Source organism: Cognatilysobacter segetis (assembly GCF_004359965.1).
Taxonomy (GTDB): domain Bacteria; phylum Pseudomonadota; class Gammaproteobacteria; order Xanthomonadales; family Xanthomonadaceae; genus Cognatilysobacter; species Cognatilysobacter segetis.
The window spans coordinates 55,723-107,450 of the sequence record NZ_SMRQ01000001.1 but is presented as its reverse complement, the minus strand read 5'-3'; the positions used below and the strand labels follow the sequence as shown (position 1 = coordinate 107,450).

Here is a 51,728-nt window from a genome sequence, read left to right as displayed (position 1 = left end):
GGGCGGACGCGTCGCGCTGCAGGGCAACCTGGACCCGGTGACGCTGTATGCGTCGCCCGAGGCGATCCGTCGGGAAGTCGGCCGTGCGCTCAATGCGTACCGCGACGGCAACGGCGGCTCGCGCGAGGGCCACGTGTTCAACCTCGGCCACGGCATGTCGCCGGACATGTCACCCGAGCACGTCGCCGTGCTGGTCGACGCGGTGCATTCGCTCAGCGCACGCTGAGCGCTGCCGCCTCGGGTCGCATCACGCGACCGGAGTGCTGCGGAGCTTCAGGCGTCGAGCGGCTGAGTGCGCCGTTCGAGCACCTCGCGCAGCATCGCGCCGGTGACCGGCTTGCGCAGGAACGCGTCGAATCCGGCCTCGCGCGAACGCGGCTCGGCGTCCACGTCGGCGCGCGCGGTCACCGCGACCAGCGGCGCCTCGAAACCGGACGCGCGCAACTGCCGCGCGAGCGCGAACCCGTCCATGCCCGGCAGGTCGAGGTCGAGCAGCGCCGCATCGAAGCGCTGCAGGTGGATCTCCGCCATCGCCGCGAGCCCGTGCGCGACGTGCCGGACCCGGTGTCCGCCCGCCTCCAGCAGGCCCTTCACCACCGCGGCCACGGTCGGATCGTCCTCGACGAGCAGCAGCGACAGCGGGCGCATCTCCGTCCGTGCCTGCGAGGCCGGCTCGGATGACGGCACCGCCTCGCGCAAGGGCAGGTCGACGTGGAAGGCGGCGCCCTCGCCCGGCGTGCTCTGCACGCCGATGCGGCCGCCCATCGCCTGCGCGAGTTCGGTGCTGATCGCCAGCCCGAGGCCACTGCCGCCGTACCGCGCGGCGGTGCGCGCGCCATCGGCCTGCTGGAACCGGCGGAACAGCTTCGCGCACTGCGCCGCCGACAGACCGGGCCCGGTATCGGCCACGACGAAACGCACGACGTCCGCCGAGCGCATAACCCGCAGCGTCACGCCGCCGCGCTCGGTGAACTTCACCGCGTTGCCCAGCAGGTTGAGCAGGATCTGGCGGATCCGGCTGCAATCGCCGTGCACGCCGCGCGGGACGTCGGCGGCGAGCTGGAGTTCGAAGTCGAGGCCGCGGTGCCGCGCGAGCGGCCCGACCAGCGCGCCGATCTCGTGCAGCATCCGGTGCAGGTCGAACGGTTCCTCGACCAGCTCGAGATGGCCCGAATCGATGCGCGCCAGGTCGAGGGCATCGTTGAGCAGCCGCAACAGGTGGTCGCCGGCAGTGCGGATCGCGTCGACATAGCCGCGTTGCGTGGCGTCCAGCGGCGTCTCGAGCAGGAGCTCGGTCATGCCGAGCACGCCCGTCATCGGCGTGCGGACTTCGTGCCCGAACGTCGCGAGGAAGCGCGTCTTCGCACTCGACGACGCCTCGGCGTGGCGGCGTTCGTCCCGCATCCGCTGCAGTGCATGGCGGCGACGCAGGCGGTCGCGGTACTGCAGCGCGAGCACGACCGCCGCCAGCACCGCCAGCAGGCCGCCGGCGCCGCGCGCCCACCACGTCTGCCACCACGGCGCGCGCACGCGGAACGCGACCTCGCGCGGCGGCGACCACACCTGGTCGGCAGTGCGGGCCATGACCTGCAGGCGGTAATCGCCCGGCGGCAGCTGGGTGAACACGCGCTCGCCGTCCGCGCCGGTCTCGACCCAGTCGCGATCGAAACCGGACAGGCGGAAGCGGTAGGCGGTGCTGCCCGCATCGCTGAAGGACATCAGGCGCGCACGCACGCGCAGGTCGCGGTCGTCGTGCTCGATCGTCGGGAACGCGGCCTCGTCGAGCGCGATGCGCGCACCGTCGCGGCTGACGTCCATCGATTCCAGCAGCAGGCGGGGCACGCGGCCCTCGGGCCGCACGACCGCCGGATCGAAGATGACCAGCCCTTCCGGCGTGCCGGCGAGCAGGCGCCCGTCGCCTGGACGCGGCACCGGCGGGCCCGCGAATTCCTGGCTGGGCAGTCCGTCGCGCACGCCGTACACGCGACTGCGGCGGGTCCGTGGATCCACGCGCACGAGGCCGCGGACGCTGGTCGCCCAGACGACGCCGCGCGCGTCGACGGCGAGCCCGCTGGGCGCGAGGCGCGGAAACCCGGTCGCGGCGTCGAGCCGATCCAGGCGCACGAGCTGCGCCCCGTCGATGCGGTAGCGCTCGACCGCGCCGTGGCGCGCGAGCCAGGCCTGGCCCGCCGCGTCGAAGGCGATGCCGTGCACGGCGCCGGCGCCGACGCCTTCGATTCGACGCGCGCGCGACGTCACGGGGTCGACGCGGAACAGGCCGGCCGACCCGGCGATCCAGACCTCGCCTGAAGGCGTCGTCGCCAGGCCCGCCACCGTCGCACCGGCCGGCAGCCCGTGGCGATCGCCGGGCACGAGGTCGTCCACCACGCGACCGTCCGCACTGCGGACCTGCACCCCGCCTTCCCCGCCGATCAGGAGACGACCCGATGCGTCCTCGGCCAGGAACGCGGGCTCGCCGCGCAGCGCGCCGTCGTGCGTGCCGGCGGGCCAGCGATCGATCCGGCCGGTGGACGGGTCGATCCGCGCGAGGCCGTCGAAGTAGCCGACCCAGACCCGTCCGTCGCGCGCCTCGCGCACCGCGGTGAGGATCACGCCCTGCGCGACGTCGGCAAACACGTGCTGCACCGCGCCGGTTTCACTGTCCACGCGATCGAGCACGCCGCCACTGCCGACCAGCCAGGTCGAGCCGTCGCGCGAGGGTGCGATCCCGCGCACCTGCGCGTTCGCGAGCGTGGCGGGATCGCCCAGACGGCGCGACAGCACGGAGAACTGGCGCCAGCGCGGCGGCAGGTACCAGAGGCCGTTGGTATTGCTGGCGAACCACAGCCCGCCTTCGTGGTCCTCGCGCGCGTCGACCCAGCCCGGCCGCACCAGCCCCTGCGACGCCGCGCTGTAGAGCGGCACGACGTCGATGCCCGACTCGACCTCGACGCCGAGGCCCTGCGGGATGTCGAACCAGTGCGTGCCCGCGCGATCGCGCAGCAGCATCTGCAGCGGCGCGCCCCCGCGCGAGGCGAACGCGGGCATCGACACGCGGCCGTCGGCGCGTCGCAGCGCGGCCCCGCGTGGCGTGCCGAGCCAGAGCCGGCCGTCCGCTTCGGTCGAGAGGCCGTCCACCGCCGCGGTCGGGAGACCAGCCATGTCGTCGCGGACGAAGCCGCGGCCGTCCCAGTGCGCGATGCCCTGCGCGGTGGCGATCCACAGCCGTCCGGCGCGATCGACCAGCAGCTCGCGCACGTCCGCGGCGGGCAGGCTCCGTGCGTCGCCCGGCACCGGCATGAACCGCTCGACGCGGCCGCCGTGCAGGCGGTGCAGCCCCGCATCGGCGGTGCCGAACCAGAGGCTGCCGTCGCGCGTGCCCGCGATCGACCACACCTCGACGCCGCCGACGCCCGGCGTGCGCCGGTCGAACCAGCGGAAGTCGCGGCGCTTCGCATCGAGCACGGCGAGCCCCGCGCTGCGGGTGCCGATCCAGACGCGGTCGTCGGCATCGACGAACACCGACCAGACGTAGTTGTCGCGCAGTCCCTGCTCGATGCGCCAGACGCGGAAGCCGACGCCGTCGAAGCGCGCGAGTCCGTCGCTGGTGGCGATCCAGAGGTAGCCGGCGCGGTCCTGCGCGAGCCCGTTGATACGGTTCGAGGGCAGCCCGTCGGCGACGGTGAACTGCCGCGGCCGCGGTGTCTCGGGCAGGCCGGCCCATGCCGCGCACGGCAGCAACGCCAGGCAGAGTCCCGCCATCCAGCCGACGATCGCGTCGCGCATCCTGCACCCCCGTCCATTCCCCGGGGCAAGGCTCACCCATCGCGGGGCGGTCGGCAACCGCGGCGGAACGGCGCGTTGCGTCCGCGCGGCGGCCCGTCACCCCGCCGTGCCTACAATCGGGCCGACCCCCGGAGCCGCGATGAGACACCTGCTTGCGCTCGCCCTGCTGATGCCGGCCCTGGCGGCCGCGGACGATTTCGCGATCGATCCGGTGCACACGCGCGTGATGGTCGCGGTCGACCATGCGGGCTTCTCGCGCGCGCTCGGCACGCTGTCGGGCAGCCACGGCCGCCTCGTGTTCGGCGACGGCTGGGCCGATGCGAGCGTCGACGTCACCCTTCCGCTCGACCGGCTCGATTTCGGCGACGCCGGCTGGAACCGCGCCGTGCAGGGGCTGCTCGATGTCGACCGCTCGCCGCAGGCCCGATTCATCTCCGAGACGGTGACGCCGCGCGACGCCACGCATGCCCAAGTCTGCGGGCGGTTCACGCTCCACGGCACGACGCGCCCGCTGTGCATGGACGCGACGTTCAACGCGCTGCGTCGCCATCCGATGCCGCCCTTCCGACGCACCGCCGGCTTTTCCGCGATCGCGCGCCTCGATCGCTTCGACTACGGCATCGACGCGTGGCCGTCGGTGATCGGTCGCGACGTCGAGATCCGGATCGAACTGGAAGCCAGCCGCGGCATCGGCGCGCCCGCACCCGACCTTCCCGACGAGGATTCCGCACGATGAGTCGCACGCCTTCCCCGCTGCCCGAGCGCTGGGGCGCGGTCAGCCAGCTGTTCCACTGGGTGAGCGCCGGCCTCGTGGTCGCGCTCGGCACCATCGGGCTGTACATGACCGAGCTGACCAGCCCGGTGGCGAAGATCCGCTGGTATGCGTTGCACAAGTCGCTCGGCCTGACGCTGCTCGCGCTGGTGCTGCTGCGGCTGCTGTGGCGCTGGACGCATGCGGTACCCGGCGCGATTCCCGGCATGTCGCGTCGTCTGCAGTTCGCGGCTGACGGCGTGCACGGCCTGCTGTACGCCATGATGATCGCCATGCCGCTCAGCGGCTGGCTGATCAATTCGACCGCGGGCTATCCGCTGCAGTGGTTCCGCCTGTTCAACCTGCCGGCGATCGCCGCGAAGAACGAGCACCTCAACGGCATCGCCAAGGAACTGCACGAATTCGGCTTCTGGACGCTCGTCGTGCTGGTCGTCGCGCACGTCGGCGCCGCGCTCTACCACCATCTTTTCCTGCAGGACGGCACGCTGCAGCGCATGCTGCCCGCACGCAGGCGCCCACCGGGGACCTCGCCATGAAACGACTGCTGCCATTGCTGCTCGCCCTCGCCATCGCGCCCGCCGGCGCGGCCGATTACGTGCAGGCGCCGGGCTCCACGCTCACGTTCGCGACGAAATACCAGGGCGAGGTCTTCACCGGCCGCTTCGCATCGTTCGCGACGCGGTTGAGCTTCGATCCCGCGTCGCTCGCCACTTCGAAGCTCGACGTCGCCATCCCGCTCGCCGGGGCCGCCACGGGCGACAAGGAACGCGACGACACGCTGCGCGGCAGCGACTTCTTCGACGCGGCGAAATTCCCGCAGGCGCATTACGTCGCCACCCGCTTCCGGGCGCTGGGCGGCAACCGCTATGCGGCGGACGGGCGGCTGACGCTGCGCGGCGTGTCGCGGCCGGTCACGCTGACGATCACGTGGACGCCCGGCGCGCGGCCGGTGCTCGCGGGGCAGGCGACGGTGAAGCGGCTCGACTTCGGGGTCGGCACCGGCGACTGGGCCGACACGGGCCTCATTCCAAACGAGGTCGCGGTCAGCACGCGCGTGCTGCTGTCGCCCGCGAAGTAGGCGCGGCCTTCGCGCTACCGATCCACCAGGCCGCGGACCGCGTCCGTGCCGAACGGCCAGTCGAGTTCGACACCGGAGGTCGCGTCGCGCAGCACCGGCACCCGCAGGCCGTAGGCGGCCTCGAGCGCGTCGTCCTCGTCGATGAACACGCTGTCGAACTCGGGCAGCCGCGCCTGCGCCAGCACGTCGAGCGCGAGGTCGCAGAGGTGGCAGTCGTCGCGCTGGAACAAGATGAACCGGCTCATGGGGATGCGCTGCAGTACGGAAAAGCGGTGGGCGGTACGGACGTAGAATAGCCGGCATCCCTTCTTTCCCTTTCGCTGGAGCCGCGGTGGCCGTCAGCACCTTCGACCTGTTCAAGATCGGCATCGGGCCGAGCTCCTCGCATACCGTCGGGCCGATGCGCGCGGCCGCGCGCTTCGTGGAGCGCTGGCTCGCCGAGAACGGCGACCTCGAGCGCACCGCCCGCGTGCGCGCCGAAGTGTTCGGCTCGCTCGCGCTCACCGGCCGCGGCCATGGCACCGACAAGGCCGTGCTGATGGGACTCGAAGGCCATTGGCCGAACGAGATCGACCCCGACATCATCCCGCCGGCGCTGGAGCGCATCCGCGCGACCAAGCGCATCCGGCTGCAGGGCAGGCACGAGATCGGCTTCGACGAGAAGCACGACCTCATCATGAACAAGCGCCAGAAGCTTCCGTTCCACACCAACGGCATGCGCTTCACCGCGTTCGATGCGAACGGCGAGGTGATCGCGACGCGCGACTACTACTCGGTGGGCGGCGGCTTCGTCGTCAACCAGGACGAGGCGGCGGAAGACCGCATCGTCGCCGACGAGACCGAGCTGCCGTATCCGTTCTCCACCGGCGACGAGTTGCTCGCGCAGTGCGAGCGCACCGGCATGTCGATCGCGCAACTGATGTTCGCGAACGAGCAGGTCTGGCGCTCGCCGGCGGAGATCGAGAGCGGTCTCGACGAAATCTGGAACGCGATGCAGAGCTGCGTCGCGCGCGGCATCCGCGAAGGCGGCACGCTGCCGGGCGGCCTGCACGTGGTGCGTCGCGCGCCGGCGCTGCATGCCGAGCTGTCGGGCAAGCCCGAGGCGGCGATGCGCGATCCGCTCACCACGCTCGACTGGGTCAACCTCTACGCGCTGGCGGTGAACGAGGAGAACGCGGCCGGCGGTCGCGTCGTCACGGCGCCCACCAACGGCGCGGCCGGCATCATCCCGTCGGTGCTGCACTACTACGATCGCTTCATTCCGAACGCGAACATCGGCGGCGTGCGCACGTTCCTGCTGACGGCAGCCGCGGTGGGCATCCTCTACAAGGAAAACGCCTCGATCAGCGGCGCCGAGGTCGGCTGCCAGGGCGAGGTCGGCGTGGCCTGCTCGATGGCCGCCGCGGGCCTGACCGCCGCGATCGGCGGAACGCCGGGCCAGGTGGAGAACGCGGCCGAGATCGGCATGGAGCACAACCTCGGCCTGACCTGCGACCCGATCGGCGGGCTGGTGCAGATCCCGTGCATCGAGCGCAACGCGATGGGCTCGGTGAAGGCGATCAACGCCAGCCGCATGGCGATGCGCGGCGACGGGCAGCACAAGGTCTCGCTCGACAAGGTGATCCGCACGATGCGCGACACCGGCCGCGACATGCAGGACAAGTACAAGGAAACCAGCCGAGGCGGGCTGGCGGTCAACGTCATCGAATGCTGAAACCGCGACGGCGGTCCATTCAGGCCGCCGCCGCCCTGCCCGTTAACGTTCTCGTGGCCACCGCCATGGAGACCCGCCGGACCCATGCGCATCCTCCCCGCGCTGCTGATGCTGCTGGCCCTCGCCGTGGCACCCCGCGCGCGCGCGCTCGAGCCGGACAAGGCCTTCCGCCACTACGTCAGCGATAGCTGGTCGATCCAGCAGGGGCTGCCGCAGATCAGCGTGCTGAGCCTCGCGCAGGACCGCACGGGCTACCTCTGGGTGGGCACGCAGTCGGGGCTCGCGCGCTTCGACGGCGTCAGCTTCCGCACCTTCACCCCCGAGAACACGCCGGGCCTACCGGGCACGTGGATCCGCAGCCTGCTGACCGCGCGCGACGGCCGCCTGTGGATCGGCACGTACAAGGGCCTGGCCGTGTTCGACGGCCACACGTTCACCGCCATTCCCACGCCCGCCGGCTCGCCTGCGCTGGACGTGCTGGCGCTCGCCGAGGACGGGCCGGGCCGCATCCAGGTGGGCACGTCCGCCGGCGTGTTCCGCGTCGAGCGCGACCGCCTGACCCCGGTGGCGGGCTCGCCCGCGCCGGCGCAGTCGGTGCTCGTGCGGCCGGACGGCCTCTGGGTGGGCAGCCGCGGCGCGGTGTTCCGCCGCCTGCAGACCGGGCGCTGGGAGCGGCTCGCCCTGCCCGCCACCGACACCGACGCACAGGTGAACCGCCTGCTGGATGCGCAGGGCACGCTCTGGGCCGCGACGTCGATGGGCGTGTTCCGCCTCGCGAGCGAGGGCTGGATGCCGTACGTCGAGCAGCCCGAGCTGGCCCACGCGCCGATCGACCTGCTCTGCGAGGACCGCGACGGGAACCTCTGGATCGGCGGCGACCTCGGGCTCGCGCGCATCCGCGGCGGCCACGTCGCCGAATACATCGCCGCGAACGCGCCGGGGGGCCGACCCGGCATGCGCACGGCACTCGAGGACCGCGAAGGGAATCTGTGGCTCGGCAGCCAGTGGCAGGGCCTGACGCGCGTCTGGAGCTCGTGGACGCGGCGCTACAGCACGGCGGAGGGGCTGACCGACCGCATCGTGTGGTCGCTCGCCAGGGATCCGGACGCGATGCGCTTCTGGGTCGGCGGCAACGACGGCCTGAGCCTGCTCGAGAACGGCCGTTACCGGCACGTGGTGGACGCGCGCGACCTGCCGCACCCGCATGCCTACAACCTGCTCGCCGAGCGCGGCCGCGTGTGGATCGGCACGCGTGGCGGGCTGCGCGTGCTGGAGGCGGGCGATCGCGCGCCAAGGTCGGTTCCGGCGCTCGCCGCGATCGGCGCCGCGCAGATCAACGCGATCGTGCGCGCAGGCGACGGCGCGCTCTGGATCGGCACCACCGAGGGCCTGTTCCGCCATGCCGGCGACCGGCTCACCCGTTTCGGCGCGGCCGACGGCATCGCCGATCCCCGCGTGCGGTTCGTGCTCGACACGCCCGACGGCGTGATCGCGGGCACGCAGGCCGGCCTGTTCCAGCAGCGCGGCGAACGCTTCGCGCGCGACACGACGCCCGGCCTGCCTGCCGCCGCCGACGTCACCGCGATCCACCGGCTCCGCGACGGCACGCTGGCGATCGGTACGTTGAACGAGACCACGTATATCCGCGCGCGCGGTCGCTGGCACGCGCTGGGCACGGCCCAGGGCATGCCGGCGAACGCCCCGTTCTTCCTGGCCGAGCACGACGGCTACCTCTGGATCGCCGGGCTGCGCGGCATCGCGCGCGTGCCGGTGGTCGACATCGAGGGGCTGGTGTCCGGCCGCCTTGCGCGCGTGCGCGGCGAGATGCTGCTCAACGAGCGCGGCGATCGGCTGGCGGGCCAGCAGGGTTACTGCTGCAACGGCGCGGGCACCGCGAAGGGCGCGCTGGTGGGCGACACGCTGTGGCTGCCCACGCGCGACGGCGTCGTCAGCATGGACACCACGGCGATCCGCAAGAACACGGTGGCGCCGGGCGTGGCCGTCGAGCGCATGCAGGCGGGCCGCGACTGGAAGGAAGCGTGGACGTTGCAGGGCCGTCCGCTGCCGGTCGGCGTGCGCGATGCGACGTTCGAGTTCACCGCGACGTCGTTCCAGGACCCCAAGAGCGTGCAGCTGCGCTACCGGCTGCGCGGCTACGACCCGGACTGGGTCGATGCCGACGCCGGCGCGCGGCGTGCGCGCTACACCAACCTGCCGCCCGGCCACTACGTGTTCGAGGTGCGCGCGAGCAACAACGCCGGCGTGTGGTCGCCGCGGCCCGCGACGCTCGCGTTTGACGTGCCGCCGGTGTTCATCGAGACGCGTGCGTTCATCGCGCTGTGCGTCGCGGGCCTCGCGCTGCTCGTGTACGGCGGATACCGGCTGCAGCGGCATCGCTACCGCCGCCGCCAGCGCGCGCTCGAGGCGCTGGTCGAACAGCGCACCGAGGCGCTCGCGCTCGCCAACCGCCAACTCGAGGACGCCAGCCACACTGACCCGCTGACCGGCCTGCGCAACCGTCGCTACATCGGCGCGCAGCTGCCCGCGGACCTCTCGTTCTACGACCGCCAGGTCGATGCCGGTCCGGCCGACGACAAGGCGATGCTGTTCGCACTCGTCGACATCGACCACTTCAAGCAGGTCAACGACCGCTACGGCCCTCGCGCGGGCGACCTCGTGCTGCAGCAGTTCGCGCAGGTGCTGTCGGGGCTCGTGCGCACCGGCGACTACGTGGCGCGCTGGGGCGGCGAGGAATTCCTGCTGGTGTTCCGGCCCATGCCCGAGCGCAACGTCGCCACGATCGGCGAACGCATCCAGCAGGCCGTCGCGTCGCATCCGTTCGAGCTCGGCAACGGCATGGTGCTGCCGCTGACCTGCTCCGTCGGGCTTTCGCAGTATCCGATCGTGCGCGGCGAGGACGGCGCGCGCTTCGGCTGGGAAGCGATGATCGAACTCGCCGACCAGGCGCTTTATTACGTCAAGACGAACGGGCGCAACGGCTGGGCCTCGTTCCGCACCACGCCGCTCACGGATGCGGCCGAGCTCGTCGAGCATATGCACGACGGGCTGCCGGGGATGCTCGCGCGCGACGCGCTGCGGATCATCGGCCGCATCGAGGGCCGACCGGTCGGCGAGTGACGCGCGTCAGCCCGCGCGTCGGTCGTCGCGCGTGATGGCGAGCACGTCGTCCAGCAGCGCGGCCGCGGTGACGTCGGCGCCCGCGCCCGGACCCTGTATCACCAGCGGCTGCGCGTCATACCGCCCGCACCGCAGCGCGACGCGATTGTCCGTGCCCTGCCCCGCCGCGAGCGGATCGTCCGGTGCGAGCGACTCGAGGCCCACGCGCGCCCGCACGCGGCCGTCGACGACTGCCAGCCGCGCGACATGGCACAGGCGTTTCCCGCGCCGGTACGCATCTGCGAAGCGCGCGCGCAACGGCGCATCGAGCACCTCGAGCGCGGCGTCGAGCGCCGGCAGCGGCACGTCCGCCAGCTCGCGCGGCACGAGCGACTCCACCTCGACCTCCTCGACCTCCAGTGCGAAGCCGGCGGCACGCGCGAGGATGAGCAGCTTGCGTCGCACGTCCTCGCCGGAGAGATCCTCGCGGGGGTCCGGTTCGGTGTAGCCGGCAGCGCGCGCGCGCCGCACGAAGCCGGAGAACGGTCGGCGTCCGTCGTACTGTGCGAACAGCCAGGCCATCGAGCCCGACAGCACGCCCGCGATGCCGGAAATCGCATCGCCGCCGTCGCGCAATGCGCGCAGGCTGCGCAGCAGCGGCAGGCCGGCGCCCACCGTCGCACTGTCGCCGTAGTGCGTGCGGGCCGAGCGGCGCGCGGCCTCGATCCGTCGCCAGCGCGACAGCGCGGCGCCCTGCCCGAGCTTGCTCGCGGTGACCACGTGCACCCCGCGCGCGAGCCAGTCGGCATGCCGCGCCGCGACCGCATCGCTGCCGGTGGCATCGACCACGAAGGCCGGGTAGGCCCCGTCGAATGCGACGGCGGGATCGGCGTGCGGTAGCGACGTCACGCGCGCCAGCCGTTGGCGTGCGTCCGCCGGCGCGATGTCGTCGCTGAGCGCGCGTCGCGAGTCGGCGACGTGGACCAGCCGCAGGGCCGGCGATGCCTCGTCGCGTCGCGCGATACGTTCGAGGAATGCAGCGCCGACGTTGCCCACGCCGAGCAGCGCGACCTCCGCGACGACCGCGCGGCGCTCCGCCGCCGCTTCGATACGCACCGGCGCGGCCATCAGGCGACCGCCGCTTCGCGTCGACACGCGCGCCGCGCGCGATGCAACGCCGCGTCGACGTCCTCCAGCAGGTCGTCCACGTGCTCGATGCCGACCGACAGGCGCAGCAGGCCATCGCCGATGCCCGCCGCACGCCGCGCCTCCGGCGACATGGCCGCATGCGTCATGGTGGCCGGGTGCGCGACGAGGCTTTCCACGCCGCCCAGCGATTCGGCCAGCGTGAAGCAGCGCAGGCCGTCGAGGAAGGCGCGTACCGCGTCCACGCCGCCGTCGAGCTCCACGCTCAGCATCGCGCCGAACCCCGCCTGCTGCCGCGCGGCGAGCGCGTGGCCCGCGTGCGTCGCCAGCCCCGGGTAATGCACGGCGCGCACGGCGGCATCGCCCACCAGCCGCTCGACGAGCGCCTGCGTGTTCTCCTGGTGGATGCGCAGGCGCGCGTCGAGCGTGCGCAGCCCGCGCAGGGTCAGGAAACTGTCGAACGGCGCGCCGGTCAGGCCGAGCGCGTTCGCCCACCAGGCCAGGCGCTCTTGCACGGCGGCGTCGCGCGCGACGGCCGCCCCGCCGACGACGTCGCTGTGGCCGTTGATGTATTTCGTCGTCGAGTGCACGACCACGTCGGCGCCGAACGCGATCGGCTGCTGCAGCGCCGGCGAGAGGAACGTGTTGTCGACCACCGCGAGCGCGCCGACGGCATGCGCGGCTGCGATCGTGGCGTCGAGATCCGTGATGCGCAGCAGCGGGTTCGACGGCGTCTCGATCCACACCACCGACGCGCCGGCGGCGAGCGCCGCGTTGCGCGAGTCGGGCCGCGTCAGGTCCGCGGTCACGAGTTCGAAAAGGCCCTTTGCCGCCAGCGCGTTGAACAGCCGCCAGCTGCCGCCGTACGCGTCATGCGGCACGACCACGCGCCCGCCCTGCGGCACCAGCGCATGCAGCACGAGCGTGATCGCCGACATCCCCGTCGACGTGACCACGCCGCCGGTCCCGCCCTCCAGCTCCGCCAGGGCGTCGCCGAGCAGGTCACGCGTCGGGTTGCCGCTGCGCGTGTAGTCGTAGGCGCGCTTGCGATCGAAGCCGTCGAACGAGAAGTTCGACGACAGCACCAGCGGCGGCGTCACGGCACCGAACGCGGGGTCGCGATCGATGCCCGCGCGCACCGCGACGGTCGCGCGTCGACAGGCCGTGCTCATGCGCCGGTCTCCAGCGATTCGACCAGTACGTCGGCGATCGCCGCGGTCTCCTTGAGGAAGGCGTCGTGCCCGTAGCGCGAGCGCAGCACGCGCAGCCGCGTCTCGCCGCGCAGGCCCTGCGCGAGCGCGTAGGCATCGGCCACCGGCACCAGGCGGTCTTCCTGCACCGCCACAAGCGTCACCGGCACCGCGATCGAGCCGGGCACCACGCGCTGCAGGTCGATGGATTCGGACAGCCGCAGGAAGCCGGTGGGGTGCGTACGCGCCGCATACGTCTGCGCGGCATGGTCGAGGTAGTCCTCGGCCGGCACGTGCACGCGGCCGTCCACCACCTGCGGCGCGCCGAAGCGCTCGTCGAACTCGTCGGGCGTGCGGTAGCTGAGCAACGCGAGCTGCCGTGCCAGCACCAGCCCGTCGATGCCGTCGCACTGCAGCGCGCCGAGCTGCACCGCGCGCCGCTGCAGGGCACGCCACGCACTGGAATACGGATGGGCCCGATGCACGCCGCTGATGGCGACCAGGCGACCGATGCGCGACCCGTGCCGCGACGCGAACTGCAGGCCGACCATCGCGCCATAGGAGCTGCCGACGAACGCATGCAGGCGGCGCAGGCCGAGGTGGTCGAGCAGCGCGGCGATCGCGTCGGCCTGGTCGGCCGGGTCGATCGGCGCATCGAGGCTGCCGTCGGCACCGATCCAGTCGAACGACACGATGCAATGGCGGCGCGGGTCGATGGCCCGGTCGACACCGACCTGCGCGTCCCACCAGCCCGCGGAATCGTCGAGCGCATGCGCCGCGACGTGGCGGTGCGCGGAAATGCCGCCGGTGACGAGCACGGCCGGCAGCGTTTCGTCGCCGACCCGTTCGGAGCGAATGCGGACGCGCCGCGTGCCCGCATGGCGCAGGGCAAGCTCGACGTCGAACTCGTCGCGGCGGGCGGGCGCGAGCCAGGAAGAAAGGTCGGGATCGACGATCGCGAACGGTGCGTCGGCGGCGTAGGCGGTGGAAACGAGGCTCATGGCGAAGGGCTCCGGGTTGACGGGGCCATCGAGCCTGCGACGCCCCACCGTACCCGGCAGGGAGCGCGACCATCTTCCGGCATGACGCCGCAGGAATTGGCACCTGGTGCTCTCGCACTGGTTGCCCCGGCGTCTGTGGGCCTGTCCCTCAGCCGGTCTCGATGGATGCCGCGCAGTCTGCCCGCGCCCTCCGCGACTGTCAATCGCTTCATGGCGATGAAGCGATGAATGGCCGCGCCCGGGCGCCCGGGACTCAGCCGCCGTCCGGATTCCGCCCCGTACACTTCCGCCATGTCCCGTCGCTTACTCATCGCCGCGCTGGCCGCGGCCCTTGCCGGCTGCGCCACGTCGCGCCCCGCCGTCGCGCCGCCCGCCCCCGCGACCCCGGTGGCGGACACCTCCGCCGTCACGGTCGCCGAGCGCTTCGTGTCGGTCGAGGACGCGGCCGACGAACTCGATTCCCCGGCCGCCTGGACGGCGGAGGACGGGCGCACGCGCGTGGTCGTCACCGCCAAGTCGACCCATCGGCTCGTCGTGTTCGATGGCGACAGCGGCGAGCGCCTGCGCGAGGTCGGCGGCAAGGGCGATGCCCCGGGCCGGTTCGATCGTCCCAACGGCATCGCGGTGCAGGGCGACCTCGCCTTCGTCGTCGAGCGCGACAACCATCGCGTGCAGGTGCTCGCCCTGCCCGACCTCACGCCGGTCGCCACGTTCGGTGCGTCGGACCTGCGCAATCCCTACGGCATCTGGATCCGCGAGGCCGAGCCGGGCGACCTCGACGTCTACGTGACCGACGCCTTCATGTACGGCGCGAAGTTCGACCAGCTGCCGCCTGCTCCGGAGCTGGCGGCGCGCGTCAAACGCTTCCGCGTCGAGGTCGACGGCGACCGCGTGCGCGCGCGGCTGTTGGGCGCGTTCGGCGACACCGGCGACGCGTCGCTGCACATCGTCGAATCGGTGGCGGGCGACGCGGCGAACGATCGCCTGCTGGTCGCCGACGAGGACACGCGCGCGCGGCCGTCGACGCTGCGCGACTACACGCTGGACGGCCGTTACACCGCGCGCAGCACGCCGCCCGGCGCGTTCGCGCAGCAGGCCGAGGGCATCGCGCTGTGGGACTGCCCCGGCGGCGCCGGTTACTGGATCGCCGTCGACCAGATCGCGCCGCTCGCCGTCTTCCACGTCTTCGATCGCACGACGCTCGCGCCCGTCGGCAGCTTCCGCGGCCGCGTGACTTCGCATACCGACGGCATCGCGCTGCACGCCGCGGGCACGCCGAGCTTCCCCGGTGGCGTGCTGTACGCCGTGCACGACGACCGGGCCCTCGCCGCCTTCGACCTGCGCGAGGTGGCGTCCGCGCTGCACCTGGCGGAGCAATGCGTCCTTTGACGCCCCGACGCGTCGCGACCCTGCTCGCGATCGCCGCCCTGCTCGCACTGCCGTTCGTGCAGGCGGGGAAGGTGTATCGCTGGGTCGACGCGCGCGGCGTGGTGCACTACGGCGACCACATGCCGCCCGCGCGGGCGGTGCAGCCCGCGCGCGTGCAGCGGGTGGAGACCGCCGCGGAGCCCACGCCGATCGCGGTGCTGCGCCGGCAGGCGTCGGGGCCGGGCATGCAGGCGATCGCGGAGAACCGGCTCGCCGGCCCGGTCGAGGTGCGCCTCGCGTTCGCGCAGCAGAACAACGTCCGCGCCGAACCCGACCTGCCGATGCGCACGGTGGTGCCCGCCAACCGCCAGTCGGTGCTCGCCTACGTCGGCACGCTCGAGCCCTCGCAGCCCGGCGACTTCGAACTGATCCTCGACGCGGTGCCGGGCGACCCCGCGGCGAGGCCGCGCGACGTCGAGTACCTCCTTCCGCTGCGCATGCGCGGCTGGCACATCGACCAGGGCTTCGGCGGCGGCTTCAGCCACGACGACGAGCAGAACCGTTTCGCGCTCGACCTCGCCGCGCCGATCGGCACGCCGGTGCTCGCGGCACGCGACGGCGTGGTCATGCAGGTGGAATCGGACTTCGCCCGCGCCGGGCTCGATCGAGAACGCTATGCCGGGCGCGCCAACCTGATCCGCGTGCTGCACGAGGACGGCACGATGGCGATGTACGCGCACCTCAAGGCCGAGGGCGTGCTCGTGCGCCCCGGCCAGCGCGTACACGCCGGCGACGTGATCGGCCTGTCCGGCAATACCGGCTTCACCTCGGGGCCGCACCTGCACTTCGCGGTGCAGGTCAACCGCGGGATGCGGCTGGAATCGATCCGCTTCCGCATGCGCGGGCCGCAGGGGCCGCTCAACCTCGGCGGCGACTGACCCTCAGGCCGCGCCGATCGCCTCGGCCTTCTCGCGCCACTCCGGCAGGCGCTCGATCTGGAACGTCGCGCGCAGGTATTCCTCGTCGATCGCCAGCCCGCCGACGAGCGCGCAGGCGACGTGCACCGCGCCCGGCACCCAGAAGCCCGACATGCGCACCGCCCCGGGCCGGTGGTGGTAGGCCACCGCCTCGACGATCGGCATCGGCAGGCCCCACAGACCGAGCAGGTAGGCGCCCGCCTCGGCGTAGTGCGGCCCGGTGTCGTCGGGGCCGCCCCGGTTGACGCCCGGCAGCAGCTTGCCGACCTCCGCCAGCAGCGCCGCGGTGGCGGCCAGCTCCGCGCTGGGCCCACTGAGCAGCTGGCCGGCCAGCCGCGAGGTGCGCAGCGCGCGCTCCTGCATGGCCTCGCGCTCGGCCGGCGGCATGGCGCCGTTGCCGAGCGCTTCGCTCGTCAGCACCAGGCGCTGCAGGATGCGCGTGCCCAGCCGCGTGACCGCGGTGCGCATGTCGGTGATCGCGCGGCCCGCCGAGAAGTACGCCGAATTGCTCAGGCGCAGCACCTTGGCGACCACCGCCGGATCCTGCGAGATCAGCGTCGCGATCTCCGCCGCGCCGACGTCCGGATCCTGCATCAGGCGCTCGAGCTCGAGGTACAGCGTCGGCGGCGGGGGCAGCGAGCCCACGCGGCCGATCGTCTGTACCAGCGTCGGGTTGGTCAGCAGGTCGCGCAGCTCCTGCACGCTTTCCACCGCCTCGATCAGCTCGCTGGCATCGAGCGGCTTGCGCAGGAAGCGGTGCGCGACGTCCAGCGCCTGCATCGCATCGGTGCCGTGGCCGCGATCGAGCAGCAGGATCCGCGCGGCCTCGGGATGCAGCGAGCGCACCTGCTCCAGCAGATGGGCGCCCTGCACCCGGCCGACCTGCATGTCGCTCACGAACACGTCGATCCGGCGATCGGCCGGGATCGTCAGCGCCTCGCCGGTGCCGGTCAGCCAGCAGACCGTCCAATCCAGCCCGAAATCGCGCAGCGCGAGCTCGAGCTCGCCTGCCCTGCCGCCTTCCTCACCGACGATGACGATGTACACCGGAGCTCCCGCGCGTTCCTTGTCTGGACGGGTTAACGGCCGGTGCGGGCGATCCTTCAGCCCGCCCGCGGGCCGGTCGTCGGCCGGCCGCTATAATCGCGGGCCTTCCCCGAGCCACCGCCGCGCCCCGTGCGCGCCGACGCCATGTCCGACGTTTCCCTGCAGGCGCTGCGCCGCCGCACGTTCGCCATCATTTCCCATCCCGACGCCGGCAAGACCACGCTGACCGAGAAGCTGCTGCTCTTCGGCGGCGCGATCCAGATGGCCGGCTCCGTGAAGGGCCGCAAGGCCGCGCGCCACGCGACCTCCGACTGGATGGCGCTGGAAAAGGAGCGCGGCATCTCGGTGACGTCGTCGGTGATGCAGTTCCCGTACGAAGGCCGCATCGTGAACCTGCTCGACACGCCCGGCCACGCCGACTTCGGCGAGGACACCTACCGCGTGCTCACCGCGGTCGACAGCGCGCTGATGGTCATCGACGTCGCCAAGGGCGTCGAGGAACGCACGATCAAGCTGATGGAGGTGTGCCGCCTGCGCGACACGCCGATCATGACCTTCATCAACAAGCTCGACCGCGAGGGCAAGAGCCCGATCGACCTGCTCGACGAGGTCGAGAGCGTGCTCAAGATCAAGTGCGCGCCGGTGACGTGGCCGATCGGCATGGGCCAGCGCCTGAAGGGCGTCGTGCACCTGGTCAGCGGCGAGGTGCACCTGTACGAGCAGGGCCGCAACTTCACCCGGCAGGATTCGACGATCTTCGCGTCGATCGACGATCCCGAGCTGGAAGCACGCATCGGCGCGCCGATGCTCCAGGAGCTGCGCGACGAGCTGGAGCTGGTCGAAGGCGCGTCGCATCCGTTCGACAAGGACGCCTACCTGCGCGGCGAGCAGACGCCCGTGTTCTTCGGCTCGGCGGTCAACAACTTCGGCGTGCAGCTGCTGCTCGACTTCTTCGTCGAGCACGCACCCTCGCCCAAGCCGCGCGCGACCACCGGTCGCGAGGTGGAACCGTCGGAAGACAAGCTCACCGGCTTCGTGTTCAAGATCCAGGCGAACATGGACCCGCAGCACCGCGACCGCGTCGCGTTCATGCGCATCTGCTCGGGCGAGTTCAAGGCCGGCATGAAGGCCTTCCACGTGCGCGCTGGCAAGGAGGTCAAGCTCGCGAACGCGCTCACCTTCATGGCCAGCGACCGCGAGATCGCCGAGGCCGCGTATCCCGGCGACGTCATCGGCCTGCACAACCACGGCACCATTTCGATCGGCGACACGTTCACCGAAGGCGAGTCGCTAAGCTTCACCGGCATCCCCAACTTCGCGCCCGAGCTGTTCCGCCGCGCCCGCCTGCGTGATCCGCTCAAGCTCAAGCAGTTGCAGAAGGGCCTGGCGCAGCTGTCCGAGGAAGGCGCGACGCAGTTCTTCCGCCCGCTCATGTCGAACGACCTGATCCTCGGCGCGGTCGGCATGCTGCAGTTCGACGTCGTCGCGTACCGCCTGAAGGACGAGTACGGCGTGGACGCCAGCTTCGAACAGGTGCAGGTGGCGACGGCGCGCTGGATCCGCTGCGACGACGCGAAGAAGCTCGAGGAGTTCCGCGAGAAGAACGCGATGAACCTCGCCATCGACGCCGCAGGCCAGCTCGTCTACCTCGCGCCGACGCGTGTGAACCTGCAGCTCGCGCAGGAGCGCGCGCCCGCCGTGACCTTCATGGCCACGCGCGAGCACGCGCACGCGGTCGGCATCGACTGACGACGCGTCCATTCGGGCGCGTACGCTAGGATGGCTGCATGGACGCCCTCCCCCGTGGCACGCCGCACCTCACGCACGTCGATGCGGCGCCGCTGCGCCACGGCGTCGAGGAATTCGCGAACGCGCTGACGCATGGGCTCGGCGCCCTGGCCGCGCTGGCGGGCGGCGCGATCATGGTCGGCCTTGCCGCGCTCCGCGGCGACGGCTGGCAGCTGGCGGGCGCGATCGTGTTCTCCGCGTCCCTGCTCCTGCTGTACGTCGCCTCCACGCTCTACCACGCGGCGCGAGGGCCGGCCGCCAAGTCCCGGCTGAAGGTGTTCGACCACTGCGCGATCTACGTGCTGATCGCCGGCACCTATACGCCGTTCACGCTCATCGACCTGCGCGGCACGCTGGGCTGGAGCCTGTTCGCCGCGATCTGGACGCTCGCCTTCAGCGGCGTCGTGTTCAAGCTGTTCTTCACCGGCCGCTTCAAGAAGCTCTCTACCGGGATCTACATCGCGATGGGCTGGCTCGGCATCGTCGCGATCCGCCCGATGCTGCGCGTGCTCGACGACGCGACGCTGTGGTGGTTGCTCGGCGGCGGCCTCGCCTACACCCTGGGCACCGTCTTCTACCTGCGCAACTCGCGCTTCTCGCATGCCATCTGGCACCTGTTCTGCGTCGCGGGCAGCGCCTGCCACTACATGGCCGTGATGCGGCAGGTGGTCTGAACCGTCCGCAACGGGTTCACCGGCACTTGACCCCTCCGCAGGGAAGGTGCGGCGACCTCCACGGAGTCCGCCATGCCGCCGCCGATCCGTCGCAGACTCGTCCTCGTGCTCGCGGTCATCGCGCTCGCGGCCTGCTCGAAGGAAAAGCGCGACGGCGAGCCGCGCATGCCGGCCGACGAGCCCCAGGCCGCGGAACATGCAACCGGCGTCAGCGCGGCCGAGGCCGATCGCGCGATGCGGGCCCCGGCAACGGCAGCGGACCTCCCGGCCCCCGGGCCGGCGCCGACCGCGTTCGCCTGCGAGGGCGGCGTCAAGGTCGAACTGGGCTACCTCGTCGCCAAGGTCACCCTGCCGGACGGCAGCACCGCGCAGATCGCGCGCGACCCCGGCGACGCTGCTCACTTCGGCGACGACAGCCTCGCATTCCGCACCCGCGACGGCGCCGGTGAACTGAGCCGGGGCGGACGCACGCTTCCCTGCGCCGCCGACTGATGGCGACGACCGCGCCCGGGCCCGTCGAGACGCCGCCGCCCGACCGCGGCCACACCTCGCCGCTCGCAGCCATCCTCCGGCATCCGTTCCGTACCCTGCTCGCGCTGCTCGCGGTCGCGATCATCCTGCTGATCGTGTTCTGGGACTGGAACTGGTTCCGCCGCCCGATCGAGAAGATCGTGCATGCGAGGACGGGGCGGACACTGCACATCGCCGGCGATCTCGACGTCGACCTCGGTTGGATCCCGACGATCACCGCCGAGCGCATCACGTTCTCCAACGCGCCGTGGGCCAAGCGCCCGCTGATGGCGAAGACCGACAAGGTCGCGCTGCGGCTTGAGCTCAAGCCGTTGCTGAAGCGCCAGGTGCGCATCCCGTCGATCCAGCTCGACAAGCCCGTGCTGAACCTCGAGACCGGCAAGCACGGCCGCAACTGGGTGTTCGGCGATCCGAACCGCCACAGCGACGTGCAATTCCGCGGCCTGTGGATCGACGACGGCCATTTCGAATTCCTCGATCCGGTCCGTCGAACCGACATCAGCATCGCCGTCGCCAGCGAACCCGGTAACAACTCGGCGTCGCCGCCGATCACCGCGAAAGGCACCGGGCACTGGCAGGGCAACCCGTTCACCCTGCAGGGTCGCGCCGAATCGCCGCTGCGGCTCAAGTCGCGCGACACGCCGTATCACGTCGACGTGCGCGCCGCTGCCGGCCGCACGCATGCGCATGCCCGCGGCACGCTGCTCGACCCGCTGCGGATGCGCGACTTCAACCTGCAATTCGCGCTCAGTGGCCAGAACCTCGACGACCTGTTTCCGCTGCTCGGCATCGCGCTTCCGCCGACACCGCCGTACTCGCTCGACGGTCGACTCACGCGCGACGTCAACGGTGCGAAGACGTCGTGGCATTACGACAACTTCAAGGGCCGCGTCGGCGACAGCGACCTCGCGGGCGATGCCACCTTCATCACCGGCGGCAAGCGGCCGTTCCTGAAGGGCCGGTTCGTGTCGCGTCGCCTCGACTTCGACGACCTCGCCGGCTTCGTCGGTGGCGCGCCCAAGGCGGGCGGCGGCGAATCCACGAATCCGGAGCTCGCCGCGAAGGCCGCGCGCAATGCCGCACGCACGCGCGTGTTCCCGGACGACAAGTTCGAACTCGACAAGCTGCGCGCGATGGACGCCGACGTGACCCTGCGCGCGACGCGCATCGATGCGCCGTCGCTGCCGCTCGATGACATGGACGCCCACCTCAAGCTCGAAGGCGGCCTGCTGCGGCTGGAACCGCTGAACTTCGGCGTCGCCGGTGGCGACATTCGCTCGGTGATCCGAATGGACGCGCGCGAATCGCCGATCCGCACGCGTGCGCAGGTCAGCGCACGCGGCCTCAATCTCGGCCAGTTGATGCCGCGCGTGGAACTGGCAAAGGAAGCCGTGGGCAAGGTCGGCGGCGAAGCCACGCTGTCGGGAAGCGGCAACTCGGTCGCCGCGATCCTCGGCTCGTCCGATGGCAGCGTCGGCGTGGGCATGGGACGCGGGCGCATCAGCAACCTCGTGATGGAGCTCGCGGGCCTGGACGTGCAGGAATCGCTGAAATTCATGCTGACGAAGGATCGCCAGATTCCCGTGCGCTGCGCGTTCGGCGACTTCGGGGTCAACAACGGCGTGATGACCTCGCGTGCGCTCGCGTTCGACACCACCGACACGATCATCATCGGCGAAGGCAGCATCAGCCTGCGCGACGAGACGCTCAACCTGAAGCTCAGGCCGCGCCCGAAGGACCGCAGCCTGTTCTCGTTCCGGTCACCGCTCTACGTCACCGGCAGCTTCAAGCAGCCCGCGTTCCATCCGGACATGAAGCGGGTCGGCCTGCGCGCGGCGCTCGCGCTGGCGCTCGGCAACATCGCCCCGCCCGCCGCGCTGCTGGCCACGCTCGAGCTCGGCGGCGGCAAGGACGCGGACTGCGGCGGACACTACGCGCGCTGAGCGTCCGCCGGCGCCGGGCGCGTCTCGTCGACCAGATACAGCGGGCGCTGCTTGGCTTCGTCGTACAGGCGCCCGAGGTACTCGCCGATCAGGCCGAGCGCGATCAGCTGCACGCCGCCGAGGAACAGGATCACCGACATCATGGTCGGCCAGCCGGCGACCGGATCGCCCCAGAACAGCGCCTTGACCACGATCCACATGCCGTAGCCGAACGCGACCAGCGCGGTCAGCAGGCCGAGATAGGTCGCGAGCCGCAGTGGTGCGGTGGAAAAGCTCGTGATGCCCTCGAGCGCGAAGTTCCACAGGCGCCAGAGATTGAACTTCGAATCGCCTGCGATGCGGCCGTCGCGCTCGTACGGCACCGCGACGCTGCGGTAGCCGACCCAGCCGAACAGCCCCTTCATGAAGCGATGGCGCTCGCGCAGCTGGCGCAGCGCATCGAGCGCACGCGGCGACAGCAGCCGGAAATCGCCCGTGTCGGCCGGCACGGGCGTCTTCGAAAGCCGTCCGATCAGGCGGTAGAAGGCGTGCGCCGTCGCGCGACGCAGCCAGCCGTCGCCCGCGCGAGCGATGCGCGTGCCGTGCACGTCGTCATAGCCCTCGCGCCACTTCGCCACGAAGGCGCCCACGAGTTCCGGCGGATCCTGTCCGTCGGCATCGAGGATCAGCGCCGCGCCGTCGGTCACCTGGTCGAGACCCGCGGTCAGCGCGGCCTCCTTGCCGAAATTGCGCGACAACCGCAGCAGCGTCACGCGCGGGTCGGCGAAGGCGATGTCGCACAGCACGCGCCAGGTGGCATCGGTGCTTCCGTCGTCGACGTAGAGCATGCGCGGCTCGATGCCGTCGAGCGCCTCCAGCGCGGCGACGATGCGCGGATGCAGCACCGGCAGGCTCTCGGCCTCGTTGTAGGCGGCGACGACGACGGTCAGGCGATCGGTGGGCATGCGTGCATCCTAACTGTCGCGGCGCGGGCTCAATCCAGGCGCTGCAGGTAGCCGCGGCCACCGATCATGCGCATCTGCCGTTCGATCGCCCGCGCACGCCGGGCGACGTAGGGGCCCGGCCGCGTGACGCTGTAGCGCTTGGGTGCGGGCAGCACCGCGGCGAGGCGCGCGCATTCCGAAGGCGTGAGCCGCGACGCATCCTTGCCGAAAAAGCGCACCGCGGCCGCCTGTGCGCCGTAGACGCCGTCGCCGAACTCCACGACGTTCGCGTACACCTCGATGATGCGCTGCTTGGGCCACATCGCTTCGATGAGCAGCGTGTACCAGGCCTCGATGCCCTTGCGCACGTAACTGCGCCCGCTCCACAGGAACAGGTTCTTCGCGAGCTGCTGGCTGATGGTCGAGCCGCCGCGGATCTTGCGTCCACGCGCGTTCGCGCGCTCGGCCTTCTGGATGGCGTCGAGGTCGAACCCGAAGTGCTCGGCGAAGCGCTGGTCTTCCGCGGCGACCAGGGCGACCGGCAGGCTCGGCGCGATCCGGTCGAGGTCGCGCCAGGCGTAGTGGATGCCGAAGCCCATGTCGCCCCGCGCCCACGCCTGCATCTGCCGGATCGCCATGAAGCTCGAGAACGGCGGGTCCACGACGCGCAGCGTCGCCACCTGCAGCACGGACACCACGACGAAGATCACCGGCAGCCACAGCAGCCGACGCAGCCATCGGCGCAGGCGCCCGCCTTGTACCTTCTTCATCGTGCCCCCATGTCGTCGCACCGCCTTGCAGCCCCGACGGGCATTATCAGGCAAGCATCGCCCCCACGACCCCGATGAACGACTCCTCCGATCCGATCCGGCGCGACCAGCTCCAGCGCTTCCTTCTCCATCGCGCGGGCGTGCGCGGCGTGCACGTGCGCCTCGACGAGACGTGGCGCCACATCCGCGAGCGCGAGCAGTACCCCGCCGCCGCGATGGAAATGCTCGGCCAGGCCAGCGCGGCCGCCGCGCTGTTCACCGGGCACGCGAAGGTCGATGGCCGGCTGTCGGTGCAGATGCGCAGCGATGGCGCGATCCGCACCCTGTTCGCCGAGTGCACCGCCGCCGGCACGCTGCGCGGCATCGTGCAGCTCGCCGACGGCGAGGCCGAGGTGTCGCCCGATCTGCGCGACCTCGGCCACGGCGGCATCCTCGCGATCACGATCGAGAACCAGGGCCCGGACGGCGACCCCGTCCGCTACCAGGGGCTCGTCCCGCTCGAAGCCAGCCGCCTGGATGGCGCGTTCGAAGACTACTTCCGCCAGTCCGAGCAGCTGCCCACGCGCCTCCTGCTCGCCGCCGACGGCGACGCGGCCGCCGGCCTCATGCTGCAGAAGCTGCCGGGCGACGAAGGCGACGAGGACGGCTGGAACCGCGCCGGCGCACTGTTCGACACGCTGTCGCCCGCCGAATTGCTCGCGACCGACGGCGAGCGCCTGCTGCACCGGTTGTTCCACGAGGAAGAACTCGAAAGCATGGGCGCCCGCCCACTCGAGTTCGGCTGCTCATGCTCGCGCGCGCGGGTGGAATCCATGCTGGTCGCGATCGGTCGGGATGAGGCACGGCTGGCGGCCGCAACGGGCGAGGCGCACGTGCGCTGCGAGTTCTGCGGGCAGTCCTACACATTCAGTGCGGAGGAGATCGAACAGTTGTTCCTGACCGAGAGCCGCGAAATGGAAGCGCCGAGGCGGCTCCAATGACCCGCCCGCGGGCCCGATTGTTAAAGATCTATAAACCCACTATAGTCGGGCCGTCTTCACACGCCCGGAACTTTTCGGCCCTGCGCCGGTCCTAGCCCCCGTGACGCTCTCCGCCCGCCCGATCCGAATGCTTCTCGCCGCCGGCCTGCTGCTGGCGACGGGCATCGCGTCCGCGCAGGTCGCACGTTCACGCGCGCAGGCGCTACCGGTCTGGAACCAGAACAGCGGCAAGGTCGAAGCCGTGCTGCTTCTGGAGCCGGTGTCGAACTCCTCCACATGGCAGTTCGGCAACACGCGGCTGGACAGCGCGCTCGGCGTCGGCAACGGCGACACCCTGGGCCTGCTCTGCGATCGCAAGGCCGGTCTCGGCAGCGCGATCGGCAGCCTGGCCGACAACTGCCTGCTCGCCTCCATCGGCGGCGCCCGCGATGCGCGCCAGACCTCGGCGGGCGCCACGGTCAGCCGTAAGGGCACCCGCCTCGGAATCGGGATCGGCAACAGCCGCGACACGCTGCCGTCGTGGCTGTCCGGCGGCAAGGCCAACTCGCGCGTCAACCAGAATGCGCTGACGCTCATCGGCGAAAAGAACATCGGCCGCGTCGCCACCGTCTCCATCGCCGGCACGCTGGCGCGGGCGCGCCTGGTCGCACCGTCCGCGGTCCCCGAACTGGCGGACCGCTGGGACATCAAGACGCTCAGCGTGGGCACCACGGTGGGCCGTTTCGGCGCCAACGTGATCGGTCGGGTCGTCGACTCGCCGCTGCAGCCCGACCGCTGGGAAGGCCTCGACCTCGGGCTCAGCTGGCGTACGCCGTGGAGCGGCCAGCTCAGCGTCGGCGCCGAAAACGTCGTCACGCGCGGGCGCAATCCGTTCGCCCCGAACACCGCGGAGAAGGACGAGGGCGCCGTGCCGTACGTCCGCTACCAGCAGGATCTCTGAAGCGCCCCGCCGGCGTTTCTGGAAGGCCGCCCACCCGGGCGGCCTTTTTCGTTAACGGTACTTTAATTTCCTGATAGCCCTCGCTACTATCGGCCCGACCTTGCCGGATTGCGTCCCCAAGAGCTCAGCCGGAGAGGTTCCCATGGGAAACACCAAGCCTCACTTGGAGAGAGAGAATGACCTTTAAGACCACCAGGCTCCGCGACGCGATCACCCTCGCGCTCGCCGTGGGCTCCGTCGCTGGTACGGGTGCCGCGTTCGCGCAGGACACCACGCCCACGACGGGCGGAAACACGAATGCACAGGAACTCGGTCGCATCGAAGTCACGGGCTCGCGCATCCGCAAGGCCGAAGCCGAGACGCAGCAGCCGATCATCACGCTGAGCCGCGAAGCCATCCAGCAGCAGGGCTTCACCTCGGTCGCCGACATCCTGCAGAACCTGACCTCGGCGGGTTCGCCGGCGATCAGCCGCGCCGACGCGCTCGCGTCGGGTGAGGACGTCGGTGGCTACTACATCGACCTGCGCAACCTCGGCGCGCAGCGCACGCTGGTGCTGGTCAATGGCAAGCGTCTCGGCGTTTCGACGTCGGGCCTGCAGGACCTCGGCCAGATCCCGGTGTCGGCGATCCAGCGCATCGAAGTGCTGAAGGACGGCGCGTCGGCCATCTACGGTTCGGACGCGATCGCGGGCGTGGTCAACGTCATCACGCGTCGTGAGTTCGACGGCGCCGAAGCGAACGTCTACCTCGGCGGCTACGACCAGGGCGACGGCTTCAAGCAGTCGTACGACGTCACGCTCGGCGCGACCAGCGACCGTGCGAGCGTCACGCTCAGCGCCGAATACACGAAGGAAGATCCGGTCTTCGCACGGGATCGCTGGTTCAGCGCGTACGGCAACTCGGGTCCGGACTATCCGTTCTCGGGCTGGAGCCTGATCAGCCAGAACGGCGTGTGGCTCGGCAACGTCAACGGCGCAGGCGTGTTCACCGCACCGACCTGCTCGAGCGGCCTCTGCACGGTCAACGCCGGCGCTGATCCGCGCAACCCGGCGAACTACCACAGCATCACGCCGGCCGAGCGCGCGAACGCGAACCAGCAGATGATGCTGCAGACGGGTATCGAGCGTCGTTCGGTGTTCGTCAGCGGCACGCTGAACATCACCGACAACACGAAGTTCACCGCGGACATCGGCTACAACAACCGCGTCACGAACCAGCAGATCGCCGGCTACCCGTTCAACTACGGTTTCGGTCTCGTCTCGTCGCAGAGCTACTTCAACCCGAACCCGGCCGCCGGTGACGCGTACTTCTACCGTCGCCTGTGGGAAGTGCCGCGCCAGACGCGCAGCGAGCTGGACACGCTGCGCATCGGCCTCGGCCTCGAGGGCGTGCTGAACTTCGGCGAGCGCCAGTGGGATTGGGACGTCGGCTACCTGTCGAACCGCAACAAGTCGAACAAGTATGCTCACGGCGACGCGAGCACGCTGGCGTCGAACCTCGCGATCGGCCCGTCGTACTTCAACCCGACCACCGGTCGCGTCGAGTGCGGCAGCGCGGCCAACCCGATCGCGTACGGCACCAACTTCGGCAGCGGTCAGTGCATCCCGTTCAACCCGTTCCTGCCGTACGGCCGGACCGGCCAGGGTTCGCTGTCGAACCCGGACCTCCAGGCGTTCCTGTTCCCGGAATTCCACGACGCCGGCCTGACCACGACCAAGATCTACAGCGCCAACCTCAGCGGCAGCCTCTTCACGCTGCCGGCGGGTGACCTGGGCGTTGCGTTCGGCGTCGAGCATCGCGAGGAAGACGGTCGCTTCGTTCCGGACGCGTTCGCGCAGGCCGGCCAGAGCACCGGCCTCCCGGCGACCACGACGGCGGGTGCGTACTCGCTCAACGAAGCGTATGTCGAGCTCGATATCCCGGTGCTCGCCGACGTCGCGTTCGCGAAGGAACTGAGCTTCAACGTCGCCAGCCGTTATTCGGACTACTCGAACTTCGGCGACACGCTGAACAGCAAGTTCTCGATGCGCTGGCGTCCGATGGAAGGCCTGCTCGTCCGCGCCACGTACGCCGAGGGCTTCCGCGCTCCGTCGATCGCCGACCTGTACGGCGGCATCGGTGGCAGCTTCGAGTCCTACACCGATCCGTGCGCAGCCGGTCAGCCCGGCGCGGGCAGCCCGGCCTGTACGGCCGCCGGCGTCCCGGCCACGTACGTGCAGCTCGGCCAGGGTAACCAGCCGTGCACCACGCTTCCCTGCCAGACGAACTTCCAGTTCCTGAGCGGTTCGAACCCGAACCTGCGTCCGGAAACGGCGACGTCGAAGACGGCCGGTGTGGTGTGGAGCCCGAAGTGGGTGTCGGGTCTGGACCTGTCGCTCGACTGGTTCAACGTAAAGATCGAGGACGTCATCACGTCCGACTCGGTCGACTCGATCCTCAACGACTGCTACGTCAGCAACCTGCCCTCGCGCTGCGCCGGTATCGTCCGTAACCCGACGACGCATGTCATCACCGACATGTTCTTCGGCCTGACGAACCTCGGTGCCATCCGCACGGAAGGCTACGACTTCGGCGTGAACTACCGCCTGCCGGAAACGGCGTTCGGCAAGTTCAACGTGAACTGGCAGACGACGTACACCAGCAAGTACGACCAGCTGTCGGACAACAATCCGGACACGCTGTGGGTCGGCTACGTCGGTACGCCGGGCGTCTTCCGCATCCGCTCGAACCTGGGTATCGGTTGGCAGATGGGCGACTACTCGCTGTCGTACATGGCCCGCTACTACTCGGGCATGAAGGAAACGTGCGCCTCGGCGCCGCGTCCTTGCGACGATCCGACGCATCGTGACGTGTACGGCAACCTGGCCAAGCAGAACCACACGGGTTCCAACACGTTCCACGACCTGCAGGCTTCGGTGAAGCTGCCGTGGAATGCGACGGCGTCGATCGGTGCGAACAACATCACGAACCACTACGGTCCGCTGATGTTCACCACGCCGAACAGCGACTTCCCGTACTACGGCGGTTTCGATATCGGTCGCACCTGGTACCTCAAGTACCAGCAGCGCTTCTGATAGCGATTGCACCATGCTTGACTGCCACGGCCCCGAAAGGGGCCGTGGTTTTTTGTGGCGTTGGGTTTTAAAGGTGGCGACGACACGCCGCCGGCACGACCGTTGCTGGGTTCAGCGCAGCGGCAGCAGCGGAGCCAGTTGCCCGCGATAGGGCTCCCACTCGCGCCCCCGGTCACGCTGGATACCCGTACGCACGTCGGCCGCACTGGCGGTCGCTGAGTGGCCCCGCCCCGACGTCGGGTCGAGCACGGCGGCATCGAACGGTAGGCCGCAGTAATCGAGGATCCGGCGCGCCTGCGTCTCGGGGTCGCTGACGAATTCCTCGTAGACCACGTCGAGGATCCGACCGGGCAGCAGCGTGCGCCAATGGGCCATCAACGCGTCGTAGCGCCGGTAGTAGTCGGCGACGTCGTCGACCGAGTTCGAGTAGCCCGCGGTGCCGCGGACGTACGTGCGCAGGTTCGAGAAGCAGGTGGCGACCGGGTCACGGCGCAGGTGGATGATCCGCGCTTCGGGGAAAGCGTGCGCGATCAGACCGATGCCGAGGAAATTGGACGGAAGTTTTTCGGTGAGCCAGCCGCGACCGCGGGCGCGCCATCGCGCGTAGTCGAGAACGCGAGTGCGTACCGCCTCGAAGTCCAGCCGCGGCGCCAGGGCGAGCAGCTGCTCGTCCACGACGTCACGCGACTCGTAATCGGCCGCTTCGCGAAGCGCGGCCGTGAACTGGAACGTCTCGCCGCCGTCCATCACGTCGGGATGCCGCGTGACCACGCGTTCGATCAGGCTGGGTCCCGAGCGGAACATGCCGACGATGAAGACGAGCGCGACATCGCCGGCGGGGCGCGGCCGCGGCACGAACGCGGGAAGGCGTGTGCGCCGGATCGCCTCGAACAATGCCGCCGTGCGGGCGCGGTCGTAGGGATCGAGCCTACCCGCGACCCGCATGCCGGCTTCCAGGGCCGTCCACGCTTCCTCGAACCGCCCCAGCCGATGCAGGTGCCGGTGCAGGGAGAAGTGCGCGTAGGCCTCGGCCTCGGTGTCGGGAACGATCCCACGCAGCGCCTCGCGCAGTTGCCGGACGCGCGGCGCGGCTTCCGAGCCGCTCGACTGCATGGCGATGAGCCAGTGGGCATTCGCCATGCGTGGCTCGATCGCCAGAGCGCGGTCGAGCGCCTGCAACGAAGCCTCGCGCCGCCCGGCGAACATGTCGAGCATTCCCGCGAGGTAGTGCGCGTCCGCGAAGCCCGGCGCGCGTTCGAGCAACGCCTCCACGCGTTGCTCCGCCCGTTCGTGCAGGCCGGCGGAGCTCGCGATCAGCACGGCCTCCGCGTCCGCCTCACGTGTCGACGCGCCGCCGCTCTCGGTATCGAGCACGCGCTCGATCTCGGCCGGCATTTCCAACCGCCGCAGCAACCGCAGCAGGCGCAGGCGCGCCTGGGCGTCGGGCTGCGTGCCGCTGTCGACGGCGCGGCGCGCGAGCTCGCAGGCTTCGGCGTATGCACCGAAGGCGAGCGCCACTTCCGCCGCCAGCGCCAGCGGCGCCGATGGCGGGTCGCCACCCAGCAGGGGCGCGAGCGTTGCGGCAGCGTCCCGCCACCTTTCCGCGTCGACGAGCGACCGCGCCTGCAGGTAGCGCTGACCGTCGGTGGCTGTCATGCGTTCGTCGATGCTCCGCTGTCCGCAGCCAGGCACCCGACGGGCGACCGGCCCACGCGGCCCGTCAGCCCTCGAGCGACGCGCGGATGCGCTGCTGCTCGCGGTGCAGCGCGTCCGGCATGCGCGGGCCGTACCCGCGCAGGTAGTCGCCGATGCTGTCGAATTCGGTCCGCCAGCCGTCGCGGTCGAAGCCGAACAGCTTCTCGCGGGCTTCGGCCGACAGCTCGACGCCGGCGAGGTCGACGTCGCCCTTGCCCGGCAGTGCGCCGATCGGCGTGTCCACCGCACCCGCGCGGCCCTCGACGCGCCCGATCATCCACTCCAGCACGCGCAGGTTATCGCCGAAGCCCGGCCACAGGAACTTGCCGTCGTCGCCCTTGCGGAACCAGTTGACGTGGAAGACCTTCGGCAGCTGGGTCTGGCCGTTGTCGAACGACAGCCAGTGCGCGAAGTAATCGGCGAAGTTGTAGCCGCAGAACGGCTTCATCGCCATCGGGTCGCGGCGCATGACGCCGACCGCACCGGTCGCCGCGGCCGTCGTCTCCGAACCCATCGCGGCGCCGACGAGCACGCCGTGCGTCCAGTCGCGCGCCTCGAACACGAGGGGCACCAGTGAGGCGCGGCGGCCGCCGAACACGATGGCGCTGATCGGCACGCCCTGCGGGTCCTCCGCCTTCTCGCTGTAGCTCGGGCACTGCTTCGCCGACACGGTGAAGCGGGCGTTCGGATGCGCGGCCGGGCCGTTGTTGCAATCGTAGTCATTTCCGCGCCAGTCAATGGCGGGCTCGCCTTCGCCGAGGCCCTCCCACCACGGACGACCGTCCGCGGTCACGCCGACGTTGGTGAAGAGGGTGTTCCGCCGGATGGTTTCGAGCGCATTCGGGTTGGACTTCGCCGACGTGCCCGGCGCGACGCCGAAGAAGCCGGCCTCCGGGTTGATCGCGTACAGGCGGCCGTCGGGGCCGGGGCGCATCCAGCAGATGTCGTCGCCGATCGTCCAGACCTTCCAGCCCTTCTCGCGGTAGCCCTCCGGCGGGATGAGCATCGCGAGGTTGGTCTTGCCGCAGGCCGACGGGAACGCGGCGGCGATGTAATGCGTCTCGCCTTGCGGGTTCTCGATGCCGAGGATCAGCATGTGCTCGGCGAGCCAGCCTTCCCGGCGCGCCTGGTGCGAAGCGATGCGCAGCGCATGGCACTTCTTGCCGAGCAGCGCGTTGCCGCCGTAGCCCGAGCCGTACGACTTGATCGTCAGCTCTTCCGGGAAATGCATGATGAAGCGGCGGTTCGGGTCGAGTTCGCCGGTCGAGTGCAGGCCACGGACGAACGTGCCCTCGCGCTCGATGCGCTGCAGCGCGGGCTCGCCCATGCGCGTCATGATGCGCATGTTGGCGACGACGTACGGGCTGTCGGTGATCTCCACGCCGCAGCGCGAGATCGGCGAGTCGATCGGACCCATGCAGTACGGGATGACGTACATGGTCCGCCCTTCCATGCAGCCGTCGAAGAGCGCGTCCATCTGCGCATGGCCCTCGGCGGGCGACATCCAGTGGTTGTTCGGGCCGGCGTCGTCCTGCCCGGACGTGCAGACGAAGGTCAGGTGCTCGACGCGCGCGACGTCCTCCGGATGCGACCGGTGCAGCCAGCTGCCCGGGTTGGTCTCTTCGTTGAGCCGGATGAGCGTGCCGTCGGCTTCCATCTTGGCGATGAGCGCGGCGTTCTCGGCATCGCTGCCGTCGCACCAGTGGATGGCGGCCGGCCGCGTCAGCGCCGCGACCCCGGCGACCCAGCGCGCGAGGCTTTCCAGCGTGGTCCCGCGGCCCTGCACCTCGGGGGCGCGTTTATCGACGTCCTGGACGAGGGCATTCATGCGGAACCTCCTGTTGTTGCGATAGGGAAAGTCGTGAAGCGGCGGATCCTCACGGGATCAGCGTGGCCATCATGTGCTCGACGAAGGCTTCGAACTCGTCGCGCGGCAGGCGCGTCTGGTTGAGCTGCAGGTTGAGCTGCAGGAAGCCGACGTAGGCCGCGTACGCCAGCCGCGCGCGGTGCAGCGCGGCGGTCGGGTCGAGCCCGGCCTGGCGGAACGAGGCCGCGAGCCATTCCAGGCGGCGGTGCGAGACGCGGCCGATGACGGGCGCGACGATCGGGTGGTCCAGCGCCTTGAGCAGCGCCGAATAGATGATGTGCGAGGTGTACTCGTGGGCGACCAGGTCGAACAGGCGGCGCAGGCGCTGGCGCGGGTCGGCGATCTGCTCGAGCTGGCCGAAGATCGCTTCCTGCTCGGTTTTCTCCCAGCGCTCCAGCGCGGCCACGAGCAGCGACTCGCGCGAGGGGAAATGCCAGTAGAAGCTGCCCTTGGTGACGCCCAGGCGCCGCGCGAGCGGTTCGACCGCGACCGCCCCCACGCCCTGCTCCGCGATCAGGTCGAGCGCGGCCTGCGCCCAGTCGTCGGCGCTCAGGCGCCCCGTGCGGTCGGACTTGGCGGGCGAATCGGTCGTCATGTGACCAGTGTATCCGTACGGGTCCGGCCGGGACAGTATGCGTTAAGCCGCTGCCGCGTCCGGCCGCTTGGATGCGTTGACATGGACCGATCGTCGTAACCATACTCGTGCGTATGTCGGGCGTTTCATGCTGCCGATTGAAACCGCCCGGCGCCGACCCGATCTTCCCGACCATCCCGCGCGGATCCCGCATCCGCTGGAGCGCTCCATGAGCATCGCCGCCCCGTTCCTCGTCCTGCTGGTCCTCGGCGGACTGGCCGCCTACCACCGCATGCGGCTGGCGCCGTGGGTCGCGATGTCGGCCGCCGGCCTCGTGGTCTGCTGGCTGTTCGGCGCGAGCCCCGCCGCCACGATCGTCGCGGCCGTGCTGCTGGCGATCGTCGCCATGCCGCTGCTGGTGCCGGGCATCCGCCTGGGCTTCGTCACCAAGCCGCTGTTCGCGGCCTACCGCAAGGTGCTGCCGCCGCTCTCGGAAACCGAGCGCGTCGCGCTGGAAGCGGGCACCGTCGGCTGGGAGGGCGAGCTCTTCGGCGGCAAGCCGGACTGGAACGTCCTGTTCGCGCAGCCGAAGCCGACGCTCCGCGAGGACGAGCAGGCCTTCCTCGACGGCCCGGTCGAGGAGCTCTGCCGCATGGTCGACGACTGGGAGATCACCCACGTCCACGCCGACCTGCAGCCCGAGCTCTGGGACTACATCAAGACGAACAGGTTCTTCGGCATGATCGTGCCGAAGGAGTACGGCGGCCTCGGCTTCACCGCGCTGGGCAACCACAAGGTGATCGAGAAGCTGGCGTCGATCTCGTCGGTGGTGAGCTCCACCGTCGGCGTGCCGAATTCGCTCGGCCCGGCCGAACTGCTCATGCACTACGGCACGACCGAGCAGAAGGACTACTACCTGCCACGCCTCGCCGACGGTCGCGAAGTGCCCTGCTTCGGCCTGACCGGCCCGTGGGCGGGCTCGGACGCGACGTCGATTCCCGACTACGGCATCGTCTGCATGGGCGACTGGAACGGCGCGCGCGTGGTCGGCGTCAAGCTCACGTTCGACAAGCGCTACATCACGCTGGCGCCGGTGGCGACGCTGATCGGCCTCGCCTTCCGCATGTACGACCCCGACCACCTGCTCGGCGAGAAGGACGACATCGGCATCACGCTGGCGCTGCTGCCGCGCGATACTGTGGGCGTGGAGATCGGCCGCCGCGCGATGCCGCTGAACTCGCCGTTCCAGAACGGCCCCATCCGCGGCAAGGACGTCTTCATCCCGCTCAGCCAGCTCATCGGCGGCGAAGCGTATGCGGGCAAGGGCTGGCAGATGCTGGTCGAGTGCCTGTCCATCGGCCGGTCGATCACCCTGCCCTCCACCGCCTCGGGCGGCGCGCGCATGGGCGCGCGCGTGCCGGGCGCCTATGCGCGCATCCGCAAGCAGTTCGGCCTGTCGGTCGGCCGGTTCGAAGGCGTCGAGGAAGCGCTCGCGCGCATCGGCGGCAACGCGTACACGATCACCGCGCTGGCCGAAGCCTCGGCCGCAGCGGTGGCGCGCGGCGAGCTGCCGGCGGTGCCGTCGACGATCTCCAAGTACCACTGCACCGAGATGGGCCGCGAGCTGGTCAAGGACGCGATGGACATCCACGGCGGCAAGGGCATCATCCTCGGCCCGAAGAACTACCTCGGCCGCGCATGGCAGGCCTCGCCGATCGGCATCACCGTGGAGGGCGCGAACATCATGACGCGCTCGCTGATGATCTTCGGCCAGGGCGCGATCCTCTGCCATCCCTGGGTGCTGAAGGAGATGAAGGCCGCGAACAACGCCGACGCCGCGCAGGGCCTGCGCGAATTCGACGCGGCGCTGTTCGGTCACATCGGCTTCGCCATCTCGAACGCCGTGCGCTCGCTGTGGTTCGGCATCACCGGCGCCACGCTCGGCAAGGCGCCGGGCGACGAGTACACGAAGCGCTACTTCCGCAAGCTCAACCGCTACTCCGCCGTGCTCGCGCTGCTGGCCGACACCTCGATGCTGCTGCTCGGCGGCAAGCTGAAGTTCAAGGAGTCGCTGTCGGGCCGGCTCGGCGACGTGCTCAGCCAGCTCTACATCGCCAGCGCGATGCTCAAGCGCTACCAGGACCAGGGCAGCCCCGCGGCGGACCGTCCGCTGCTCGCTTGGGCCTTCCACAACGCGATGCACAAGCTCGAGCTGTCGCTCTCGGCCGCGCTGCGCAACTTCCCGGTGCGCCCGGTGGGCTGGCTGCTGTGGGCGCTGGTGTTCCCGCTGGGCCGCCGCGCGGTGGCGCCGAGCGATCGCCTGAGCCGCAAGGTCGCGTCGATCCTGATGACGCCGGGCGAGGCGCGCGAGCGCATCGGTCGCGGCGCGTTCCTGACGCCGGGCCCGAACAACCCGGCCGGCCGCGTGGACAGCTATCTGCCCGCCGTGGTCGCCGCCGAGCCGATCGAACGCAAGTTCCAGAAGGCGCTCAAGGGGCACGAGGTCGAGGCGCACGACTTCGCCTCGCAGCTCGCGCTCGCCGTCTCGCGTGGCTGGATCACCGCCGACGAGCGACGCCAGCTGGAGCAGCTGCGCGAGATGACCATCGACACGATCAGCGTCGACGACTTCGAGGCGTCGGCGCTGCGGTCCTCCGGCTACGCGGCTGCGGTCGCGTCGCCGGGCGAGCGCGCGGCGGCCTGATCGATCCGCGACCGGTCTCCCTTGAGGCCGGTCGCGCCGCCGACCATGCACGAACGCGCGTCGAACCGGCTCCTCGCGCTTTACCGGCGGCTCGCGCGTTTTGCGCTCGGCCGCTGGCTGTTCGGGCGCCTGGTCTGCGTCCGTGCGCCCTACTTCGCGACCATCGCGCCGCGCTTCGACCGGCTGGAGCCGGGCGTGTGCGAGATCTCGATGCCCGACCGCCGGCGCGTGCACAACCACCTCGGCACCGTCCACGCGATCGCGCTCTGCAATCTCGCGGAGCTGGCGGCCGGCGTGGTGACGGATGCGACGCTGCCGCCGTCGATGCGTTGGATACCCAAGGGCATGCAGGTCGACTACCTGAAGAAGGCGCGCGGCCGTATGCGGGCGGTGGCCCTGCCCGCCGTGCCGATCATCGCGTCGGAGGCGGCGTACGAACTGCCGGTCGACGTCGAGGTCCGGGACCCGTCCGGCGATGCGGTGTTCCGTGCGCGCATCGCGATGTGGGTCTCGCCGAAGCGGCGCTGAGCCTCAGCGCGGCGCGCGCAGCGTGAGGCGCGAGATCTCCGGCGGCACGCCGATGCGCATCGGGAAGATGCTCGTGCCGATGCCGGGCGACACGAACAGGCGGCGATCGCCCTCGTCGTACTCGCCGCGGATGTAGCGGTTCTCCGGCTTGCCCCACTGCGCGGGCTGGCCGACGCCGGGCAGCGAGATCTGCCCGCCGTGCGTGTGGCCCGCCAGCACCAGCGAGGCACGCGACGGGATGCTCGGGAACAGCGCCGGGTTGTGCGTGATCACGATCGCGGGCGCGCCGTCGGCCGCGACGCCCGAGAAGGCGCGGCGCACGTTGTGCGGCGCGGTCCACATGTCGCCCACGCCGACGATCCACAACGGGCAGCCGCGCAGCGTCACGCGGCGCGACTCGTCCTCGAGCACCACCACGCCCGCCGCCTCCAGCGCGCGCCGGATCGCGAGGCCGCCCTTCCACCAGTCGTGGTTGCCCAGCACCGCGTAGACGGGCTTGCGACGCGTCAGCGCGCGCAGATGGGGCGCGGTCGTCGAGGCCGGGATGTACGTACCGCCGAAGACGCTCAGGATCACGTAGTCGCCGGTCATCACCACCGCGTCGGCATCGCTGGCATCCAGCCGCGCCACCAGGCGATCGAGGTTGGCGACGCCGTTGTTCGGCGAACCGGTGTGGATGTCGGTTACGTGGTCGAGGCGCAGGCCCTGGCAGGCAGCGGGCCATCGCGGGATGGAGATCGCGTAGTCCTGCTCGACGAGTCGCCGCGGTTCCACGAACAGGCCGTAGAGCAGCACGATCAGCGCCGCGGTGATCCACAGGATGCCGAGGTCGGCCAGCCAGTGCCGACGGCTCGCGCGCGGCGTCGTCATGCGTCCTGCGATACGCGCGCACCGGCGCCGCGCGACAACCGCCAGCCGATGCCCGCGGCCGTGCCCGCGGCGGCCACGCCGATCATCGCCACCGCGCCCACGCCGGCGCCCAGGGCCTTCATCGCATTCATCGTCAGCGCCACCAGCAAGTCACCGAACCGCCAGACCGCGGTATCCACGGCGTTCTGGCCCTTGTAGCGCTCGGTGCGCGCGACCTGCGTGAACAGCGCATGCCGCGCGGGCTCGGCCATGCCGTAGCCCAGCGCGCGGCTGACGATGGCCGCGATCGCGACGGCCGGCATCGCGCCCACCAACGGCGCATACGCATCCGGCGAGAACACCACCAGCGCCAGCGCCGCCATCGCGATGCCCGCCCAGAGGATGAGCACGCGCCCCGCGCCGATCGCCGGCATCAGCCACCAGGCGATGCCCACCTGCAGCAGCATGGTCAGCACGTTCGAGGCGAAGTCGACACTGGCGGCGACCGCCGTGCGCGCGGTGTCGCTGGTGAACGTCGCGTGCGAGTAGTCGGCCAGCAGCGCGTAGTTGATCGTGCCGATGCCGTCGGCCAGCACCAGCAGCAGCGCCATGTTGCGCATGAAGGGGCTCGCCAGCACCTGCTTCAGCCCGTCGAGCATGCCGCCGCCGAGCGGCGCGTCGTCGGACGTCGACGGCCGCTGCTCGCGTGCGTGGCGGCCGAGCACGAGCGAGCAGAACGTCGCCAGCCCAAGCAGCGCGGCCGACACGCCGAGCAACGGCGCCACGCCGACGACGCCCACGAGCGTGTGCGTGATCGCCGGCCCCGCGAGCGCGCCGGTGGTACCGGCGAAGCCGATCAGCGGGAACAGCCGGCGCGCCTGCGGCGGCGTCCAGATGTCGGACATGAAGATCCAGAACACCGACACCACGAACAAGTTGAAGACGCTCACCCAGACGAAGAACACCACGCCGAGCGCGCGCGGCGACAGCAGCCCCGGCTGGGCGAAGAACGGCATGAAGCCGATCAGGCAGGCGACGAAGACGCCGTACACCACCGGCACCATCACCCGGCGCCGCCAGCGCGAGACCAGCGCCGCGAACAGCGGCGTCAGCGCGAGCGTCACGAGGAACGTCGCCGCGTAGAACCACGGCAGCTGCGTGGACCCGACCGCCGCCGACAGCTGCTCGCGGACGGGCCGGATCACGTAGTACGCGGTCAGCACGCAGAAGAAGTAGACGCAGGACAGCAGCAACGCGGGCCATTCGCCGCGACGCACGCGAGTCGGGTCGGGGCCGGCGGGCCCGGAGTCGGGGGTCATCGATGCGGCGTCCGCGGGGGGATGCGAACCGTACTCCGCGGCCGTCCGCGCCGCCAGCCCGCCGGCGCTATGCTGCGGGCGCATCGTGGAACGGCGGCGCGTCGGCGCCGCAACGGGGCTCGCATGTTCGACTACGTGATCGTGGGCGCCGGCTCGGCGGGCTGCGTGCTGGCCAACCGCCTCAGCGCCGATCCGGCGGTGCGCGTGCTCCTGCTCGAAGCCGGCCCGCGCGACCGTCATCCGTTCATCCATATGCCGGCGGGCATCGCCAAGCTGGTGAACATCCGCCGGCTCAACTGGGACTACAGCACCGAGCCCGAGGCGCAGCTGCACGGCCGCCGGCTGTGGTGGCCGCGCGGTCGCGTGCTCGGCGGCTCCAGCTCGATCAATGCGATGTGCTACATCCGCGGCGTCCCCCGCGATTACGACGACTGGGCCGCCGAAGGCGCGACCGGCTGGTCGTGGCGGGACGTGCTACCCGCGTTCCTGCGCAGCGAAGCGAACTCGCGCGGCGCCAGCGCGCTGCACGGCGCGGACGGGCCGCTGAGCGTCGCCGACCTGCGCCATGTCAATCCGCTCTCGCGCGTCTTCATCGAGGCGGGCACGCAACGGGGCGAGCCCCGCAACGACGACTTCAACGGCCCCACGCAGGAAGGCTTCGGCCTGTACCAGGTCACGCAGAAGGACGGCGCGCGCTGCTCCAGCGCCGTCGCCTACCTGCGTCCGGCACGCGCGCGACCGAACCTGGTCGTGCGCACCGGCGTACTCGTCACGCGCGTGCTGTTCGAGCGGCAGCGCGCGGTCGGCGTGGAGTACGTCGAAGGCGGACAGGTGCGGCAGGCACGCGCCGATGCCGAAGTGCTGCTCAGCGGCGGCGCGATCAACTCGCCGCAGTTGCTCATGCTGTCGGGCATCGGCCCGGCCGACGCGCTGCATGCGCACGGCATCGACGTCCGCCACGACGCGCCGGACGTGGGCGCGAACCTTCAGGACCACCTGGATATCTGCACGCTGCACGCGAGCACGCAGCCGGTCACGTACGACCGCGCGAGCGACCTGCGCATCGGCTTCGACTATTTCCTTCGCGGCCACCGCGGCGCGGGCACGTCGAACGTCGCCGAGGCCGGCGCGTTCCTCCGCTCGCCGCTGGCGACCGACGAACGCCCCGACATCCAGATGCACTTCGTGCCCGCGCAGCTCGACGACCACGGCCGCCATCGCCTGCCCGGCGACGGCTACACCGTGCATGCGTGCTTCCTGCGTCCGCGCAGCCGGGGCCGCATCGAGCTCGCGTCGTCCGACCCGGCGGCGAACCCGCGGATCCACGCGAACTACCTGTCGGATCCGGAGGGCTTCGATGCACGCATGATGGTCGAATGCGCCCGGCTCTCGCGCGAACTGCTGCTGCAGCCGGCATTCGACGGCTACCGCGGCGCGCCGGTGATCCCGCCGCGCAACGACCTCGACGACGCCGGCCTGCTCGACTTCGTGCGCACGAAGGCGGAGTCGGTCTACCACCCCGTTGGCAGCTGCCGCATGGGCAGCGACGCAACGAGCGTCGTCGACCCGCAGTTGCGCGTGCGCGGCGTCGACGGCCTGCGCGTGGTCGATGCGTCGGTGATGCCGCGGCTGATCGGCGGCAATACCAATGCGCCGACGATCATGATCGCCGAGCGTGCGGCGGACTGGATCCGCATGCGGAGCACGGCCGCCGTATCGATTTCTTAACGATGCGGTGACGGCGAGGCAACGCCCATCGCCACCACCATGGCCTTCCAGCGGCCGTTAGCAACGCGTTACGCATTCATTAAAGCGGCAGGCTTGTCGTCACTGTTCCTGACGAAAACACGAATCTGAACGGGTTTTTGGCTGGCATCGCGTCGTCTCGACGCTATGATCGAAACGTGAAGGCACTGTGGAAGTCCGCGCCCATGACTGAAGTTCTCCGTCCCCGTCGCCACACCTGGCGCGTTGGTGCGCTCGCCTTCCTGCTACCGGTCGCGCTCGGCACCGGTGCGGGTGCGCAAACGCCGCCCGCCGCATGGGCGCCGTCCGCGCCCGTGGCCGCCGCGCCGCAGGTGGTGCGCAATCCGCTGCCGATCGCCGCCGACTTCAACGTCGCGCAGATCGAGTCGCTCGCGCAGACGCTGGTCGCGAACCAGAAGGTGCCGGGCCTCGCCATGGCGATCGTGCACAAGGGGCGCGTCGTCAGCGTGCGCGGCTTCGGCATCACCGACGTGTCGGCGGCCGAGCCGGTCGACGCGCACACCGTGTTCCGCCTCGCGTCGCTGTCGAAGGCATTCGCCGGCACGCTCACCGGCCTGCTGGTCAACGACGGCTCGCTGCGCTGGGACAACAAGGTCACGCAGTACCTGCCCAACTTCCAGCTGAGCGATCCGAACGCGACGCGCAACGTGACCGTCGCCAACGTCGTCAGCCAGAGCACCGGCCTGCCGCGCAATTCGCTCGACCGCGACCTCGAGGCCTATACGCCCTACTCGACGCTCACGCATCGACTGGCCAACGTGCCGCTGTCGTGCCAGCCGGGCACGTGCTACGGCTACCAGAACGTCGCCTTCAGCCTCATCGGCGATGTCGTGTTCGCGGCGACCGGCAAGTTCTACGGCCAGGAAGTCCAGCGCCGCATCCTCAAGCCGCTCGGCATGAACGATGCGAGCGTCGGCATGGAAGGGCTGGAGGCGAGCCCCCGCTGGGCGCATCCGCATGTGCACGGCCGTGGCGGCTGGGTGCCGGTGATGCCGAAGTCCACCTACTACCCGGTGCTCCCGGCGGCGGGCGTCAATGCCAGCGCCACCGACATGGCGCAGTGGCTGCTCGCCCACACCGGCTACCGTCCCGATGTGCTGTCGCCCTCGCTGCTCGCCACGCTGCACCAGCCGCTCGTCAACACGCCCGGCGAGACGCGTGCGTCGGCCTGGCGCCGCGAGCGCCTGAGCTCGGCGGGGTATGCGATCGGCTGGCGCGTCTACAACTACGCGGGCAACACGCTGGTCTTCCACGGCGGTGCCGTGCAGGGCTACCGCGGCGCCGTGGCGATGCTGCCGGACCGCGACTTCGGCGTTGCGCTGCTCTGGAACAGCGAGAGCTCGCTGCCGTCCGCGCTGGTTCCGACGATCCTCGACCGCGCGCTCGGCATTCCCGGCAGCCGCTGGATGAAGGAAGACTTCGACGAGCCGACGCAGTTCGTCAACAACGACGAGGACGGCGCCGGCGCGAGCGCCAACAAGTCCACCGCCGCCCCGCACTGACGCCGGGCGCGATCGAACCAGGACAACGGCCGGCATTCGCCGGCCGTTTCGTTTTGCAGTGCGCACGGCGTCCGATGCGGCCGGCGCCCGTCGACCGGTCGTGGTCAGCGGTCGCTGCGCGGCCCCCGCGATGGCGGCAGTCGTCCCTGTCGCACCGGATGCGGGCAAAAAAAACTCTCCCCCGCCTGGGCTGCGGGAGAGAGTCGGGTGTCGCGGTAACCGGGTGTTGTTTTAGATCATCGGCGCCGGGGTCGCCGGCATCGTGGTCATCGCGTCGGACGAACGGGTGTTGCGACGGGTCGTCTTGCGCGCGCCGCCGGCCTTGCGGGCCGTCGACTTGCGGGCGCCGCCCGACTTCTTCGCGGTGGCCTTGCGGGCACCGGCCTTCTTCGCCGTCGCCTTGCGAGCGCCGCCGGCCTTCTTGGCGGTGGACTTGCGCGCGCCGGCCTTCTTGGCCGTTGCCTTCTTGGCGGTGGCCTTGCGGGCGCCGCCCTTCTTGGCGGCGGTCTTGCGGGCGCCGCCCTTCTTCGCCGCCGACTTGCGGGCGGTCGACTTCTTGGCGGTGGCCTTGCGGGCGCTGCCCTTCTTGGCGGCGGTCTTGCGGGCGCCGCCCTTCTTCGCCGCCGACTTGCGGGCGGTCGACTTCTTGGCAGCGGCCTTGCGAGCACCGCCCTTCTTGGCGGCGGTCTTGCGGGCTGCGGTCTTCTTGGTCGCGGCCTTCTTGCCTGCGGCCTTCTTGCCGGCGGCCTTCTTGGTCGCCTTCTTGGCGGTGGACTTCTTGGTGGCTTTCTTCGTGGCCATGGGGTGGCTCCTCGTTAGTGGTCTATCGGGGTGTTGCCCAGTTCAAGACGACGTCGCGGGAACAGCCCGGCGACTGGCCGCCACATCCTGGAACCGATGTGGCGGAAGCAGCGGCGGAATACGGATGCACCCGCCGAAATCGACAGCACCTGTCTGGTTCGCATCCACGTCGTACGCATGAAAATGCCCGGCCCGCGAGCGGCGGGTCGGGCTGCTTCGGAATGCGACGTGTGCTTTCGCGAGGGAAACGGAACCTGCGTCCACCGGTTTGGCATGCCGGGCGGAGTTCCGTTTTGTGTTGCGCGTTGTCGCGTCTTTATTTGCCACTCGCTTTCGCAGGTTTAGCTGCTGGGGCGAAACCTAATCAGCGTTTTTTTTCATGTCAACAACTTGAAGCGATTTTTTTTACCGCTCGTCGTCCGCGCCCGGCCGGGCGAAGCGCGTCGCGCGCGTCGCCATCGCCCGTCGACGAATACCGCGTCGCCGCGCTGCCGAACCTCGAATGAAAAAAAACATCGGAAAACGCGGCGTTTTGTTTACGCGCGCAGCCTTCGTGCGAGTGCGCGCGAACGGCGTCGGCGACCGCTCGGGCATCCCCAACGGATGCCGAACGGACGCGATGCGCGATGTGTTCGCGATGCGAAGAAAACGGCCGGCTTGCGCGTCGCACAAGCCCGTTTGCGCGGACTCTGCGCGAACCCCGAACGCGTCGCGCGCATGTCGATCGGGCCGCGTCGCGTCCCCGCACGCGGTGCCTGGTGCACGACGAAGCGGATCGACCGATGCCTCGCGTGCGTCGGGCAGGCGCGGCGCGCGCATCGATCGCACGCTGCCGAGTCGACCGGCCGTGCCGTGGTCGCGAACGCAAAAAACGAAGAAGGCCGCGGACTTCCGCGGCCTTCCGGAGATCGAACTTGAAATCGGCGATCAGTGGTCGTCGTCCAGCTGCTCGGCGTAGTCGTCCGGCTCGAGCAACTCGTTGAGCTGCTCGGCGTCCTCGATCTCGAGCTGGAACAGCCAGCCCTCGCCGAACGCGTCCTCGTTGATGGTTTCGGGCTTGTCGCTCAGCGCGCTGTTGACCGCGACGACCTTGCCCGACACCGGCGCGTACACGTCGGATGCCGCCTTGACCGACTCGACGACCGCGCAGGCATTGCCGGCTTCGACGCGGTCACCGACCTGCGGCAGCTCGACGTAGACGAGGTCGCCCAGCAGCCCCTGCGCGTGGTCGGAAATACCGACGGTCACCTTGCCGTCGCCTTCGACGCGGGCCCATTCGTGGGTCTTGAGGAACTTCAGGTCGCCAGGGATCTCGCTCATGGGGGCTCCGGTGCAGTGGGGTTCGCGATGATGCGGTGGGTGACGCGATGCGCGGCTAGTTTAGCCAAGGGGCGCGGACGCGACAGCCGCTCGTCCGCGCCGGTGGATCAGACGAGGCTCGCGCCCTCGCGGACGAACGGGTACTTGACCACGCGCACGGGCACTTCGCGGCCGCGGATGTCGACGCGCACGTCGCCGACCTCGCCTGCCGGCACGCGCGCGAGCGCGATCGCCTTTCCGATGGTCGGCGAGAAAGTGCCGGAGAGGATCTCGCCCTCGCCCGCCGACGTCAGCACCTTCTGGCCGTGGCGCAGCACGCCCTTCTCGTCCATGACGAGGCCGACCGTCTGGCGCGCGGTGCCGGCAGCGAGCTGCTGCTCGAGCGCGGCGCGACCGATGAAGTCGCGGCCCTCGTCCATCGCGACGGTCCACGCGAGGCCCGCCTCGTAGGGCGACACGTCCTCGTCCATATCCTGGCCATAGAGATTCATGCCGGCTTCGAGGCGCAGCGTATCGCGCGCGCCGAGGCCGGCCGGCTTGACGCCCGCGTCGACCAGCCGATCCCACACGCGCACGGTCTGGTCGGCCGGCACCAGCACCTCGAAACCGTCCTCACCGGTGTAGCCGGTGCGCGCGACGAACAGCTCGAGTCCGTCGTCGGTGACGCCGGTGCCGGCGGCGAAGCGGCCGAGCTTGTCGATCGCCGCGCGGTCGGACTCGCGCAGCAGGCCGATCACCTTGGCGCGGGCGTTCGGACCCTGCACCGCGATCATCCCGTAGTCGTCGCGCTCGCGGACCTCGACGTCGAACGCGGCGGCCTGCTGGCGGATCCACGCCAGGTCCTTCTCGCGCGTGGCGGCGTTGACCACCAGACGGAAGAACGACTCGTCCATGTAATAGACGATCAGGTCGTCGATCACGCCGCCGCGCTCGTTGAGCATGCAGGTGTAGAGCGCCTTGCCCGGCTTCTTGAGCTTGTCCACGGAGTTGGCGACCAGCCGTCGCAGGAACTCGCGCACGCGCGGGCCGCGCAGGTCGACCACCGTCATGTGGGAGACGTCGAACATGCCGGCGTCGCGGCGCACCTGGTGGTGCTCGTCGATCTGCGAGCCGTAGTGGATGGGCATGTCCCATCCGCCGAAGTCGACCATCTTGGCGCCGTGGGCGCGGTGGGTCTCGTTGAGGACGGTCTTGTTCGTCATGGGCGGCGGTCGCGGCGTGGGGAAGCCGCGATTATCCCGCGCGGCGGCCCCGAGGTGGGCGACGCCCGCCTCGCCGCCGGAAGCTCAGTCCTGCGGCCGCACTTCCAGCGTCATGCCGCGCACGCCGATGACGCGCACGCGCTCGCCGGCGGGCAGGTCCGGGCCCTCGACGTCCCATAGCGCGTCGGCGATCTGCACGCGCCCGCGGCCGGCGACGATCGGCGTCGCCAGCGGTACGACGTGGCCCACCAGCTGTTCGGCGCGGCGGTTGAGCGACGGCCGGTCGCTCTCGACGTCACGGCCGCGGCTCATGCGCCGGTAGACGAGCACCGAGGCGATGCTCAGCACCGAGAACACGACGATCTGCCAGACCGGCGCGAGATCAGGGACGAGGAACACGATGCCGCAGGTGATCGCCGCGGCGATGCCCAGCCAGAGCATGAAGGCGCCGGGCGCGAGCACCTCGGCGGCGATCAGCGCGAGCGCGAGGATCGCCCAGACGGTGGTCTGCATCTGCCACTGCATGGCGGCCTCAGCGCGGCACGGCCGGCGGGCGCGCGCCGGGCTGGCGGTCGAGCGCTTCCTTCGCGAGCTCGGCGATGCCGCCGATGGACCCGATGATGCCGCTCGACTCCATGGGCATCATCACGAACTTCTGGTTGGGCGCCTCGGCCAGCGCCTTGAAGGCCTCGATGTACTTCTGCGCGACGAAGTAGTTGATCGCCTGCACGTTGCCTTCCGCGATCGCGTTGGACACCAGCTGCGTGGCCTTCGCTTCGGCCTCCGCGAGGCGCTCGCGCGCTTCGGCGGCACGGAACGAGGCCTCGCGCTGGCCCTCGGCCTCGAGGATCACCGACTGCTTCTCGCCCTCGGCCTTGAGGATCGCCGCCTGGCGGAAGCCCTCGGCCTCGAGGATGTTCGCGCGCTTCTCGCGTTCGGCCTTCATCTGGCGCGCCATCGAGTCGACGAGGTCGCGCGGCGGCGCGATGTCCTTGAGCTCGATCCGGTTCACCTTGATGCCCCAGGGGTGCGTCGCCTGGTCCACCGCCACCAGCACCTTCGTATTGATCTCGTCGCGCTTGGACAGCGACTCGTCGAGGTCCATCGAGCCGATCGCGGTGCGGATGTTGGTCATGACGAGGTTGAGGATCGCGATCTCCAGCGTGGCGACCTCGTAGGCGGCCTTGGCCGCGTCGAGCACCTGGAAGAACACGATGCCGTCGACCTTGACGACGGCGTTGTCCTTGGTGATGACGTCCTGGCTCGGCACGTCCAGCACCTGTTCCATCATGTTGATCTTGCGGCCGACGCCGTAGACGATCGGGAACAGGAAGTGCAGGCCCGGCTCGAGGGTCTTCGTGTATTTGCCGAAGCGCTCCACCGTCCACTCGTAGCCCTGCGGCACCATGCGCACGGTCTTGAACAGCACGACGACGACCAGGAACGCCAGCACCAGCCCGACGATCGATCCACCCATGACACTCTCCCCTGTGATGGGCCGAGTATAGGCCCGTGCCGGGCTGCGACGCTTTCGCCGCCCCGTGCATCTGGAGTGTTGATGCCGCCCCTCCTGACCGCCGTCGAGCCCGCCCCCGCCGTTGCCGCCCCCGCGCGCAGCAGCTTCGCGATCGACGTGCCGGTGGCCCTGATCGACCGTGCGCGCCGCGGCGAGCACGCGGCCTTCGAGCAGCTGTTCCGCTGGTTCGAGCGGCCCGTGTTCAACCTGGCGCTGCGGCTTTGCGGCAACCGCGACGACGCGTCGGACGTGCTGCAGGACACGATGCTCAAGGTGTTCGGCGGAATCGCGACGTTCCGCGGCGGCAGTCCGTTCTGGGGTTGGCTGCGGCAGGTTGCGGTCAACGAGGCGCTGCAGAAGCTGCGACGCCGGCGGCTGCTGGACGACGAGCTGCCGATCGGCGAGCACGAGTTCGAGGACATCGCGCCGCCGCCCGCGGCCGCCGCGGATGCCGCCGCCCTCGGCCGCGCGCTGCTGCGGCTGCCGCCGTCCACCCGCAGCGTGCTCTGGCTCTACCACGCCGAGGGCTACACGCATGACGAGATCGCCGCGCTGATGCAGAAGTCGGCGAGCTTTTCGAAATCGCAGCTCGCGCGCGGCGGCCGTCGCCTGCGCGCGCTGCTCGAGCAGAACGAGGAGGCCGACCGTGCCTGATTCCCCCCTACCACCGCGGCCCGCACACATGGACTGGCGCCATGCGTTCGCTGCGCTGCCGGTCGAAGCGCCGTCGACCGACGGCTGGAACACGATTGCATCGCGACTGCCGGTATCCGCGGCTCCGCGCGCGCCGCGGCGGCCGCACATGCGCTGGCAGGCCGCCGCCGCGGTCCTGATCGCCGCGATCGGGGCGCTCGTGCTGCTCACGCGGACGGTCGACGCGCCGCGCGCGACGGACGGCGCAACGCGCCTCGCGATGCGGGATGCGGTCGCGCCCTCGACCGACCGTGCGACCGCGTCGCCGACCGCTCGCACTGCCCGTTCCGCGCCTGCGATCGCCGCGCAGCCGCGATCGATGCCCGTGCCGGCGGCACGCGATACGCCCACGACGCATGCAGCGCCGCGCAAGGCGACACGCCTTGCCGTCGAATCAGTGGCGCAGCGCCGCACGGATAAGTCGCCGGCTGCACAGCGTTCGGCCCGGCCCACCGACACCACACTCGCGGAAGCGGCCGCGAATGGTGCCAGCGCGCACGTCGCGACCGACACCACGTTGCAGGCCCTTCGTGCCGAATCCGCACGTCTCGAAACGCTGGCCGCGCTCGCACGCGACGACCGCCTCGCCAGCGGGCCGTCGATGGTGCTGGCGGCCAATGCCGAAGATCGCGTGCGCCTCATCGATGCCGTGCTGTCCCGAGGCGATGTCGACGACGCACGCCAGCTCGACCTGTGGGCACGCCGCGTGGACGCGCTGCGCGAACTCGCCGGCGTCGAAGGCACCACCCGTTGGCTCGCCGCGCAGGGCGAGTCGCTCCAGGGCGCGATCGCGCTCGTCGACTGAACATCCAACCGAGGTTCTCATGCACATCCGAATCGTCAGGACAGCGCTGCTGGCGACCGCCCTCGGCGGCGCGATCGCCCTCACCGCGTCGGCACAGCCCAGCGGCAATGCCGCGAAGGAAAAAGAGCTGGAGGCCGCGCGCGCGGCCCTGCAGGCCGCCGCCCGCCGCGTCGCCGAGCTCTCGCGCGAGCTGGGTCGCCCCGGCGAAGGCGCCTACGTGTTCGAACAGCGCATGCTGCAGAAGCCGGCGCTGGGCGTGCTGCTTGACGCCGACGACAGCCGCGGCGTGCGCATTTCCGGGGTAACGCCCGACAGCGGCGCAGCCAAGGCCGGGCTGCGCGCGGGCGACCGCATCACGAGCGTCGACAGCAAGGCGGTGGCGGGCACGAATGGCGAGGCGCGCCTCGCGGACCTGCGCGCCCGGCTCGCGAACCTCAAGGAAGGCCAGCCGGTGCAGGTGGGTTACGAGCGCGACGGACGCGAATCGACGGTATCGGTGTCGCCGCTCCGGACCGCTTCCCTGACGATGTTCGCGCCCGACGGCAGCCGCCTTATGCCGCATGGCGCCGTGCGCGTGCTGCACGGCGCGGACGGCGCGCTAAAGATCGAATCCGACCGCGTCGACATCGCCCCCCCGCCCGGCATGCCGCTGCGCATCGAGCAGCGCGAGCGCGACGGGCAGGTCGTCCGGCGCCTCATCATGCGCCCGCGTGCGGCCGCGCCCGACGGCGAAACGCGGCGCGTGCGGGTCATGGGTCTACCGGGCGTTGCGCCCGAGGTGCGGCAGGAGGTGATCCGCCTCACGCGCGATCCCGACTGCAAGGACAAGCCGGAATGCGACGCGGTGGAGCTCGCCGAGGCCTTCCGCTGGAACGGGCTGAACCTTGCGTCGGTCGACGCGCAGCTCGGCCGCTACTTCGGCACCAGCGACGGCGTGCTGGTCGTCAGCGCCGCACCGGATCTTGCCGGCCTTCAGTCCGGCGATGTCATCCGCAAGGTCGACGGCCGCGAAGTGGCGATGCCGCGCGAGGTGATGGACGTGCTGCGCGCGAAGCCCGCAGGCACGGAGGTAACGATCGAATACCTGCGCGACCGCGAGCCCCGTTCCGCGCGCATCAAGGTGCCGAAGGCAATGCGCATCCCGCTGCCGCCGCCGGCGCCGGCGCCGCCCGCCGATGCGCCGATGCCTCCGCTGCCGGCACCGCGGCCACCGGCGGACGTGAGCGGTCCGGTAGCGCCGCCCGCGCCGCCGATCGCAGGCGTCGCGGCGATCGCGCCGCTGCCGCCTCCGCCGCCACGTCCGATCGACTGATCGAATCGCGGAGCGCCGGCGCGCCGGCGCTTACGCGGCGGCCGCCTCGATGCGCTGCCACTCCTCTTCGTCGAGCGCGTCCACCAGGGTCAATGCCTGCAGGTTCGCCAGCAGCTGCTCGACGCGGCTCGCGCCGAGGATCACCGTGGAAACGTGCGGATTGCGCAGGCACCACGCGATGGCGAGCGTCGCGGGCGGATGGCCGAGCGCCCTCGCCGCCTCGGCGAAGCGACGCGCGCGTTCGGGGCGCCGCTCGTTCTCGTCACCGACGACGATGCGCTTGAGCCAGCCCATGCCCTCGCGCTCCAGCCGGGCCGGTGCATCGCCCGCCGGGTCGGCGTATTTACCCGTCAGCAGGCCCGATGCCAGCGGCGAGAACGTCGTGGTGCCGAGGCCGAGCTCGGCGTAGAGCGGCGCGTATTCGAGTTCCACGCGTTCGCGGTGCAGCAGGTTGTACTGCGGCTGCTCCATCGTCGGCGCGTGCAGGTGGTGCGCCTTCGCGATGCGATGCGCCTCGCGGATCAGGTGCGCCGGCCACTCCGAGGTGCCCCAGTACAACACCTTACCCTGGCGGATCAGGCCGTCCATCGCCCACACGGTTTCCTCGACCGGCGCGTCGGGATCGGGGCGATGACAGAAATAGAGATCGAGCGCATCCACGCGAAGGCGCCGGAGCGCCGCGTGGCAGGCATCGTGCACATGCTTCCTGGAAAGCCCGCGTTGCGTGGGTCGCGGCTCGTGGGCCGAGCCGAAGAACACCTTGCTCGAGACGCAGTAGCCATCGCGCGGCAGCCGCAGGTCGGCGATGACGTCGCCCATCACCGTTTCGGCCTCGCCGTTCGCATAGCCCTCGGCGTTGTCGAAGAAGTTGATGCCGTGGTCCCAGGCCGCGGCGACCAGGTTGCGGCATTCGCTCCGCGGCACCTGGTTGCCGAAGGTGAGCCAGGCACCGAACGACAGCGCGGACAACTGCAGGCCGGAGGATCCGAGGCGGCGGTAGTGCATGGGCGTCTCCCGTGGTTGCGCCGCATCGTACCCGCGCCAGGCGTGACGCCGGTCCGGTAATCGATTGCACCGCGCGCCGTTCATCGCAACGGTCCACGCGGCCGCTACAATGCGCCCTCCTCTCGGGGAGTAGTCCGCCGTAGCCACGACGGCCCGCGCGTCAACACACTCGGCCAGCCGGCCGTGGTGCGCGGAGGATCGCGATGCGATCCGGGGCAAGACCGAAGGCGATGCGCGACCGCCGGGCCGTGCCTCGCCTTCGTGCGTCTCGCCCGGCTCCGGAGGCTCCTTGAACGCATTGCTCGTATCGACCGGCACGGTCGCCCTCGCCGAAATCGGCGACAAGACCCAGCTGCTCGCCCTCATGCTCGCCGCGCGCTACCGCCGGCCGTGGCCGATCGTGGCGGGCATCGTCATCGCCACCGTGCTGAACCACGCGCTCGCCGCCGCGCTGGGCGACTGGCTGTCGACCCTGCTCACGCCGGACGTGCTGCGCTGGATCGTCGCGGGCAGCTTCATCGCCGTGGCGCTGTGGACGCTCAAGCCGGACACGCTCGACGACGGCGAGGGCGGCCCCGCGAAATACGGCGCGCTGGTGGCGACGACGATCGCCTTCTTCATCGCCGAGATCGGCGACAAGACGCAGGTGGCGACGATCCTGCTCGCGGCGCGCTTCCACGATTTCGGACAGGTCGTCACCGGCACGACGCTGGGCATGCTGCTGGCCAACGTGCCGGTGGTGCTGCTGGGCAGCCGCTTCGCCGATCGCCTGCCGCTCAGGGCGGCGCGGCTCACCGCCGCGGCGGTCTTCGCGGTGCTGGGCATCTGGGCACTGGTCGCCGGAGTCGGCTAGTCAGGTTCCAGGCGAGCGTCCGGCTTCACCACGGCCGCTTTTGCCTCTACGCTGCGGCGACTTCCGCGCCGCAGCCAGGACCGCCCGTGAACCTGAAATTCCGTCTCACCCTGATGAACTTCCTCCAGTTCTTCATCTGGGGGGCCTGGCTGATCACCATCGGGCGCTACTGGTTCGAGAACCGCCACTGGTCGGGCACCGACTTCGGCCTCGTGTTCTCCACGATGGGCTTCGCCTCGCTGTTCATGCCGGCGCTGATGGGCGCACTGGCCGACCGCAAGATCAACGCGGAGAAGCTCTACGGCGCGCTGCACATCGCGGGCGGCATCCTGCTCGCCTGTGTGCCGCTGGTCGACAGCCCGCGCGGGCTGATCGGCCTGATGATGCTGACGATGTGCTGCTACATGCCGACGCTCGCGCTCGGCATCGCGGTCGCCTACAACGCGCTCAAGAGCGAAGGCATGGACGTCGTGCGCGACTACCCGCCGATCCGCGTCTGGGGCACCGTCGGTTTCATCGCCGCGCTCTGGACGACCAGCCTGCTCAAGCTGGAAACCTCGCCCGGCCAGTTCTACATCGCGGCCGCCGCCGCCATCG

44 protein-coding genes and 2 riboswitches (1 of these 46 running past the window's edge) are annotated in these 51,728 nt (G+C 70.6%); of the genes, 25 read left to right on the top strand and 19 right to left on the bottom strand.

Annotated features, from left to right (window positions below; all coding sequences use genetic code 11):
- The coding region (locus tag E4F61_RS00500) for a uroporphyrinogen decarboxylase family protein (protein WP_274380516.1) at positions 1-226 on the top strand (226 nt) is incomplete at its 5' end.
- A 47-nt stretch (positions 227-273) separates the two neighbouring features.
- Here the strand turns inward: E4F61_RS00500 and E4F61_RS00495 are convergent.
- Positions 274-3,786, bottom strand: a complete 3,513-nt coding sequence (locus tag E4F61_RS00495; protein WP_238382738.1) for a hybrid sensor histidine kinase/response regulator — start codon at positions 3,784-3,786, stop codon at positions 274-276.
- A 139-nt stretch (positions 3,787-3,925) separates the two neighbouring features.
- Between E4F61_RS00495 and E4F61_RS00490 the strand changes: the two genes are divergently transcribed.
- Genes E4F61_RS00490 through E4F61_RS00480 form a run of 3 tightly spaced genes read left to right on the top strand, consistent with a single transcriptional unit; the run spans position 3,926 to position 5,636 of the window.
- Entirely contained in the window at positions 3,926-4,522 is a 597-nt protein-coding gene (locus tag E4F61_RS00490) for a YceI family protein (protein ID WP_133477375.1), read from the top strand.
- Entirely contained in the window at positions 4,519-5,094 is a 576-nt protein-coding gene (locus E4F61_RS00485; RefSeq protein ID WP_133477374.1) for a cytochrome b, read from the top strand. The genes E4F61_RS00490 and E4F61_RS00485 overlap by 4 nt, the downstream gene beginning before the upstream one ends.
- Entirely contained in the window at positions 5,091-5,636 is a 546-nt protein-coding gene (locus tag E4F61_RS00480) for a YceI family protein (protein ID WP_133477373.1), read from the top strand. Before E4F61_RS00485 ends, E4F61_RS00480 begins: the two co-directional genes overlap by 4 nt.
- Positions 5,637-5,650: 14 nt before the next feature.
- Here the strand turns inward: E4F61_RS00480 and E4F61_RS00475 are convergent, their stop codons facing one another.
- Positions 5,651-5,881, bottom strand: coding sequence for a glutaredoxin family protein (locus E4F61_RS00475; protein WP_133477372.1), 231 nt, complete (start codon positions 5,879-5,881; stop codon positions 5,651-5,653).
- Positions 5,882-5,967: 86 nt separating this feature from the next.
- On the opposite strand from E4F61_RS00475, the gene E4F61_RS00470 reads away from it, so the two are divergent.
- Together E4F61_RS00470 and E4F61_RS00465 are read left to right on the top strand one after the other, a co-directional pair.
- Positions 5,968-7,350, top strand: coding sequence for an L-serine ammonia-lyase (locus E4F61_RS00470; RefSeq protein ID WP_133477371.1), 1,383 nt, complete (start codon positions 5,968-5,970; stop codon positions 7,348-7,350).
- Between the two features lie 84 nt (positions 7,351-7,434).
- On the top strand, positions 7,435-10,488 hold the full coding sequence (locus E4F61_RS00465) for a ligand-binding sensor domain-containing diguanylate cyclase (RefSeq protein WP_133477370.1): 3,054 nt from the start codon (positions 7,435-7,437) through the stop codon (positions 10,486-10,488).
- 6 nt (positions 10,489-10,494) lie between these two features.
- On the opposite strand, the gene E4F61_RS00460 is transcribed toward E4F61_RS00465, so the two are convergent.
- From E4F61_RS00460 to metX, 3 genes are read right to left on the bottom strand one after another with little or no spacing between them, the layout of a single operon-like run.
- The gene (locus tag E4F61_RS00460; RefSeq protein WP_133477385.1) at positions 10,495-11,595 is read right to left on the bottom strand and encodes a homoserine dehydrogenase family protein; all 1,101 of its coding nucleotides are present in this window, start codon (positions 11,593-11,595) and stop codon (positions 10,495-10,497) included.
- Positions 11,595-12,785 carry a cystathionine gamma-synthase gene (gene metB / locus E4F61_RS00455; RefSeq protein WP_133477369.1) on the bottom strand — a complete coding sequence of 397 codons (1,191 nt, stop codon included), beginning with the start codon at positions 12,783-12,785 and terminating at the stop codon, positions 11,595-11,597. The genes E4F61_RS00460 and metB overlap by 1 nt, the downstream gene beginning before the upstream one ends.
- Complete coding sequence (metX, locus tag E4F61_RS00450; protein ID WP_133477368.1) at positions 12,782-13,804, bottom strand: homoserine O-succinyltransferase MetX; 1,023 nt, start codon at positions 13,802-13,804, stop codon at positions 12,782-12,784. Before metX ends, metB begins: the two co-directional genes overlap by 4 nt.
- A gap of 66 nt (positions 13,805-13,870) precedes the next feature.
- A riboswitch (SAM riboswitch) is annotated at positions 13,871-13,972 on the bottom strand.
- Positions 13,973-14,095: 123 nt separating this feature from the next.
- On the opposite strand from metX, the gene E4F61_RS00445 reads away from it, so the two are divergent.
- Both E4F61_RS00445 and E4F61_RS00440 read left to right on the top strand, forming a co-directional pair.
- A complete protein-coding gene (locus tag E4F61_RS00445) occupies positions 14,096-15,193 on the top strand; it encodes a phytase (RefSeq protein WP_133477367.1) in 1,098 nt (365 codons plus the stop codon).
- Positions 15,181-16,110 (top strand): peptidoglycan DD-metalloendopeptidase family protein, encoded by a 930-nt coding sequence (locus tag E4F61_RS00440; protein ID WP_133477366.1) that lies wholly within the window; start codon positions 15,181-15,183, stop codon positions 16,108-16,110. The genes E4F61_RS00445 and E4F61_RS00440 overlap by 13 nt, the downstream gene beginning before the upstream one ends.
- Positions 16,111-16,113: 3 nt before the next feature.
- On the opposite strand, the gene E4F61_RS00435 is transcribed toward E4F61_RS00440, so the two are convergent.
- Positions 16,114-17,196, bottom strand: coding sequence for an HDOD domain-containing protein (locus E4F61_RS00435; RefSeq protein WP_133477365.1), 1,083 nt, complete (start codon positions 17,194-17,196; stop codon positions 16,114-16,116).
- Between the two features lie 144 nt (positions 17,197-17,340).
- Here E4F61_RS00435 and E4F61_RS00430 point away from each other — a divergent pair, with 144 nt between their 5' ends.
- The 4 genes from E4F61_RS00430 (at position 17,341) to E4F61_RS00415 (ending at position 22,132) form a co-directional block, all read left to right on the top strand.
- Positions 17,341-18,945: a peptide chain release factor 3 gene (locus E4F61_RS00430; protein WP_133477364.1), complete on the top strand. Its 1,605-nt coding sequence runs from the start codon at positions 17,341-17,343 to the stop codon at positions 18,943-18,945.
- Positions 18,946-18,983: 38 nt separating this feature from the next.
- Positions 18,984-19,658, top strand: a complete 675-nt coding sequence (gene trhA, locus E4F61_RS00425; RefSeq protein WP_133477363.1) for a PAQR family membrane homeostasis protein TrhA — start codon at positions 18,984-18,986, stop codon at positions 19,656-19,658.
- A 72-nt stretch (positions 19,659-19,730) separates the two neighbouring features.
- Positions 19,731-20,150, top strand: coding sequence for a hypothetical protein (locus E4F61_RS00420; protein WP_133477362.1), 420 nt, complete (start codon positions 19,731-19,733; stop codon positions 20,148-20,150).
- Entirely contained in the window at positions 20,150-22,132 is a 1,983-nt protein-coding gene (locus E4F61_RS00415; RefSeq protein ID WP_133477361.1) for an AsmA family protein, read from the top strand. Before E4F61_RS00420 ends, E4F61_RS00415 begins: the two co-directional genes overlap by 1 nt.
- Here E4F61_RS00415 and E4F61_RS00410 read toward each other — a convergent pair.
- Both E4F61_RS00410 and mtgA read right to left on the bottom strand, forming a co-directional pair.
- Positions 22,120-23,076, bottom strand: a complete 957-nt coding sequence (locus E4F61_RS00410; RefSeq protein ID WP_133477360.1) for a glycosyltransferase family 2 protein — start codon at positions 23,074-23,076, stop codon at positions 22,120-22,122. The two genes, E4F61_RS00415 and E4F61_RS00410, sit on opposite strands and share 13 nt — an antisense overlap.
- Positions 23,077-23,105: 29 nt before the next feature.
- Positions 23,106-23,825, bottom strand: coding sequence for a monofunctional biosynthetic peptidoglycan transglycosylase (gene mtgA, locus E4F61_RS00405; protein ID WP_133477359.1), 720 nt, complete (start codon positions 23,823-23,825; stop codon positions 23,106-23,108).
- 74 nt (positions 23,826-23,899) lie between these two features.
- Here mtgA and hslO point away from each other — a divergent pair, with 74 nt between their 5' ends.
- From hslO to E4F61_RS00390, 3 genes are all read left to right on the top strand, one after another.
- The gene (gene hslO / locus E4F61_RS00400) at positions 23,900-24,805 is read left to right on the top strand and encodes an Hsp33 family molecular chaperone HslO (protein ID WP_133477358.1); all 906 of its coding nucleotides are present in this window, start codon (positions 23,900-23,902) and stop codon (positions 24,803-24,805) included.
- 127 nt (positions 24,806-24,932) lie between these two features.
- Positions 24,933-25,745: an XOO1806 family protein gene (locus tag E4F61_RS00395; RefSeq protein ID WP_133477357.1), complete on the top strand. Its 813-nt coding sequence runs from the start codon at positions 24,933-24,935 to the stop codon at positions 25,743-25,745.
- A gap of 176 nt (positions 25,746-25,921) precedes the next feature.
- Positions 25,922-28,819: a TonB-dependent receptor gene (locus tag E4F61_RS00390; protein ID WP_133477356.1), complete on the top strand. Its 2,898-nt coding sequence runs from the start codon at positions 25,922-25,924 to the stop codon at positions 28,817-28,819.
- Between the two features lie 111 nt (positions 28,820-28,930).
- Here E4F61_RS00390 and E4F61_RS00385 read toward each other — a convergent pair whose 3' ends face one another.
- The 3 genes from E4F61_RS00385 to E4F61_RS00375 all read right to left on the bottom strand — a co-directional run bounded on the left by E4F61_RS00385 (position 28,931) and on the right by E4F61_RS00375 (position 32,976).
- Entirely contained in the window at positions 28,931-30,475 is a 1,545-nt protein-coding gene (locus E4F61_RS00385) for a tetratricopeptide repeat-containing sulfotransferase family protein (protein WP_133477355.1), read from the bottom strand.
- A 64-nt stretch (positions 30,476-30,539) separates the two neighbouring features.
- Complete coding sequence (locus E4F61_RS00380; RefSeq protein ID WP_133477354.1) at positions 30,540-32,342, bottom strand: phosphoenolpyruvate carboxykinase (GTP); 1,803 nt, start codon at positions 32,340-32,342, stop codon at positions 30,540-30,542.
- A 49-nt stretch (positions 32,343-32,391) separates the two neighbouring features.
- On the bottom strand, positions 32,392-32,976 hold the full coding sequence (locus E4F61_RS00375) for a TetR/AcrR family transcriptional regulator (protein WP_133477353.1): 585 nt from the start codon (positions 32,974-32,976) through the stop codon (positions 32,392-32,394).
- A gap of 208 nt (positions 32,977-33,184) precedes the next feature.
- On the opposite strand from E4F61_RS00375, the gene E4F61_RS00370 reads away from it, so the two are divergent.
- Together E4F61_RS00370 and E4F61_RS00365 are read left to right on the top strand one after the other, a co-directional pair.
- Entirely contained in the window at positions 33,185-35,659 is a 2,475-nt protein-coding gene (locus tag E4F61_RS00370; protein ID WP_133477352.1) for an acyl-CoA dehydrogenase, read from the top strand.
- Between the two features lie 45 nt (positions 35,660-35,704).
- Positions 35,705-36,187: a hotdog fold domain-containing protein gene (locus E4F61_RS00365; RefSeq protein WP_133477351.1), complete on the top strand. Its 483-nt coding sequence runs from the start codon at positions 35,705-35,707 to the stop codon at positions 36,185-36,187.
- A gap of 3 nt (positions 36,188-36,190) precedes the next feature.
- Here E4F61_RS00365 and E4F61_RS00360 read toward each other — a convergent pair whose 3' ends face one another.
- Together E4F61_RS00360 and E4F61_RS00355 are read right to left on the bottom strand one after the other, a co-directional pair.
- The gene (locus E4F61_RS00360) at positions 36,191-37,057 is read right to left on the bottom strand and encodes a metallophosphoesterase (protein WP_133477350.1); all 867 of its coding nucleotides are present in this window, start codon (positions 37,055-37,057) and stop codon (positions 36,191-36,193) included.
- A complete protein-coding gene (locus E4F61_RS00355; protein WP_133477349.1) occupies positions 37,054-38,355 on the bottom strand; it encodes an NTP/NDP exchange transporter in 1,302 nt (433 codons plus the stop codon). Before E4F61_RS00355 ends, E4F61_RS00360 begins: the two co-directional genes overlap by 4 nt.
- A 123-nt stretch (positions 38,356-38,478) precedes the next feature.
- Here E4F61_RS00355 and E4F61_RS00350 point away from each other — a divergent pair, with 123 nt between their 5' ends.
- Both E4F61_RS00350 and E4F61_RS00345 read left to right on the top strand, forming a co-directional pair.
- The gene (locus E4F61_RS00350; RefSeq protein WP_133477348.1) at positions 38,479-40,083 is read left to right on the top strand and encodes a GMC family oxidoreductase; all 1,605 of its coding nucleotides are present in this window, start codon (positions 38,479-38,481) and stop codon (positions 40,081-40,083) included.
- Between the two features lie 203 nt (positions 40,084-40,286).
- A complete protein-coding gene (locus tag E4F61_RS00345) occupies positions 40,287-41,624 on the top strand; it encodes a serine hydrolase domain-containing protein (protein WP_133477347.1) in 1,338 nt (445 codons plus the stop codon).
- Positions 41,625-41,855: 231 nt separating this feature from the next.
- Here the strand turns inward: E4F61_RS00345 and E4F61_RS00340 are convergent, their stop codons facing one another.
- A complete protein-coding gene (locus E4F61_RS00340; RefSeq protein WP_133477346.1) occupies positions 41,856-42,425 on the bottom strand; it encodes a histone H1-like repetitive region-containing protein in 570 nt (189 codons plus the stop codon).
- Between the two features lie 502 nt (positions 42,426-42,927).
- Here E4F61_RS00340 and E4F61_RS00335 point away from each other — a divergent pair.
- Positions 42,928-43,383 (top strand): hypothetical protein, encoded by a 456-nt coding sequence (locus tag E4F61_RS00335; RefSeq protein ID WP_133477345.1) that lies wholly within the window; start codon positions 42,928-42,930, stop codon positions 43,381-43,383.
- On the opposite strand, the gene gcvH is transcribed toward E4F61_RS00335, so the two are convergent.
- From gcvH to E4F61_RS00315, 4 genes are all read right to left on the bottom strand, one after another.
- Entirely contained in the window at positions 43,353-43,745 is a 393-nt protein-coding gene (gcvH, locus tag E4F61_RS00330; RefSeq protein WP_133477344.1) for a glycine cleavage system protein GcvH, read from the bottom strand. The two genes, E4F61_RS00335 and gcvH, sit on opposite strands and share 31 nt — an antisense overlap.
- Positions 43,746-43,852: 107 nt before the next feature.
- The gene (gene gcvT / locus E4F61_RS00325) at positions 43,853-44,947 is read right to left on the bottom strand and encodes a glycine cleavage system aminomethyltransferase GcvT (protein ID WP_133477343.1); all 1,095 of its coding nucleotides are present in this window, start codon (positions 44,945-44,947) and stop codon (positions 43,853-43,855) included.
- Positions 44,948-45,031: 84 nt separating this feature from the next.
- A complete protein-coding gene (locus E4F61_RS00320) occupies positions 45,032-45,472 on the bottom strand; it encodes an NfeD family protein (protein ID WP_133477342.1) in 441 nt (146 codons plus the stop codon).
- Positions 45,473-45,479: 7 nt separating this feature from the next.
- Positions 45,480-46,424, bottom strand: coding sequence for an SPFH domain-containing protein (locus E4F61_RS00315; protein ID WP_133477341.1), 945 nt, complete (start codon positions 46,422-46,424; stop codon positions 45,480-45,482).
- An 81-nt stretch (positions 46,425-46,505) separates the two neighbouring features.
- On the opposite strand from E4F61_RS00315, the gene E4F61_RS00310 reads away from it, so the two are divergent.
- From E4F61_RS00310 to E4F61_RS14975, 3 genes are read left to right on the top strand one after another with little or no spacing between them, the layout of a single operon-like run.
- Positions 46,506-47,117 (top strand): RNA polymerase sigma factor, encoded by a 612-nt coding sequence (locus tag E4F61_RS00310; RefSeq protein ID WP_133477340.1) that lies wholly within the window; start codon positions 46,506-46,508, stop codon positions 47,115-47,117.
- Positions 47,110-47,961, top strand: coding sequence for a hypothetical protein (locus E4F61_RS00305; protein ID WP_133477339.1), 852 nt, complete (start codon positions 47,110-47,112; stop codon positions 47,959-47,961). Before E4F61_RS00310 ends, E4F61_RS00305 begins: the two co-directional genes overlap by 8 nt.
- Positions 47,962-47,980: 19 nt before the next feature.
- Entirely contained in the window at positions 47,981-49,273 is a 1,293-nt protein-coding gene (locus E4F61_RS14975) for a PDZ domain-containing protein (protein ID WP_133477338.1), read from the top strand.
- 30 nt (positions 49,274-49,303) lie between these two features.
- On the opposite strand, the gene E4F61_RS00295 is transcribed toward E4F61_RS14975, so the two are convergent.
- Entirely contained in the window at positions 49,304-50,278 is a 975-nt protein-coding gene (locus E4F61_RS00295; protein ID WP_133477337.1) for an aldo/keto reductase, read from the bottom strand.
- 118 nt (positions 50,279-50,396) lie between these two features.
- Positions 50,397-50,490: riboswitch (yybP-ykoY riboswitch) on the top strand.
- 77 nt (positions 50,491-50,567) lie between these two features.
- Between E4F61_RS00295 and E4F61_RS00290 the strand changes: the two genes are divergently transcribed.
- Both E4F61_RS00290 and E4F61_RS00285 read left to right on the top strand, forming a co-directional pair.
- Positions 50,568-51,131: a TMEM165/GDT1 family protein gene (locus tag E4F61_RS00290; protein ID WP_133477336.1), complete on the top strand. Its 564-nt coding sequence runs from the start codon at positions 50,568-50,570 to the stop codon at positions 51,129-51,131.
- An 86-nt stretch (positions 51,132-51,217) separates the two neighbouring features.
- Positions 51,218-51,728 carry the start of a nucleoside permease gene (locus tag E4F61_RS00285; RefSeq protein WP_133477335.1) on the top strand. It continues 770 nt past the right edge of the window, so 511 of the gene's 1,281 nt are visible here — the first part of the coding sequence; the start codon lies at positions 51,218-51,220; the stop codon falls past the right edge of the window.

What these genes read in the sequence shown, in the direction of transcription:
- E4F61_RS00355 (WP_133477349.1), bottom strand. Translation starts at nt 38,355, where the DNA reads ATGACCCCCGACTCCGGGCCCGCCGGCCCCGACCCGACTCGCGTGCGT.
- E4F61_RS00475 (WP_133477372.1), bottom strand. Translation starts at nt 5,881, where the DNA reads ATGAGCCGGTTCATCTTGTTCCAGCGCGACGACTGCCACCTCTGCGAC.
- E4F61_RS00410 (WP_133477360.1), bottom strand. Translation starts at nt 23,076, where the DNA reads ATGCCCACCGATCGCCTGACCGTCGTCGTCGCCGCCTACAACGAGGCC.
- E4F61_RS00295 (WP_133477337.1), bottom strand. Translation starts at nt 50,278, where the DNA reads ATGCACTACCGCCGCCTCGGATCCTCCGGCCTGCAGTTGTCCGCGCTG.
- E4F61_RS00465 (WP_133477370.1), top strand. Translation starts at nt 7,435, where the DNA reads ATGCGCATCCTCCCCGCGCTGCTGATGCTGCTGGCCCTCGCCGTGGCA.
- E4F61_RS00495 (WP_238382738.1), bottom strand. Translation starts at nt 3,786, where the DNA reads ATGCGCGACGCGATCGTCGGCTGGATGGCGGGACTCTGCCTGGCGTTG.
- E4F61_RS00360 (WP_133477350.1), bottom strand. Translation starts at nt 37,057, where the DNA reads ATGACGACGCCGCGCGCGAGCCGTCGGCACTGGCTGGCCGACCTCGGC.
- metB (WP_133477369.1), bottom strand. Translation starts at nt 12,785, where the DNA reads ATGAGCACGGCCTGTCGACGCGCGACCGTCGCGGTGCGCGCGGGCATC.
- E4F61_RS00480 (WP_133477373.1), top strand. Translation starts at nt 5,091, where the DNA reads ATGAAACGACTGCTGCCATTGCTGCTCGCCCTCGCCATCGCGCCCGCC.
- E4F61_RS00375 (WP_133477353.1), bottom strand. Translation starts at nt 32,976, where the DNA reads ATGACGACCGATTCGCCCGCCAAGTCCGACCGCACGGGGCGCCTGAGC.
- hslO (WP_133477358.1), top strand. Translation starts at nt 23,900, where the DNA reads ATGAACGACTCCTCCGATCCGATCCGGCGCGACCAGCTCCAGCGCTTC.
- E4F61_RS00440 (WP_133477366.1), top strand. Translation starts at nt 15,181, where the DNA reads ATGCGTCCTTTGACGCCCCGACGCGTCGCGACCCTGCTCGCGATCGCC.
- gcvH (WP_133477344.1), bottom strand. Translation starts at nt 43,745, where the DNA reads ATGAGCGAGATCCCTGGCGACCTGAAGTTCCTCAAGACCCACGAATGG.
- E4F61_RS00350 (WP_133477348.1), top strand. Translation starts at nt 38,479, where the DNA reads ATGTTCGACTACGTGATCGTGGGCGCCGGCTCGGCGGGCTGCGTGCTG.
- E4F61_RS00490 (WP_133477375.1), top strand. Translation starts at nt 3,926, where the DNA reads ATGAGACACCTGCTTGCGCTCGCCCTGCTGATGCCGGCCCTGGCGGCC.
- trhA (WP_133477363.1), top strand. Translation starts at nt 18,984, where the DNA reads ATGGACGCCCTCCCCCGTGGCACGCCGCACCTCACGCACGTCGATGCG.
- metX (WP_133477368.1), bottom strand. Translation starts at nt 13,804, where the DNA reads ATGAGCCTCGTTTCCACCGCCTACGCCGCCGACGCACCGTTCGCGATC.
- E4F61_RS00415 (WP_133477361.1), top strand. Translation starts at nt 20,150, where the DNA reads ATGGCGACGACCGCGCCCGGGCCCGTCGAGACGCCGCCGCCCGACCGC.
- E4F61_RS00420 (WP_133477362.1), top strand. Translation starts at nt 19,731, where the DNA reads ATGCCGCCGCCGATCCGTCGCAGACTCGTCCTCGTGCTCGCGGTCATC.
- E4F61_RS00380 (WP_133477354.1), bottom strand. Translation starts at nt 32,342, where the DNA reads ATGAATGCCCTCGTCCAGGACGTCGATAAACGCGCCCCCGAGGTGCAG.
- E4F61_RS00310 (WP_133477340.1), top strand. Translation starts at nt 46,506, where the DNA reads ATGCCGCCCCTCCTGACCGCCGTCGAGCCCGCCCCCGCCGTTGCCGCC.
- gcvT (WP_133477343.1), bottom strand. Translation starts at nt 44,947, where the DNA reads ATGACGAACAAGACCGTCCTCAACGAGACCCACCGCGCCCACGGCGCC.
- mtgA (WP_133477359.1), bottom strand. Translation starts at nt 23,825, where the DNA reads ATGAAGAAGGTACAAGGCGGGCGCCTGCGCCGATGGCTGCGTCGGCTG.
- E4F61_RS00395 (WP_133477357.1), top strand. Translation starts at nt 24,933, where the DNA reads ATGCTTCTCGCCGCCGGCCTGCTGCTGGCGACGGGCATCGCGTCCGCG.
- E4F61_RS00385 (WP_133477355.1), bottom strand. Translation starts at nt 30,475, where the DNA reads ATGACAGCCACCGACGGTCAGCGCTACCTGCAGGCGCGGTCGCTCGTC.
- E4F61_RS00315 (WP_133477341.1), bottom strand. Translation starts at nt 46,424, where the DNA reads ATGGGTGGATCGATCGTCGGGCTGGTGCTGGCGTTCCTGGTCGTCGTC.
- E4F61_RS00460 (WP_133477385.1), bottom strand. Translation starts at nt 11,595, where the DNA reads ATGGCCGCGCCGGTGCGTATCGAAGCGGCGGCGGAGCGCCGCGCGGTC.
- E4F61_RS00370 (WP_133477352.1), top strand. Translation starts at nt 33,185, where the DNA reads ATGAGCATCGCCGCCCCGTTCCTCGTCCTGCTGGTCCTCGGCGGACTG.
- E4F61_RS00340 (WP_133477346.1), bottom strand. Translation starts at nt 42,425, where the DNA reads ATGGCCACGAAGAAAGCCACCAAGAAGTCCACCGCCAAGAAGGCGACC.
- E4F61_RS00430 (WP_133477364.1), top strand. Translation starts at nt 17,341, where the DNA reads ATGTCCGACGTTTCCCTGCAGGCGCTGCGCCGCCGCACGTTCGCCATC.
- E4F61_RS00390 (WP_133477356.1), top strand. Translation starts at nt 25,922, where the DNA reads ATGACCTTTAAGACCACCAGGCTCCGCGACGCGATCACCCTCGCGCTC.
- E4F61_RS00345 (WP_133477347.1), top strand. Translation starts at nt 40,287, where the DNA reads ATGACTGAAGTTCTCCGTCCCCGTCGCCACACCTGGCGCGTTGGTGCG.
- E4F61_RS00445 (WP_133477367.1), top strand. Translation starts at nt 14,096, where the DNA reads ATGTCCCGTCGCTTACTCATCGCCGCGCTGGCCGCGGCCCTTGCCGGC.
- E4F61_RS00365 (WP_133477351.1), top strand. Translation starts at nt 35,705, where the DNA reads ATGCACGAACGCGCGTCGAACCGGCTCCTCGCGCTTTACCGGCGGCTC.
- E4F61_RS00485 (WP_133477374.1), top strand. Translation starts at nt 4,519, where the DNA reads ATGAGTCGCACGCCTTCCCCGCTGCCCGAGCGCTGGGGCGCGGTCAGC.
- E4F61_RS14975 (WP_133477338.1), top strand. Translation starts at nt 47,981, where the DNA reads ATGCACATCCGAATCGTCAGGACAGCGCTGCTGGCGACCGCCCTCGGC.
- E4F61_RS00320 (WP_133477342.1), bottom strand. Translation starts at nt 45,472, where the DNA reads ATGCAGTGGCAGATGCAGACCACCGTCTGGGCGATCCTCGCGCTCGCG.
- E4F61_RS00335 (WP_133477345.1), top strand. Translation starts at nt 42,928, where the DNA reads ATGAAAAAAAACATCGGAAAACGCGGCGTTTTGTTTACGCGCGCAGCC.